We start from the raw sequence: 53744 nt of genomic DNA, 5'->3' as shown, positions 1-53744 counted from the left end.
CTCTGCCTTTATCCCTCTGTACCCAGAATGCGGTTGATCTCCTCTACCGGGTACCTCCGGTGGCCGCTGGGAAGCCGCACGGGCTTAATTAACCCTTGCTTCTCCCACGCCTTGAGGCGGTTCGGGTGCACGCCTAACCGCTTTGCTGCTTCCCCGATGGATAAGAGTTCCATACTTCTATGGTAACAGAACTGTACGTTTCAGTCAATTATAGTGCGTTTATTCGTAGCTACTCCAACCTCCTCCTGGTCACCCCCGGGGGCAGCTTTGGGCCGGTGCGGGGCGGGGAAGGCGCGGGGCGGCTTACGGCGGCGGACGCGGAGGCCATTGCCCGCCTGCCCATGGTCAGGTACGTGGCGCCGGAGGTTTCCGCCGGGGTGACGGCAGCCTACGGGCGGCAGGCCTACAGTACCACGGTCAGCGGCACTACCCCGGAGCTGCAGCAGATTAAGAACTGGCCCACGCTTTACGGCGCCTTTTTTACCCGGGAAGATGTGAACAGGATGGCGGCGGTGGCCGTGCTGGGCAAGACGGTGGCCGATAACCTCTTTCTCCCGGGCACAAACCCCGTGGGGGAGAAGATCAGAATAAACGGCCTCTCCTTCACCGTAACCGGTGTGCTGGCCCCCTTGGGGGCCAGCCTGGGGGGCAGCGACCAGGACAACGTCATCTACGTGCCCCTCACCACGGCACAGCAGAAGCTCATCGGCACGCGCTACGTGCGCCTCATCAACGTGCAGGCGGAGAGCGCCGCGGCTCTGCCGGCGCTACAGGAGGCCGTGAGGAATACTTTGCGCCAGCGCCACCACCTGGCGCCGGGTGCCGAGGACGACTTCAACATCCGCAACATGGAGGCCGTGCTCTCCGCCGTAGAGGATACCACCAGGGTGATGACCTTCCTCCTGGGAGGCATTGCCGCCGTTTCCCTGGTGGTGGGCGGGATCGGCATCATGAACATCATGCTCGTCTCGGTTACCGAGCGTACCAAGGAAATCGGCATCAGGATGGCCGTGGGGGCCACGCCTTCGGCCATCCTCGCCCAGTTCCTCGCCGAATCACTCTTGCTGAGCGTGGCCGGGGGGGCTGCCGGTGCCCTCCTGGGCTGGCTGGCCGTGCGCCTGGCCGTGCGGCTGGCCGGCTGGCAGATGGTCTTCACCCCCTGGGTGACGCCGGTGGCCGTGGGCTTTGCTGCCCTGGTGGGCCTCTTTTTCGGTTACTACCCGGCAAAAAAGGCGGCCAGCGCCGACCCCATTGAGGCCCTGCGCTTTGAGTAATTCCGTGCCGGGGCGGGACGGCGGGGCCGCTTTTTATTTTTAGCAGGACTGCAACCTTGTACAGGAGAATAGTTGTATAGACGGCAAGCCGGGCCCGAAAAGTTTACATAATCAGATACGGCGGGCAGGCTTCCGGTTAGCTTTTCTGCCGGGGAGAGGGGAGCGGTGTCCATAGACAAGAGTTCTTTTGTGCCGCCGTATTACCAGCTGGCGCAGATCCTGGAGCGCCAGATCAGGAGCGGAGTATACCGCCCGGGTGACCCTTTGCCCTCCGAGGCGGAGCTGAGCGAGAGGTACGGCCTGAGCCGCATGACCGTGCGCCGCAGCTTAAGCCAGCTGGCCAGGGCGGGGCTCATCCGCACCGAGCGCGGGAAGGGCACCTTTGTTTCCCGCCCGCAGCTGGACCGCGCCGTCTTCGTCATGGAGGAGTTCCATAAGGAGATGGCCGCACGGGGCCTTGCTCCGGGCGCCCGCCTCCTGGAGGCCAGGCTGGTGCCGGCGCCGGAGAAGGCCGCCGCCAGGCTGCAGCTTCCGGTGGGGACCCGGGTGCTCTACATCCGCCGCCTGCTTCTGGCCAGCGGTGAGCCCGTGGCCTACGACCGCAAGTACCTCCGCTACGACCGGGGGAAACCCATCTTGGAAAACGAGTTGCAGTACCAGGCCTTTCCGGAAATCGTGGAAAAGCACGCCGCAGCCCTGCCCATGAGCAGCAGGATGGTCCTGCGGGTGACGGTGCTGGGCGAGGAAGAAGCGCGGATACTGAACGTGGCGGCGGGGACTCCGGCCTTCCTGGTGGAGCAGTCGCTCTTGAGCGGCGACGGGCGCCCCGTGGGATGGGGCTGGTGCCTTTACCGCGGCGATCGCTACGAGCTGGTTTCGGCTCCGGAGGCCATTTGAGGCCCCGGGAAGGGAAGGGGCGTGATGAAGGTGGGAGAGCTTTCCCGTGCCATGGCGGAACTGGAGGAAAAGACGGTTCTCGAGCTGGTGAAGCAGGCGCTCGCGGCGCAAAAGCCCCCGCTGGAGATCGTGGAGGAGTGCCGTCAGGGGTTAAACGTGGTGGGCGAGCGCTATGCGCGGGGGGAGTATTTCTTAAGCGACCTGGTCATGTCGGCGGAGATCTTCCAGGAAGTGATCCGCCTCCTAGAACCCTACCTGCCCCTTTCGCCGGGCATTCCGGGACAGCCGGAGAAGGCGGAAATCCTCCTGGGCACGGTGGAGGGCGACATCCACGACATCGGCAAGAATATCACCATCTCCCTCCTGCGCTGCGAGGGTTTTCGCGTCTACGACGCGGGGGTGGACATCCCGCCGGACGTCTTTTTGGCCCTTTTAAAGGAAACCGGCGCCCGGGTGCTGGGGCTCTCCACCCTGCTGACCTCCTCTTTTGAGGCCATGCGCCGCACCGTGCAGCTGGTGCGCATGGTGGGCCCCAGGCCCCCGGTGAAGGTCATCATCGGCGGCCTGGTGAACGAGCGCGTCTGCCGGTATGTGGGCGCGGACGCCTGGGTGCGGGACGCCCGGGAGGGGGTGGCCGTCTGCCGCCGCTGGCTGGGGATGAGGTTGGTGCGGGGGGAAAAGAGGCGTGCCCTGGTTTAAGGGGCGGGCCTGCCCTGCCCCGCGGGGCGCTCCCTCACCTGCGGCGGTACTTGGCCCGTTTGGCAAAAATTTTTCTACTTTTCGAGGAGGAGATGAGGAGCTTAAGTAGAATTAGATGTATAGACAGGTATACATGAAGGGGGAGTGAATTGTGAGCGATCTGGCACAACTGGTAGCCGACCTGCAGGAGGATAAGGTGCTGAGCGAGGTGAAGGCCCGGCTGGAAGCCGGGGAGGACCCCCTGGCCATCATCGAGGAGGCGCGCCGGGGGATGCAGGTGGTGGGCGAGCGCTTCGAGCAAAAGGAGTATTTTGTTTCCGACCTGGTGATGTCGGCGGCCATCTTCGCCCAGATTACCGAGCTCATCGGCCCGCACTTGAAGAAGGAGGCAGCCGGCGGTAAAGGCAAGGTGGTCATCGGCACGGTGAAGGGCGACATCCACGACATCGGCAAGAACATTGTCATTGCCATGCTGCAGTGCCACGGGTACGAGGTCATCGACCTGGGGGTGGATGTGAGTCCGGAGCGGTTTGTGGAGGCGGTGAAGGAGAGCGGGGCGCGCATTGTGGGCATGTCCGCCCTTTTGAGCGCGGTCTTTCCCAGCATCAAGGAGACGGTGGAGGCCTTTGCGGCGGCGGGCCTGCGGGACAAGGTGAAGATCATGATTGGCGGGGCGCCCGTGGACGAGAAGGTGAGGGAATACGCCGGGGCCGACGCGGTGGGCAGGGACGCCATGGCGGCGGTCTACCTGGCCGACAGGTTTACGGCCATGCTTGCTTAGGGCGGTACAGAAGGGGCCGGGAATTCCGGCCTTTAGAGAACAGCGGGAGGAGGCGCGGGGGCTTTAAGGTAGAAGAATTTTGGGGAGGGATGGGAAGTGACGCTTGAGGAAAAGCAGGAGCAGATGTTTGCGCGGTGGCTCGAGCCCCAGGGCGTGGAGTTTGCCGGCGAGGAGGCCAAGAGGGCCTACCAGGAGAGGGTTAACCGCTTCAAGGACGCCATTCAGCTGAAGAAGGCGCCCGACCGCGTGCCGGTGCACCCCATGACAGGGCTCTTCCCCCTTGCTTATGCCGGGGTTACCCTTTATGAGGCCATGTACGATTACGAAAAGGCAGGAACTGCCCTGCGCAAGTATGTCCTGGAGCTGGAGCCCGACGCCCACAACGGCATGTTCCTTTGGCCGCCCGGCAGGTTTTTCGAGTTGCTAGACTACCGGCTTTACAAGTGGCCGGGGCACGGAGTGCCTGCGGACAGCTGCTACCAGTACGTGGAAGCCGAGTACATGAAGGCCGAGGAGTACGACGCCCTTATCAACGACCCTACGGACTTTTGGCTGCGCACCTACCTGCCCCGCATTTTCGGCAACTTAAAGCCTTTTGCAAAACTGGCTACTCTTACAGACGTCTTGGAACTGCCCCTTACCTGCGGCAGCTTCGTGCCCTTCGGTTTACCTGAGGTGCAGGAGGCCTTAAGAGCGGTTATGGAGGCAGGCAGCGAGGCCCTGCGCTGGGTTGGGGTGATGCAGTCTGTGGAAAGTGGCCTTGCTGCCCAGGGTTTCCCGGGAATGTTTGGCGGGGCGACCAAGGCGCCCTTTGACATCATCGGCGACACCCTGCGGGGCACGCACGGCATCCTCATGGATATGTACCGGCGGCCCGATAAGCTCCTGGAGGCCCTGGAGAGGGTAACGCCGCTGGCCATAAGGATGGGCGTCTCTATGGCCAAGATGTCCGGCAACCCGGTGGTCTTCATTCCTCTGCACAAGGGGGCCGACGGCTGGCTTTCGGACAAGCAGTTTAAGACCTTTTACTGGCCGACGCTCAAGAAGGTCATCCTGGGCCTGGTGGAGGAGGGCCTGGTGCCGTTCCTCTTTGCCGAGGGCGGCTACAACACCCGCCTGGAGGTCATTGCTCCGGATCTGCCTCCTGGGTCTACCATATGGCTCTTTGACGATACCGACATGGCCAGGGCCAAGGAAATCCTGGGGAAGGTGGCCTGCATTGCCGGCAACGTGCCCATCACCCTGCTGACCCTGGGCACGCCGCAGGAGGTAAAGGAATACTGCAAGCGGCTCATCGAGACTGCCGGCAGGGACGGTGGCTTCATCCTCAGCTCGGGAGCCGTCATCGACAACATCAGGCCGGAGAACGTGCGCGCCCTCATCGAGGCGGCCAGGGAATACGGCAGGTACGCATAAACAAAATTACCACGCATCCCGGCAAGGAGGACGGAAGGCGTTGCTTACCTTTACAGCCGCGCAAAAGGTCTTTTCCTGGGGCGATACCAGCACCGGTGGGCAGCCCGGCGAGCGCCCGCCGGTGCTCATCGGCAGCATTTTCTTCAGCGGGCACCGCATTGTCAGCGATCCAATAAAAGGCGTCTTTGACAAGGCGCGGGCCAGGGATCTGCTGACCGCGGAGGCCGAGCTGGCGGAGGCCTACGGCTTAAAGCGCATGATTGACGTGGTGGGCGACACGGAGGAGGCGCTGGTGAGGTACATCGAGTTTGTGGCCGCCCATACGGAGGACCCCATCCTGGTGGACTCCTCCTTCACCGAGGTGCGCCTGAAGGCCTGCCGTCACTTCAAGGGCACCGAGGTCTGGCCGCGCCTGGTCTACAATTCCATCGACGAACACCACACGGAAAAAGATTGGGAGGAGCTGGCCGAATTGGGGCTGGAGGCGGCGGTGGTGCTAGCCTTCTCCAGCCGCGCCCTGCAGCCCGCCGCCGTGCTGCGCCTGCTGGCTGGAGAGGACGGTCGGGGCGGGCTCCTGGGACGGGCACAAGCAATAGGCATTAAAAAGCTCCTGGTGGACGTCGGCTGCCTGGACGTGCCGGGGACGGCCCGGAGCGCCCTGCTGATCAAGGAGGTCAAGGACAAGCTCGGCTACCCGGCGGGCTGCGCGCCTTCCAACGCCTTCCATACCTGGCAGAAGTCGCGTTTCCGGGAGGAAGGCGAGATGGTGGCCGCGGGGGCAGCCGTGTACGCCGTACCGCTGCTTTGGGGCGCCGACTTCATCTTTTACGGCCCCATCCGCCACGCGCGTTGGGTCTACCCCGCCTGCGCGGCGGCCAGCGCCGTGGTGGCCTACGGCGCGCGCCAGGGCGGCGTCAGGCCGGTGAAGAACCACCCCCTGTACAAGATCTTCTGAGAGGGCTCTTTCGCACATGGTACGGGCCTGCGTCATTGCCTGCAAGGTGCTGGAGGAAGAGCTTTCCCGCCTGGCCCCGGCGGGCTGCGAGCTCTGCTTCCTGGACCAGGACCTGCACCGCTCGCCGGAGCGCCTGCGCCTGTCCCTGCAGGAGGCCCTCCGCGGCGCCCGGGGCTGCGACCTGGTGCTGCTGGGCTACGGATACTGCGGCGGCGCCCTGGAGGGCCTGCGGGCCGGTACGGCGCCGCTGGTCGTTCCCAGGGTGGACGACTGCATCACGCTCCTCCTGGGCTCTCATGCCGCCCGCCGGCGGTGGGGGCAGGACGCCTACTTCCTCTCCGCCGGCTGGCTGGCCGGTGAGGGCAACATCGTCTGGGAATACGAGCGCTGCCTCTCCCGCTACGGGGAGGAGAGGGGCACCCGCCTCATGCGCCAGCTCTTCCGCCACTACCGCCGGCTGGTGTTCATCAACACCGGGCGGCAGGGGGAGGAGGCGGCCCGGGAAGCGGCCCGGGAGGTGGCCGGAAAGCTGGGGCTGGAGTTTTTGACCTGCGAGGGGCAGGCGGACTACCTGGAAGGGCTGCTGCGGGGGCCGTGGGACGACGGGGAGAGGTTTGTGCGCGTGCCCCCCGGCGGGGAGGTCTGCCTTACGCCGGGCGCCCTCCCCGGCCCCGGGCCGGCCCTGTAGAAGAAAGCCGGGTGAGGGGGTGGACTTTCTCTTTTTTTACGCTAAAATAGTTTTATAGCTGAAGGAATTCTTTTCCGTGCAAAGAAGGAATGCCGCTTGAGCAATCACGGTGTTCTCACGCCGGGGGCGCCCCGCGCCGCCCTCTACCTGGTCAACCTGCTGTTTAACTTTGCCGTGCAGGGGTCCTTCATCTTCATCCCCCTCCTGGGTGCCCAGCTGGGGGCGAAGGACTGGCAGATCGGCCTGGTGGGGGCGGCCTACGGGGCATCCTTTTTTGCCTCCTCCATTTACTCCGGGTGGAAATCCGATTCTCTGGGACGCCTGCCCTTCGTGCGCTTGGGCCTCCTGGTCAGTACGCTGGCCTTTGCCGCGCAGCTTTTCATCACCAGCCTCCCGCTACTGGTGGCCGTGCGCGCCGCCGTGGGTCTCTGCCTGGGGGTGACCGCCGCTGCCCTCATAGCCTACGCCTTTGAGTCCGGGGCCGACATGGGCAAGTTCTCCTCCTACGGCTCCCTGGGCTGGATCGGCGGCGCCGTGGGGGCGGCGGTCTTAAAGGAGTTCCACCTGCTCTTCGGCGCCAGCGCCGCCTCCTGCCTGCTGGCCTTTGCCCTTTCCCTGGGCTTCCGGGAGGGGGCGGGCGGCATACCGCGGCGGAAAGGGGGGCAGGGGCCCCGGCTTTTTGAAGTGCTGCAAAGAAATGTACAGGTCTACCTGGCCGTTTTCCTGCGGCACCTGGGGGCCACGGCGGTGTGGATCGTCCTCCCCCTCTACTTCACCTCCCTGGGCCTGGGCCGCTCCTGGATCGGCGCCCTATGGGGCATTAACTTTGCCGTGCAGTCCCTGGTCATGCGCGGCCTGGAGCGTTTCGACGCCGCCAAGACCTTTGCCTTCGGCCAGCTGCTCTCCATTGCCGTCTTCGTGGCCTACGCCTACGTGACCGCCCTGCCGCTCCTGGTGATCGTGCAGGTCTTCCTGGGGGTGGCCTGGTCCTGCCTCTACGTAGGGGCGCTGATCCTGGTGCTGAGGAGCGGCGAGGAGCGCGGCACCGCCGGGGGCATCTTCCAGTCCACCTTGAACCTCTGCAACGCCGTGGGTCCCTTCCTGGGCGGCCTTATTGCCGAGTGGTGGGGCTACCGGGGCGTGATGCTCTTTTCCGCCGCCCTGGGGATGCTCGGCCTGCTGGTGGCCGTGCCCGGGGCGGGCCGGGCGCGGCAGGGGAAGGCCGCCTGAAGGCGCACGGCCCGCTGGCGGAAGATAAGATCCGGCGGGCGCGCCTCAGGGCCTTGCCGCAATGTAAGAATGTAAGGCCGCCTAACCGGAGGCGGCCAAGTTTTTTGTACCGGCAAAAGCTCCGGCGCGCGCGGCGCTCTCTTCCGTGAACTCAAATACATAGGCGCGCTCCCCGTCGAGCACCAGAAAGGTGGCCGCTGCCTCCCGGGAAGAGTCTTCGCGGCAGACCACGGGCCTGCCCAGGTCGTCGGCAATGCGCACGAGGTCGTCTAGGCTCTTGACGTAGATGGCGCCGTCCGCGGCCAGGCTTACCGCCCCGTCGGTGCGCACGATCCTCTCGCCGTACTTTTTCAGCGCGGCCCGGAGCTTCTGCTGCGCGGGGCTTACGGCGGCCCCCGCCGGGGCGGTAAACAGGAGGAGGAAGAGGAGGGCCGATAGGCCTGCCCCGCATACCGCCGCGCAGGGGGCGAGCAGCCTCTCCCATGCCGGTGCGGCGGACACGGAAACGGTGGTGTAGATGGCCCCGCTCTTGCTCTTGGCCAGTTCCCCGCCCACCTCAAAGAACTTGCGCACCAGGGGGATGACCATGGTGGGGGCAATTTGCTCGCGCACGGTGCCGCCTTCCGTGCTGGCTTCCACGGCCACGTTCCACCTGACGGTCATCTTCACCTCTTCGGGGGCGAACTCCGAGGACTTGATTACCGCCTCCGCAAAGGCATTGTAGTCGGGGAGCCTTACGGGCAGGACCTGCTGTACGGCCACTTCCCGGCCGCTGCCGGCAAAACCCGTCTTGGGCAGGAGCAGGAACTCCCGTCGCCAGATGACCTTCTTCTCCTTGCCGTCCGTGGCTTCCACCACGGCGGTGACCTCGTAGTTGCCCCTCACCTCAGCAGGCCGCTCGCCCCGGAAACGGTAGGTGAAGTGGGTGTTGATGTGGTCGACGAAATTGGTCAGGTAGACCATGCCGGGCTCGAGGCTTTCCGCGGGGTAGAGGCCGTTTGGTTTAAGGTAGACGCGGTAGTGGACCTGGGCCTGCTGGTCGTAGGCATAGGCGGGGACCTGCTTTTCCTCCATTTTAGGCGGCAGGAGCAGCGCGCCGGCCAGGACCAGGGCGGCGGCAGCCGCCGCCAGGCAGCTAAAGCAGGCGAGGCTTCTGCGCAGCTTTTGGTTTAGGGCCAGGAGCGGGCGGGCCATATTTCTCCAAAACCTCCTTTAAACTTCACCAGGCCGGCGGCGGCTTTGACGGTCATGGGCACCCACCCCACCTTGGGGATCACGCCAATAACCCTGCCGCGGACCTGCCGGGGCAGCACCGGGTCGGGGTCCGGCGCGTTGTTGGCGTCGCCCCGGGTGCGGTAGGCCTTTTCGCCGCGGGCGGAAACGACTTCCACCACCCGGTGGGTTACGTAGACGCCTTCCTGGCGGAACTGGATGATGTCGCCCGGCTTAACGGCCTCCCCGCCCACCTTTCTGACCAGCACGATGTCCCCCTTTTTAATGCCGGGCTCCATGCTGCCGCTTAAGATAAGCGAGGGGTAGACGGGGAAGAGGCCCAGGGAAAACCAGATGAGCAGCACAGAGGCGATGCTGGTGAACACCCAGCCGGCAGGGCTCTCCTCGCTCAAGCGGCGGCTTTTAGGCAGTGCCCCGGACTCGGCCAGGTAGAGGCGCTGGATGACGGCCAGGAAGGCCACCGGCAGGAGGGTGCCCAGCACGGCCCTGGTGGCCCAGCCGGGGTTGGGCAGCACCGGGCAGAACCACTGGAAGGCGGCGAGCGGCGCGCGGTAACACAGGGAGGCCGCCGGGCCGCCTAGGCGGGCCAGGTAGCAGGCCAGCGCGTTTTCGGCCAGGGCGGGAAGGAAAGTTTCTCCGGCGTACCTGGCCAGCTCCAGCCCCCCGCGCAGCTCGAGGACCTTGCCCGGGGGGAGGGCGAGCGCGGTAAAGAGAAGGGCTAGGGCGCCGGTGCCCGGGAGCGCCCGCCGCCGGGAGAGGCCGCAGGCCAGGTGGGCCCGGGAAAGCTCCGTGCCGGCCAGCAGGGCGGAGACGAAGGTCAGGTTGACCAGGATGCCGGTGGCGGAAAAGGAGTAGGGGCTGCGCCCGAAGCCCTCCACCAGGCCCGCCGCAAGGTGAAAGAGAATGTAAAAGCCGGCGCAGATGCCGGCCAGGTAGCACAGCAGGCGCCGCAGGCGCAGCCGGCCGGCCGGGCGGTGCCGGGGCAGGTGGAGGGTGTAAGCTGCCGTGGCCGCCCACAGCGCCGCCACTAAGAGGTAGCCCGCCAGGGGGCCGAGGCCCAGGTAGCGGAGGAGGAAGTGCTGGCAGACGTAGATGAGGAGCAGGAGACCGCCCAGGAGGCCGCGCTCGCGCACGGCTAGCCGCTCCCCGTCCCCGCGCTTCCCCCGCCGCCCGGGGCCCCCTGTAGGGCGCTCCCCGGTGCCGCGGGTGGCGGGGGCACCGCCGGTTGCCCCTCGCCGCCGGAAACGCCTTTCCCCGGGAGCGGCGCTACCTGCACCCCGGCCTCACCGCCTGCACCGCCTGCCGCCGTCGGCCCCTCGGCCGGTGCGTCGTGCGGCGGCTTTGGCGGCGCTTCCCGGGCCGTTTCGCCCGGGCCCTCCTGCGGTTCTTCTGCCTGCGCCTGGGGGGCGTGTGCCGCTGCTCTATGCCACTTGCCCGTCTGCACCGTGCCCTTTATTTCCACTCCCTGCTTCCAGCCGGCGTGGCCCCCCGGCATGAGCATGAGGGAGGCGGCCACCCCCGCCAGGAAGAGGAGGATTTTTTTCGCCACCGTTTTCCCTCCCGGAAATTAAGCTGCCGGGAGGGCGGCAGCCCGCCCTCCCGGGAACGCGCTACTTGTTGAACTGCTTCCAGTTGAGCCTTAAGGTAAAGCTGACGTTCTTGCCCTCGGTGGTGTCGTTGGGTGCGTTGCGGTCGAGCCAGAGGGTGATGCAGTTCTGGTCCTCCTCGTTGACCACGCCGTCCTCGTTTAAGTCGGTGCCCTCGGGGGCGTCAAAGGTGATCCAGCCGCCCGGCTTAAAGACCACATCGCTGAGCCTGCTGGTGAGGTTCTGGGCCAGGTTGGCAAAGGGCCCGTAAATCTGCACCAGCCTGAACTGCGGGGGCGCGGGTCCCGGCCCGTCGGTGTCAAAGAGCACGTAGCAGGTGGCCCGGGTGTAGTTCCACACCGCATCATTAGCCGGGTTGAGGATGAGCTCGGCGTTGGCCAACTTTACGGGGATGGTCCCCGTGTTTTCGGCCCTTAAGTCAAAGTAGAGCAAGGAACCGGGGTAGAGGTTGCCGACACTCACCTGCGCCTCGTAGTCGCTCACGTTGAGGCCGGCGGTGACCAGGGGCGAAGAGGCCACGTGCCCGCCGGTGAACTTCATGTCCAGGTTGCCGGTGATGATGGGATCGACTATGTCCAGGTTTTTGCCCCAGCCCGCGTAGGCGGCGCCCACCAGGGCGGCGGCGACGGCAAGGGCGAGGGCCAGCCACTTTAGCCTTTTCATGGAGCGCAGTTACCTCCCCGCTCTCGGCCGGCAGGCAGGGAGCCCTGCCTGCCGGGGAGAGATTTATTTAAAAGGCTTATTGGTTGAACTGCACGGCGTTGACCGTGGCCGTGTAGGTGTAGGTGGCGTTTTCGGCGGCGTTATCGTTGACGGTGTGGGTGATGGTGCCCTCCCACTCGCCGCCTACGGGAATGATCGCGTTGTTGGGCTGGGTGGCGCTAACGGTGATCTGGCTATGGCTGTTGTTTACCGTTACCCCCGTGAGCTTAACCGGGATGCTGCCGGTGTTCTTCACTTTGTAGGTGACGGTGGCGGTATAGCCCGGGTAGGTGTTGGCGGCGGTGATGGTCAGGGTGTTCTGGTCATCGCTGATGGTTGCGGTGGTTACGCCTACGTCGTAGTTCTGGTCGGGGTCGTTGGTGCCCTGCGGGTCGTTGGAGGTGGCACTGGAGAAGGCCACGTCCAGGTTGCCGGTGGCCACGGAGCCGTTGATGTTCAGCGTCTCCGTCCAGGCGGCAAAGGCCGCGCCCATCAGGGCAAAGGCCAGGACCAGGAGCAGGGCGGCAAACTTGGCTTTTTTCATGGGTCGGTTTACCTCCTTAAAGATTTGGTTTTAAGCGGGGCTACCTTGGGCAGCCGTCGGTTGGCAGTTGCTCCTTACACCCTCAATTTACCACCACCTCCTCCTCCTGTCTGAAGGATGAGCGGGGGTGCCTACTGTCCCGCATTCCACTGCGTAAAGACAAGCACCAGGGAGAAATCGTAGGTTGCCTCCTCCTGCACGGCTCCCACGGTGATGTAGAGGTCGCCCTCGCGGCTTTCGCCCGGCCTGTAGGTGGCTTCATCGGGCTGCGCGATCTCTACTTCCAGGCCCGGCGGTACCTGCGCCGCCCGGGCCGCACAGCGCACGGGTATGGTGCCGAGGTTGGTGAGGCGGTAGCGTAGGTGGGCGTAGTAGCCGGGGTAGGCGTCCCGGATGAAGATGAGCAGCCTTTTACCCCCGTCGTCGGGATAGGCGCCGGCGCGGCTGGGGGCCGCGCTCTCCCCGGCCACCGTGCAGCCGGTGAAGGCCACGTCGATGTACCCCGTGGCCACCGCGCCCCTCAGCTCTATCCCCTCCCGCCAGGAGGCCATGCCGGCCCCCAGGAGGGCCAGGGATACGACCAGGACCAGGCAAGCGAGGACGGTGTAGCACCGCGCGGCCGGTTTTCCAGGCTTTCTGCCCACGCGAGCACCAGCTCCACAGCAAAAAATGGCTTACACGGCCTATCTTAGCGGCAAAAAAAAGGCCCCGCATCCACCGCGGGGCTGATTCGGGGTATGAACTATTTTTCATTCTTTGGACGGGGTTTTAACCGTCTTCCACTTTAGGCCCGTCAACTTACTGCACGGTACCGTTTTCCAGGTTTCCCTCCCGGGCGGCGTGGAGGATGACCTCGCGCCTGTTCTGCAGGCCGAGCTTGCGCAGGATGCTGCTGACGTGGCTCTTGACCGTGGGCTCGCTGATGTACAGGGTGCGGGCGATGTCCTTGTTGCTGTAGTTGAGGGTGAGCAGGCGGTAGACCTCCTTTTCCCGCTGCGTGAGGGGGAACTGCCCGCCCGCCGTGTCCCCGCCGGCGGCACCGGTATCCCCGGGCGGCTCGTGGCTTCCTCCGGGGGCCCGTCTTGCCGGGGCGGGTGCCTTACAGCCGTTTTTATCCCGGAGGAGGTCCTTGAGGAGCGGGCTGCCCGGGAAAAAGAGGACCCTCTCGCGGTGGACCAGCCGCAGGGCCATGAGCAGGTGGCAGGGGAGCATGTCCCGGGAAAGGCAGCCGTCCGCCCCGGCGGCCACGGCCCGGATGGTTTCCCCGGCGGCGCCGTTTTCCGTCAGAGCGATTACCAGGGTTGAGGGGCAGAGGTCCTTGAGCCGGCGGATGGACTCGTAGTGGGCTTCCGCGGGCTCCAGGTCGAAGAGCACGATGTCGGGCTGGCTCCCCTGAGCCGCCTCAAGGGCTTCCCGCAAGGAGGAGAAGGGGTGCCAAAAGGCGTCAAAGCTCTCGTCGTGGTCGAGAATGGTTTTGAGGCTTCTGGCGCTTGCCTCCCGTGCAGAGATAATCATTACCCTTATCTTCTGCATGCACCGACCCTCCCCGCAAGAGCTGCCTGGAAAAAGAAAACCGGCTTTTAATTGGGCCGGTTACGCCACCCGCTCCCTGCAGGCCAGGCGTCCAGTTGCAGCCTGCAGTTCATTGCCTCCCAACTTTCGACAAAAAGACAGAAGAACCATCTTGAACCAGGTGTGGTATGTAGTGCCAACTATATAATACCATACGCTTGTCCATAAGTAATCACCCGAAAGTATGATTCAAAATTCGCTCTTATCTGCCAGCTTTCTCGCTGGGCCCCGAGCTATTGCTTTTTGAGGCGTTTGGCGTTAAGGTTATATTAGTATTGTGAAATCCAGAACTAGGAGGGACCGGCCTTGCATCTGCCTGCGGTGCACTTTCCCGTCTCCGGCGTGGAGGTTTTCCCCCTTCTCCCGCCGCTGGTGGCTTTCATGGTTTCTTCGGTGACGGCTTCGGCAGGGGTTTCCGGGGCCTTCCTGCTTTTGCCCTTCATGGTGAGCGTTCTGGGCTTTACCTCGCCTGCAGTCAGCCCCACCAACCTCATCTACAACATCGTGGCCATTCCCGGGGGCCTGGCCCGCTACATCCGGGAGGGGCGCATGGCCTGGCCGCTGACCTGGGTGGTCATCCTGGGCACCCTGCCGGGGGTCTTTGTGGGCGCCTGGATCCGCATCAGGTATCTTCCCGACCCCCGGGCCTTTAAGTTCTTTGTGGGGCTGGTGCTGCTTTACCTGGGGGCGAGGCTCCTGTACGAAACCACGGGGCGCTACCTGGCGTCGCGGGAGCAGTCGAAGGCCCTGGAGAGGAAGTTCCGCGAACGGATGGAGAAAATAAAAAAAGAGTCCAGCTCGCGCCTGGCGGCGGGCCTGCCGCCGGAGGCGGTGGTGAAAACCCGCTCCGTAGGCCTGCACAGGATAGAGTACGAGTTCTGGGGCGAAACCTTTGCTTTTAGCACGCCGCTCATCTTTTTCCTTGCCCTGGCCGTGGGCCTCATCGGCGGCATCTACGGCATCGGCGGCGGGGCCATCATTGCCCCCTTTGTGGTTTCCGTACTGGGCCTGCCGGTGTACACCGTGGCCGGGGCGGCCCTGGCCGGCACCTTCCTCACCTCCATTGCCGGGGTGGTCTACTTCCACCTCCTGGCGCTGACTCCCGCCGCCGCCCAGGCCCGGGTGACCCCCGACTGGCTCCTGGGGAGCCTTTTCGGCGTGGGCGGGCTGGTGGGCACCTATTTTGGGGCCTACCTGCAGAAGTACCTGCCCGAGCGCCTCATCCGGGGCATCCTGGGGGCCTTGGTGACCTTTATTTCCGTGAGCTACATCGTGCAGTTTTTCCGCTAGCGCCGTGTGGAAAAAGATTTTAGCGGGTGGTGAATTTCCTTGGCCAGCGAGCACCTCATTTTGCGCATCGAGGGCCTCCAGAGCGAGCGGGAGAAGGCCGAGATCAAGAGGTTCCTGGAGGCCGTGGAAGGGGTCACCTGGACCTGCGTGGACGGCGAGGCCGGCACGGTGGTCGTGCTCTACGACCCGGAGGTGACCTCCCAGGACAACGTGCTGGGCGCCCTGGTGGAGGCGGGTTACGAGGTGAGGCGCTTTTTCACCGTTTGAAGTGGCAAGCCGTGGAAAAAATGCCACCTGCCTTACAGACTTTGTTTTAGGGCACGCAGGTAGACCCCCGGCAGTGGCAAGAAATCAAGATTTTTTCCGCCGGTTGCAAAAAGAGGCCCTGGCCTGCCTGAAAGAAGGCGGGCCTTAGGGCCTCTTTCTTTCCCCTTACCTTTGCACCTCCGGCCAGGCGTAGCGGCGCTTGAAGTACAGGGCCACGTTGACCAGGCTGATGAGCACCGGCACCTCCACCAGGGGCCCGATGACGGTGGCAAAGGCTTGGGCCGAGTGGATGCCGAAGACGGCCACGGCCACGGCAATGGCCAGCTCGAAGTCGTTGCTGGCGGCGGTGAAGGCAATGGTGGTGGTACGGGGGTAGTCGGCGCCCAGCCACTTGCCAATGAAGAACGTGGCCAGCCACATGATGACGAAGTAGAGGGTTAGGGGAATGATCACCCGCACCACGTCTAAGGGCAGGGTGAGGATCATGTTGCCCTTTAAGGAGAACATGACGAAGATGGTGAAGAGCAGGGCAATGAGGGTCAGGCGGCCGATGCGCGGCACGAAATGCCGCTCGTACCAGTCGCGCCCGCGGGACCTGACCAGCGGCGTGCGCGTGAGCAGGGCGCCGATGAAGGGCACGCCCAGGTAGAGGAAGACGCTTTTGGCAATGTCGGCCATGGAGACGTTGACCACCACGCTGGAGAGGCCCAGCCAGGCGGGGACGACGGTGAGGAAAATATAGGCGTACAGGGAGTAGGTGAGGACCTGGAAGATGGCGTTGAAGGCCACCAGGCCGGCGCAGTATTCCGGGCTGCCCTCGGCCAGGTCGTTCCACACCAGTACCATGGCAATGCAGCGGGCCAGCCCCACCAGAATGACTCCGGTCATGAGGTCCGGCTTATCGGGCAGGAGCAAAACGGCCAGCACGAACATGACGATGGGACCCACAATCCAGTTCTGGATCAGGGAGAGGGCCAGCATTTTTTTATCCGCAAAGACGGTGGGCAGCTCTTCGTAGCGCACCTTGGCCAGGGGCGGGTACATCATGAGGATGAGGCCGATGGCAATGGGGATGTTGGTGGTGCCCACCTGAAAGAGTCCCCAGAAGTCGGCGATGCCCGGGAAAACGTAGCCCGCCAGGAGGCCGGCGGCCATGGTGAGGAAAATCCATAAAGTCAGGTACCTGTCCAGCACGGAAAGCCGGTGCGTTACCGGTAAAGCGCGCGCGTTGCCCATGGCTTACCTCCTCTAAAAGTCCTTTTATTTTCGGGCGGCGTGTGTCCTGCCCGGGGCCCTCCGCCTGCCGACCGCTTGCCGGGTGCCTTGACCGGTGCTTCGCAGGACGCTCCCGGCACACGCCGCCTGGCGACCGTCGCTTGCACGGGGTTGTGGCGGTGGCACTTTTTTCTGCCCCGCCCCTGCAAGCCCGCACAGGGGCGGGGCCGCCGGGATCTCAGTGGTGGTCACCCGTTTCCAGGGCTTCGGGGGAGGGCGCCGCCTTTAGTTCCTCCTCAATCCACTTTTTGACTTCCTCCTTTTTGGGCACCCTCCCGGCCACCTTCACCTTGCCGTTAATGACCACCCCGGGGGTCATCATCACGCCGTGGCTGACGATCTGGCCGGGGTCCTCCACCTTTTCTAAGGTGGCCGCCACGTTCAGCTCGGCCAGGGCCTCCTTGACCGTCTCCGCGGTGGCCTGGCACTTCTTGCAGCCGGGCCCGAGGACTTTGATGATCACTTTTCTCCCTCCTTTCGCTTTTTCTTTGCCGCCTGCCTGCGGGCGGCTTTCTTTAAATTTTTGCAGGAGCGCGGCGGCATACTCCTTTTCCGCCGCCTTTGGCACGTAGTTCCTGGCCTTAAAGCGGGAAAGCAACTCTTCCGCCAGCCTCTCCTCCGGCAGGGGGCCCAGGGCGGCCACCTGGTCGAGGACCTCCGCAAGCCCGATTGCCCCTACTTCCATGTTGCCCACCCTGAGCCGCTCGACGTGGGGAGAGCGGGGGTCGCAGCAGTTGCCCAGAATGCCTCACCTGCCTTTTAAAGGGAGTTTGTGCGGGCCTAGCCGGCGAGATAGCCGAAGAGGAGCCCCACCAGCGTGGAGAGCGCCACCACCAGCCCCACGTAAACCAGGGTCTTGACCACCCCCATGACGCGGGCAATGACGATCATGTTGGGCAGGCTTAAAGAGGGCCCGGCCAGCAGGAGCGCCAGGGCCGGCCCCTTGCCCATGCCCATGTCCAAAAGGGCCTTGACGATGGGCACCTCGGTGAGGGTGGAGAAGTACATGAGGGCCCCCACCACCGACGCCAGGAGGTTGGCCCGCAGGGAGTTGCCCCCCACGGCCCACTTCACCCAGTCCGGCGGGAGGACGGCCTTGAGCATCCCGGCCACAAAGACGCCGGCCAGGAGCACCGGAAAGATGGTCTTGAAGAAGCGCCAGGTCTCCGCCAGCCAGGCCTGGATCTCGTGACGGTCGTACCAGTGCAAAAGCACGATGAAGAGGAAGTTTAAAAAGCCCATGAGGATGGCCAGCTTGTTCCAGAAGGGCATGGACCAGGTACCGAAGATGAGGATGCCCACCAGGGCCCCAAAAAAGGCCAGGAGCTGGCCGAGGGGCTTGGCGCTATCCCCGCTAAACATGGCCTCGTCGGCCTCTTTGGCCCGTTCTTCCTTGAAAAAAATGAGGGCCATGAGGAGGCCGATGACCACGGAAAAGGAGATGGCCCCCAGGGCGCGGGCCAGGCCCAGGTCCCAGCCCATCTTGCGGGCGGTGAGCACGACGGCCAGGATGTTGATGGCCGGGCCGGAGTAAAGGAAGGCCACTGCCGGCCCGAGGCCCGCCCCCTTTTTGTGGATGCCGGCAAAAAGGGGCAGGATGGTACAGGAGCAGACGGCCAAAATGGCCCCGGAAACCGAGGCCACGCCGTAGGCCAGGGGTTTGGGGGCCCGGGGACCGAAGTATTTCAGCACCGCCCCCGTGGAAACCAGGGCGGCAATGCCCCCGGCAATGAAGAAGGCGGGGACGAGGCAGGTTAAGACGTGCGCAGAGAGGTAATCGAGCAGCTCTAAAAAGCCGCTCTTGATGACGTTTAAAAAGATCATCGCCCCAAAAACCTCCAGAAGCTAAGCTATTTTTATTGTGCTATATTGTCATTTACTAATGTAAAAGCCGGCATATACCACTACGTTCCGGAGTCACCGCCGGGATAATTATAGCACGCGCTATGTGGAGGTTAAAGCCTCTTTTACCCGGCGGCAGACGAGGGCAATATCCTCGGGTTTCAGGTCAAAGGTGTGGGTCTTCTTGATGCCCATTTCCGTGACCATGAAGTAGTGGTGGATAGGCACGCCGGCCCCTTCCAGGGTGGCCCTGGCGCAGGCCGCCGGGCAGCCGTCAATGGCCACCACCGCGTCCGCCCCTTTGGCTGTGTTGATGAACCCCTCCAGCCGTCCGCCGATGCCGGCCAGGCAGTACATTTTCCCCACCCCTTCCCTGGTCAGCTCGATGGCCGCCTGGTTGGTCAGCTGGCCCACGTTGGAGGCGCCGGAGCAGGGAAAGAGAAGGATGACCTTTTCGCCGCCACCCTCGCAGGTGCAGGTGCAGGTGTTGATTCCGGCCATAGCAATATCCTACCTCCCTGGAGAAAAGTTTTTCATGACAGCAGGCCCGCCTCTTTGAGGAGGCGGGCAAGCTCCTCCCTGTTTGGGGCGCGTTCGGGTTCGCCAAGCGGCGCGCAGTCCTCGAGGAGGAACTCCTGCTGCAAAAGCCCCGTGGCAAAGGCCATGCAACTCTTTACCCCGCAGGTGCCGCAGTTGGTGCGGGGCAGGAGCTTGTAGACCTCCAGCACCTTGAGTTCCCTTCCGCGGCGGTAGCTGGGCGTAATTTCCTGCCGCCTGGTCCAGGTTTCCGCCAGCAGCTTTTGCACGAACTCCACCATTTTGCGGGCCTCCTCTTCGTCCGCCAGGCCGCCGATGGTGAAGTGGCGCGGGTGAAGGGTGAACGTTTTGCCGCCCTGCGTGAATCTGAGGAAGGGTCCCTCGGGGTGGAAAAAGCAGCTTCCCAGCTCGGCGTTTAAGTAGGACATCACCTCGCCAAGATCTACGGTCCACTTCCACGATGGCGTTGACCGTTGAACGGGTGTGGCACTGGGGCCGCACGAGCTTGAGGGTGTAACTTTCGAACAACACCTTCACCCCCCTTCATTTTTTCCCTGCCGGCTGAAAGGCCTGTATCACTAGTTAATAATATTCTAATATAGTATTGAGGTTGTGTCCATACCCGGCGAAAAAATAATTTGGCTCATTCCCGTACAAACAAGGGAGGATTTTGATGCTTCCGCTGCGCCTCTGTGGTTCTTGCGGCCTGGCCGGTAGGAGGGCGGAGGGGATTTATTGTGCGGCCAGGAAAAGGTTGCTGAGCAAGGAAACGGAAGCGAGGGAGTGCTTTTACTTCATGCCGCCGGTGGTGGAAGACGGAAGGCCCCTTTCTCCGGAAGAGCACCTCTTGCTAAAAGAGGACGAGCTCTGGCGGAAAAAGTGAAGGCTCTTTTAAGGGCCGCAGTTTGCGGCTGCGTGGGTAATGGCAAGAGTATTGACAAAAAGCCCCGTAGTGGAGAAAATATCTATAGGTGCATTATACACATATAAGGAGGTAATCCATATGTGCAGGTACGCCTGGATGCACGCCCACGCCTACCATCACGGCTACGGCCACTGCTGCTGCCACGGCGGCGGGATGCGACGGGCGCCGTCCCGCAAGGAAGAGCTTTCCCGCCTGGAGGGCTACCTCAAGGAGCTGCAGGAGGAAATGAGGGCCGTAGAGGAAAGAATAAAAGAGCTGAAAAACCGGGATGGACAGGGCGCGTAAGAAAGGGGGACTCGCTCCCCCGCTTTTTACATAGTAGGGAGGTTTTTAAGGATGGTATTTAACGCTGTTCTTTATGCCCTGGCTTTAGCCCTACTTGTATTCTCGTACCTGAAAGATAAGAGGAAAACGAAAAAGGCTCTCACCGTGGCCTGGAAGTCCTTCAGCAACCTCCTCCCTACCATGCTGGGGATCATCGGCCTCCTCGGCCTTATGCTGGCGGCGGTGCCGCGGGAAGCTATTAGCGGCCTTTTCGGCCGCGACAACCCTGGAGGCATTTTCCTCATCTCCCTGGTGGGGGCGGTGACCCTCATGCCCGCCTTTATTGCCTTCCCCCTGGCCGGCTCGCTCCTGGCAGCCGGCGCCGGGGTGACGGCGGTGGCCTGCTTTATGACCACCCTTTTAATGGTGGGGGTCCTTACGGCCCCCGCAGAGGCCGCTTATTTTGGTCGCCGGTTTACCTTCTGGCGCAACGCCCTGGGCTTTGCCTTTGCCCTGGCCATCGGCTACCTCATGGGGGTGATCCTGCCGTGAGGGCGTACCGGGCCCTCCTAAAAAAGTACGCCCTCTTTGGGGTGGTGGTAGCGGCGGACCTCCTCTTACGCCGGCACAGTCCGCAGGTAAGCGCGCTGGCCGTAAAGAACTCCCTCTCTTACCTGGCGGAGATGCTCTTGTTTTTGCCGCCCATTATGGTGCTGGTGGGCCTGCTGGACGCATGGGTGCCCCGGGAGGTGGTGGAGAAAAACGTGGGGCCGCGCTCCGGGGCGCGCGGCGTGGCCATCTCCATCCTGGCGGCTACGGCGGCTGCCGGCCCCCTTTACGCCGGCTTTCCGGTGGCCGACGCCCTCTTAAAGAAAGGCTGCCGCCTGGCCAACGCGGTGATCTTCCTGGGAGCCTGGGCGACAATTAAAATTCCCATGCTGCTGATGGAAGTGAAATTCGTGGGGTGGGCCTTTGCCCTCTGGCGCCTGGCGCTGACCCTGCCAGCCATCATCATTACCGGCTACCTAGTGGAAAGGATCTTGCAAGCGGGCAGCTGGGAAGGGATTTGCTTTTGCCGCAGAGAATAATGGGGAAGGGTGATGCTGCTGTGTGCCAGAGCCACGGTCACGGCCACCGCCACGGGAGCTGCCGGTGCGCCGCCACGTCCATAGAGCGCTTCATGCAGCCGTGCCTCCTGCTGCTCCTGCGCCGGCGGCCCGCCCACGGCTACGAGCTCATGCGCTCCCTGGAGGAGTTCGGCTTTGGCGGCGAGGACCTCGACCCGGGCACCGTCTACCGCAACCTGCGCCGCCTGGAGGAAGAGGGCCTGGTTTCCTCCCGCTGGGACACCAGCGGCGGGGGCCCGGCGCGGCGCCTCTACCACCTCACTCCCGAGGGGGAGGAGATGCTGGCGGCCTGGGCGGAGGTCATCTTGCACCAGAAGAGCCGGCTGGAGCTTTTCCTGGAAAAGTACCGGGAAGGAAGATTGGAGTAAAGAGGAGGCAAAGGGGGGCGGGAGAGGAAAAATCTACCGCCTTGCGGCCACCGCGGGCGCAGCCCCCGAAATGCCTCCGGGCCGGTTGGGCGTGTTGCCCTTGCCCGGCCCGGGTCGGATGAGGAGTAAGCCGCCGGTGCCCCGGACTTAGCCCTCCAGCTTCTTTAAAATTTCCCGGCAGAAGGCGGGCAGGTCGGCGGGTAGGCGGGAGGTGATCAGGTTGTCGTCCACCACCACTTCCTGGTCCAGGTATGCGGCGCCGGCGTTGAGGAGGTCGTCCTTGATCATCGGGCATGCGGTGGCCTTGCGCCCTTTAAGCACGCCGGCGGAAACCAGCACCCACCCGGCGTGGCAGATGGCGGCCACCACCTTGCCGGCGGCCAGCGCCTCGCGCACGATGCGCAGCATGTCCTGGTTAATGCGCATCTTATCGGGCGCAAAGCCGCCGGGGATGATCACCGCCGCCAGCTCGGCAGTTTTCACCTGGTCGGCGGTGACGTCGGGCTTTACGGGCATGCCCAGCTTGCTGTGGAAAACTTCCTGCCTGCCCGTGCCCACGACCACCACCTCATAGCCTGCCTCCTGCATACGGTAGTACGGGTACCAGAACTCGTGCTCGTTGTAGAGCTCCTCCACAAAAATGGCCACCTTGCCTTTGGACAACGGACTCCCCTCCTCTGGCATTTTTCACCAAGAATATACCGCACGGCGCCGTTTAAAGGCAAGGGCCGGGGATAAAAATTTGCTGCGGGGCGGTGAGGGAGCGGTGAAAAAGGTCGGCCTTTTTTACCACCCCAGCTTCAGCCGGCGCAGCTACCTCACGGTGGGGAGGCGCCTGGCGGACTTTCCGGCGGCGCTGGAAACCTTTTTGGGCAGGGAGGACGTCGTTTTTTACGAGTGCCCGCCGGTTGAAGAGGAACTCGTGCTCCAGGTGCACACGCCGGAGCTGGTGCGGGCCGTGCGCCAGAACCCCTACTGCGCGACGGCCTGGCACTCAGCGGGGGGCGTGGTGCAGGCGGTGGAGGAAGTGGCCAGGGGGGAAATCCTGCGCGCATTTGCCTTTATCGGCGCGGGAGGGCACCACGCGGGGAAGGACTACTTCTGGGGCTACTGCTGCTTTAACGACGTGGTGCTGGCGGTGGTCAACTGCCGGCAGAGGACCGGCGTGAGGCGCTTTGCCGTGGTGGACACCGACGCCCATCACGGCGACGGCACGCGGGAGCTCTGCGCCGGCGATCCCGACATCCTGCACGTCTGCTTTTGCGACGGGGACTACGTCTCGGCGGACGGTACCAAGGTGGATGTGGACGCCACCCGGCGCCCGCCGAAGGGGGTGAGCCGGGACGACCACTACCTGGCGCTGGTGGAGAGGGAGGCCCTGCCGCGCGTGCGGGATTTCAAGCCGCAAATACTCATCTGGTACTTCGGCTACGACGCATGTAAGGGCGACTACGGCAGCCTGGGCCTTACCCCAGACCTCTTCCCCCGTCTGGCGGGAGTCATGCGCCGGGCGGCAGACGAACACGCCGGCGGCAGGCTGGCGGTGGTGCTGGGGGGCGGGTCGCGCACGGACCTGGCCACCTACATCATTCCCCGGGTCATCGCCGAGCTTTTAAAGTAGCCCGGGGGCGGCACCTTCACCAGATAACCTCCACCGCGTAGCGGGCTATAAAGGGATCCGAGGTGATTATAGGCATGTTTTCCAGCTGGCTCTGGGCGACCAGCAGGCGGTCAAAGGGATCACGGTGGTAATCTGGCAAAGTGTATACGTGCAAGGCATGTTCCATGCGCAAGGGCAAGCACTCTATGGCGTTTAAGACCAGCTGTTCGGCAATAAAGTGACCGGGGTGGGCGGGCAACTGAATCTTGCCCAGCCGCGCCTTAATGGCTATTTCCCAACCGCTGGCAGCACTTAAGAAAATTTGATTGCCGGCATCGGCTATGGCCTCCCGCGCCCTTGGGGAAAGCCTGGGATCGTCGGTAATCCACCAGAGAAAGACGTGCGTGTCTAAGAGTGCCCTCATCTCTCAAACTCCTGCAGGATGGTTTCCGGCAGGGGTGCTTCAAAGTCCGGAGCCATGACTATCTTCCCCTTGGCGCTCCCGGGGTGCCGCAGGGCAGGGGGCTGCTGAAAGGGAACCAGCCGCGCTACGGGTTTGCCGGCCTTGGCAATGATAACTTCCTCCCCGCTTAAAACGCGCGCCAGCAGCTGGGAAAAGCGGGTTTTGGCTTCATGAATGTTGACCTGAACGGGCATAAAGCTCGCCTCCCCGGTAAATTTAAGTCAATTTTGGTAGGGTAAAATAAAGGGGCCCGCCGCGCAAAAGCGGCGGGCCTTGCCGGTGTTAGCCGAGGATCTCCTTGAGGTCCTCGTCCGGGGTAGTGATGGGCTTGATGTTGTAGTTCTCCTGGAGCACTTTTAGCACGTTGGGCGTGAGGAAGGCCGGCAGGCTGGGGCCGATGCGGATGTTCTTTACGCCCAGGTGCAGGAGGGTGAGCAAGATGGCCACGGCCTTTTGCTCGAACCAGGACAGCACCAGGGAGAGCGGCAGGTCGTTCACGCCGCAGTTGAAGGCCTTGGCCAGGGCCAGGGCCACCTGGATGGCCGAGTAGGCGTTGTTGCACTGCCCCATGTCGATGAGGCGCGGGATGCCCTCGATCTCGCCCAGGTCCAGGTAGTTGAACTTGTACTTGCCGCAGCCCAGGGTGAGGACCACGCAGTCCGCGGGCACCTTTTGCACGAACTCGGTGTAGTAGTTGCGGGCCTTCTTCACCCCGTCGCAGCCGCCTACCAGGAAGAAGTGGCGGATCTTGCCGGCCTTGACCAGGTCGATGATCTTGTCGGCAACGGCCAGGACGGCATTGTGGTGGAAGCCGGTGAGGAGCGTGCCGCCCTCCTTTTCCGGCAGCGGCGGGAGCTGCCTGGCCTTTTCAATGACTGGCGTGAAGTCCCGTTCTTTGATGTGCGTCACCCCGGGCAGCCCGGCAATGCCGCAGGTGAACATGCGCTCGCGGTAGGACTCCTTGGGGATGAGCACGCAGTTGGTGGTGCCCAGGATGGCCCCGGGGAACTCCTCAAACTCGGTCTTCTGGTTCTGCCAGGCGCTGCCGTAATGGCCGGCCAGGTGGGGGAACTTCTTCAGCTCCGGGTAGGCGTGGGCCGGGAGCATCTCACCGTGGGTGTAGACGTTGATGCCCGTGCCCTCCGTTTGCTTTAATAGCTCGTAGAGGTCCAGCAGGTCGTGACCGGTTACGAGGATAGCCGGGCCGGCCTTGGTGCCGGTGGAGACGCGGGTGGGCTCCGGAGAGCCGAAGCGCGCCACGTGGGCCTTGTCCAGGAGTTCCATGACCCTCAAGTTTGCCTCGCCGCACCTGAGCACCAGGTCGATGAAGCGGTTGAGGTCAAAGTCCACGTTGGTCAGGGTGGCAAAGAGGGCTTCACTCATGAAGGCGTCCACCTGCTCGTCGCGGTAGCCCAGCTCGCGGGCATGGTAGGCGTAGGCGGCCACGCCCTTTAAGCCGATGATGAGGGTGTCCTGCAGGCTGGCCAGGTCCTCGTTTTTGCCGCACACCCCGACTTTGGTGCAGCCCGTCCCGCCGGCTGTTTGCTCGCACTGGTAACAAAACATGGCTATACCAGCCTCCTTAAAGAAAATTTTTTGGCCGTGTTGCTTTCATTTTAAGGTGGGCTGGCGGCAGGGGCAGTGATTTGGCTCACAGGCAGGGGGAAAACTTGCTCACCGGCCCGGCGGCAGGTGGGGCTGTGGCCCCGGCAGGCGTGCGTGTAAATATTAGTAATTTTCACCAAATTTTGCCCCTGCCCTTCCCGGCAGGGGCAAAATTTTACAAAATTTTTCCTGGAGGTTATGAGCGTGAGCGTGGATTTAAAGGATCTGGTGGCTGACGTCGTCAAACGCGAAGTGCAAAAGCACCGCGGGAAGACCAAATACCGCGAGCCCCTGGTGGGCTTCGCCCCTGCAAACCACCCGGGATTTGGGGAGTTGAAAAGGGCGGTGGGCCCGGAGCACCTTTTGCCCCATGACCTCTTGCCCGGCGCCCGCAGCGTGGTGGCCTTCTTCCTCCCCTTTGCGGCAGAAGTGGTCGAGGCGCACCGGCGCGACCCCTTCGTGAGCCGCCTGTGGGCGGAGGCGTACATTGAAACCAACGAGCTGATCACCCGCGCCTGCCGCGCCCTGGCCGGGGAGCTGGCCGCCCTGGGCATAGAGGCGGCCTGGCAGGAGCCCACCCACAACTTCGACCCCGTTTCGCTGCGCTCTTTCTGGTCCCACAAGCACGTGGCCTACCTCTGCGGCCTCGGTACCTTTGGCCTGCACCACATGCTCATCACGCCCTCCGGCTGCGCGGGCCGCCTGGGCAGCCTGGTGGTGAGCGCGGACCTATCCCCCACGGACCCGCCGGAGCGGGAGTTCTGCCTCTACCGGCGGGAAGGGCGCTGCGGCGCCTGCGTTTCTCTTTGCCCCACCGGCGCGCTCTCGGCGGAAGGGCTGGACAAGCAGAAGTGCTACCGGCACCTCCTGGAGGTTGACGCCTTTTACGCCGACCTGGGCACCTGCGACGTCTGCGGGAAGTGCGCCACCGGCCCCTGCGCCCTAGGGGTTCCCGAGGGCTAACGGCTTTTTATGAGCGGCGCGTCGCACATAAAAAAATTAAATGACATTAATAAAGCTCTTCATTGTATAATAGCGCCGGGGAGAGAGGGGCTGGTGCCCCCCGCGGGCTGCAAACCCGTCGGCCGGCCGGCGTTCCCGGCTGGGGTCCGGTTCGATTCCGACCTCTCCCCTCCAAAAAAGAGAGCCGCACCCTTGCGGGTGCGGCTTTAAAATTGCCCCTCTATGTGAAAGTTTGTACTAGAAAGGTTGCCCGTGGTTGTGGTATTCTTTTTTAGTAGAATTTTGTTGGAAAGGAGTGGTAAACTTGGCGGTAAAGGTGGCCATTAACGGCTTTGGCCGCATCGGGCGCCAGGTGCTGCGCATTGTCCTGGGCCGCCCGGAGGTGGAAGTGGTGGCCGTCAACGACCTCACCGATGCCGCCACCCTGGCCCACCTCTTCAAGTACGACTCGGTGCACGGCACTTTCCCCGGTGAGGTCAGGGCGGAAGGCGACGGCCTGGTGGTGGGCGGCAGGGGGGTGCGCGTGCTGGCGGAGAAGGACCCCGCGAAGCTTCCCTGGAAAGAGCTGGGTGTCGAGGTGGTAGTGGAGTCCACCGGCCACTTCACCGAAAGGGAAAAAGCGGAGGCGCACCTGGAAGCCGGGGCCAGAAAAGTGCTCATCACCGCGCCGGCCAAGGGGCCGGACGTCACCATTGTCATGGGCGTGAACGCGGACAGGTACGACCCGGCAAGCCACCACATCATCTCCTGCGCCTCGTGTACCACCAACTGCCTGGCCCCCGTGGCCAAGGTGCTGCACCGGGAGTTTGGCATTGTGCGCGGCCTGGTGACCACCGTGCACGCCTACACCAACGACCAGCGCATCCTGGACCTGCCCCACAAGGACCTGCGGCGGGCGCGAGCGGCGGCGCTGTCCATTATCCCCACCACTACCGGGGCCGCGCGGGCCGTAGGGGAGGTCCTGCCCGAGCTCAAAGGCAAGCTCAACGGCATGGCCATGCGGGTGCCCGTGCCCAACGTCTCCGTGGTGGACCTGGTGGCCGAGCTGGCCCGCCCGGCTACGGCGGGGGAGATTAACGCGGCGCTGCAAAAAGCCGCCCGCGGGGACCTGGCAGGCATCCTGGACTTCTGCGAGGAGCCCCTGGTTTCGCGGGACTTCAACGGCAACCCGCACTCCGCCATTGTGGACGGCCCCTCCACCATGGTCATTGACGGCCTGCTGGCCAAGGTGGTGGCCTGGTACGACAACGAGTGGGGCTACTCCCACCGCGTGGTGGACACGCTCCTGCACGTTGCCCGGCAGGGCCTTTAGCGCAGCTTGAGCAGGCCCAGCATAATTAAGATGAGCCCCGGCAGGGCGGCAAGCCGGTGGCCCTGTGCGGCGGAGCCGCAGTACCGGCCCGCCCGCAGGCCGAGGGTGAAGAGTGCGAACTGCCCCAGGCCCACGGTGAGGGCGCTCGGAACCGGATGAAGGTTGAGGCAGGGTACGGCCAGGCCGCCGGCCAGGGCATCCAGGGCCAGGGCCAGGCCGAGCAGGAGCGCCTCCCCGGCGGAAAGGGTGCCGGACCTGTCCAGGTCCGCGCGGTGGGGCTCGCGGAGGACCTGGACGACCAGCCCCAGGGGACGCACGCGGATCTGTAGGAGGGTACCGTTCTCCGGCAGGTCCCTGCGGTGCGGGCTCCGGAGGCCTGCCAGGAGGCGCAGGCCCATGGCCAGCAGGACCAGCCCGCCCAGGCGCGCGGCCCAGGGCGGTGGCAGGAGGCGGGCCAGCGCCTGACCGGCCAGACAGGAAAGGGCCAGGGCGGTGACGGAGAGCAGGGAGATGATCAGCCGCGAGCCGAGGGGCACGGCAATCTGCCTCAGGCCGTAGGACGCCCCGGCGCCAAAGGCATCGGTGCTCAGGGCCAGGGCGAGGAAAACAACCACCAGCGCTTCCACCAGGCATTTCCCCTCCCGGCATCAGACCGCTAGCTGATCTCCATAGGTATGGAGGGGAGGCGGCGTTGGTGCCTGGTGGTTTTTAGTTTTTCCTCACGCCAGCAGGGCGGCCACCACGCCCACTAAAAAGATGCCGTCAAAAACCCCGGCGCCGCCGATGGAGAGCACGTGGGCGCCCAGCTCCCGCACGCGGTGTAAATTTAAGAGGTCGGCGCCAATGAGCGTTCCCCACACGCCGGCGATGTAGGCCACAGGGGCGGCGTGCTGGCCGGCCAGGAGCAGCGCCGCCGCCGCGGCCACCAGGGGCGGGATGAAGGCGGGTAGGGAAATGCCCACGCCCGGCACGGGGCGGGCCAGGCTCCTGGCTACCACCGTGACGGCGGCAGTGGCCAGGAGGGCGGGCAGCAGGGGAGCGCGCCCCAGGAGGTAGAAGGAAAAGAGCGCGGGGATGACCGCCCCGCCCACGTTGACGGCAATGACCTGCTCCCGCACCCGCGGGGGGTAGTAAAAGAAAAAGGGGAAGGGAAAGGGAAAAGGCCGCTCCTCCAGCATGATGCGCCGCCGCGAAACGGGAATGTTGATGAGCCCGCCCACCAGGGAAAGGCTGAAGAGCAAGACGGCTCCCTGCGGGGAAAGCCCCAGCTTGGTGAAGGAAAAGGCCGTCACCTGAAAGAAGAGGACGAAGAGCAAGAAGGGGAGCAGGAGGATAAGGTAGATTAACCACAGGATGGGCATGAAAGGCACCTGCCTTAGTTTTAAATTATATAAAAGCAATCTTGACCCGGAGCTTATCCCTGTCGACCACTGCCGTAAACCTCCCGCAGGGAGCGGTCGTATTCCCGGCAAAAAGCCAAGTAATCCGGCATAAAGTCGGCGTAGCAAGGCTGGTCCATCCGGGGCACGGCTCACTCCCCCTCCAGCTCGGCAAAGAGCTCTTCCACTCTTTTCCTGATCTCGTCCCGCACCTGCCGGAACTTGTTTAAAATCTCCTCCTCCGTGCCGGTGGCCCTGGCCGGGTCTTCCAGGGGCCAGTGGAGGCGCCTGACCCCCGGCGGGGTGACGGGGCAGGTGTCCCGGGCGTCGCCGCAGAGGGTAACCACCACGTCGGCGGTGTTTAGTGTTTCCGGATCGATGGCCTTGGAGGTGTGGCCGGAGATGTCCACGCCCGCTTCGGCCATCACCTGCATGGCCCGGGGGTTTACCCCCGCGGGGCTGGTGCCCGCGCTGTGCACCTCCCACCTCTCCCCGGCCAGCGCGCGGGCAAAGCCCTCGGCCATCTGGCTGCGGCAGGAGTTGCCGGTGCAGAGAAAGAGGATCTTCTTTTTCCGCATATGACCTTCCTCCCCGCTCTTTGTGGTACCATTCTACCATAAAAAATGCTGCCCCCGCCTTGCCGGGAAGATTTAAATTATTGCGAGTTGCATAATTTTTCTTGACAAGGGTGGTTTTTTTTGTTAACCTTTGGTTGAACCACTCGGCCACTCAACCGCTGCAGGAGGTGGGGGTCATTTTAAAGCCTTTGAGGAAGCACAGCCTCTATGAAGGTGTGGCCGGGCAGATCTTGCGCCTCATCAGGGAAGGGCATTTCCGCCCGGGAGACCAGCTGCCCGGCGAGCGGGAGCTGGCCGAGATGCTCGGCGTGAACCGGGGCACGGTCCGCGAGGCCCTCCGCGTGCTGGAGTTCATGCGGGTGCTGAAAAAACGCGCCGGGGAAGGGGTTTTTGTCGCCGACCCCGTGCCCAACCTGGGGGCGGAGGCCCTGGTTTTTCACTTCCTGGTGGAGGACGGCCTGGACGAGGCTTCCCTGCGCAGCGCCTTTGAGGCGGTCACCTGCATTGAGGCCAGCATGGCCCGCCTGGCCGCGCTGCGGGCCGGGGAGGAAGATCTGGCCGCGCTGGAAAGCTTGATTTCGCGCATGGAGGAAGGCGCCGGGGAGGGCAGGGGCTTTACCGCCCTCGACGAAAAGTTCCACCTGGCCGTGGGCAGGGCCAGCAGGAGCGAGGTGCTTTACTCCATCGACATCACCATGTGGGTGATCATGCGGCGCTATGCCGAGCTGCTGCACCGCGAGCCCGCCTGCCGGCAGTGGTGCCTGGAAGGACACCGGCGCATTGCGGCGGCCATTTCCGCGCGCGACGGCGACCTGGCCGCCCGCGAGATGGAAAACCACCTCAAGGGGGCCTACAGGATGCTTTTTGCATAAGGAGGGTTGGTTGTGAACTCCTTGCCCTGGTTGGCCAGCTACGACCCCGGGGTTCCCCCCCACCTGGAGTACCCGGAAAAACCCCTGGCCGCACTGGTGGAAGAGGCGGCGGCAAAGGACCCGGGGCGCGCGGCCCTAATCTTCTTCGGGCGGCGCGTTACTCACGGTCAGCTGCTGTCCTGGTCGGATACCTTTGCCCGCTCCTTAAAAGAGCTGGGCGTTGCGCGCGGCGACCGCGTGGCCCTGATCCTGCCCAACTGCCCGCAGTTTGCGGTGGCCTACTACGGCATTTTGCGCCTGGGGGCCGCAGCCGTGCCCGTGAACCCCTTGAGCACCGAACGGGAGCTGGAGTTCATCTTTGGCGACGCGCAAGTTAAGGCGGCGGTGGTGCTGGACCTCTTTTACTCCCGCGCCGCGGCAGCCTGCGAGAGGCTGGCCCGGCAGGGCGCCGGCGCACCCCGGCTCATCGGCACCTCGCTGGCCGATTTCTTGCCCCTTCACCTGGCCCTCCTCTACCGCCTGCGGCAAAAGGTACCTGCTAAGCCCGGCCTCTCTTTCAAGCAATTAATTGACGGCCCCGGGTTTGGCCCTCCCGCTCCCGTGGACGTGCGCCGCGAGCCGGCGGTCATCCTCTACACCGCCGGGACCACCGGCAGGCCCAAGGGCGTCATGCTCTCCAATTTTGCCCTGGTGGCCAACGCCATGCACTGCATTGCCTGGGTGCACGTGCAGCCTGAGGACCGCTTTTTGACCGTGTTGCCCATTTTTCACGGCTTCGGTATGAGCGTGGGCTTAAACGCCATCATGATTGCCGGCGGGACCACGGTTCTCCTCCCCCGCTACCGCCCGGAGGACGTGCTGCGCGCCATTGCCCGCTACCGCGTCACCCTTTTTGCCGGCGTCCCCACCATGTACATCGGCCTCATCAACCACCCCCGCCTGGCGCGCTACGACCTCTCCTCCCTGCGGGGCTGCTTTGTGGGGGCGGCGCCCTTGCCGCCGGAGGTAAAGCGCCGCTTTGAGAAGCTCACCGGCAGCCGCCTGATGGAGGGCTACGGTCTTACCGAAGCAGTTACCGCCAAGTGCTGCAACCCTTACCGCGGTACCAATAAGGAAGGGAGCATCGGCATTCCCTTCCCCGACACGATCATGAAAATTGTGGACGTGGAGACGGGGGAGAGGGAGCTGCCGCCCGGCGAGGCCGGCGAACTGGTGATCAAAAGCCCCGACATCATGCTGGGCTACCTCAACCTGCCCGAGGAAACCTCCCGGGTGATCCGCGGGGGCTGGCTGTACACGGGGGACATTGCGCGCATGGACGAGGACGGTTATTTTTACCTCGTGGAGCGCAAGAAGGACCTCATCATCACCGGCGGCTTCAACGTCTACCCGCGGGAGGTGGAGGACGTGCTCTACGAGCACCCGGCGGTCAAGGAGGCCTGCGTGGTGGGGGTGCCGGACGAATACCGGGGCGAGGTGGTCAAGGCTTTTGTAGTGCTCCGGGAGGGGCAGGCGGCCACTGCCGAGGAGATCATCGCCCACTGCCGACGGCACCTGGTGCCCTACAAGGTGCCCAGGGAAGTGGAGTTCCGCTCCGAACTCCCCAAGAGCGCCATCGGCAAGGTGCTGCGGAGGGAGCTGAGGGAGGAGGCGAAAAAGCAGTGAGCTACGGCACGGGGTCCGGGGAACTGCACGAAATCCTGGAGGTCGCGTCGTCGGCGCCGGCGGCGTGGGCGGCGCGCTACCCCGGCAGGCGCTTCTTGGGCTTTTTCTGCAGCTGTTGGCCGGAGGAGCTGGTTTCGGCCCTCGGCGGCGAGCCCCTGCGGGTGCTCCCGCCCGCCAGGCCGGGATCGCCGGCCAGGCTGCCCGCCTACTGCTGCACCGTGGCCCGGGGCTGCCTGGAGCTGGGAGAGAAAGGCACCCTCGGCTTTCTTGCCGGCGCCGGCTTTGCCCACGCCTGCGACACCATGCAGTGCCTGGGAGACATCTGGCGCTACGCCGCGGGGATGCCGGTCTTTTACCTGGTGCCGCCCGTGGCGCCCCTGGCCTGCGGGGCCGAGGAGTATTATACGGAGGAGCTTTCCGCCCTCTACGCGCGGCTGGCCGGCGCGTGGGGTGAGGAGCCCCGGGAGGACGCGCTGCGGGAGGCCGTCAAACTGCATAACCGCGTGCGCGCCCTGGTAGGCCGGCTGGAAGAGCTGAGGGCAGGGCTGCCTTCCCCGCTGGTGGCCGCCGTGCTGCGGGCGGGCCAGGTCATGCCGCGCCGGGAGTTCCTCCGGCTCCTGGAGGAGGCGCTGCCGGGGCTGGCGGCGCGGGCTTCACGCCCTGCCGGGCGCCGGCTCCTGGCCGTGAGCGGGGCGGTACTGGAAACGGACGACTTTTACCGCCTCGTGGAAGAGCTGGGGGGGCGCGTGGTGGCCGACGACACCTGCACGGGCTACCGCCACTACGCCGCCCCTGTAGAGGAGAGCCTGCCGCCGCTGGTGGCCCTGGCCAGGAGGCTCGCCTCCCGGCCCCCGTGCCCCTGCCGGCACCTGGGCCTAGAGGCCCGCGCCCGCTACCTCCTGCAGCTGGTGAGGAGTAAGGGTGCGCACGGGTTGGTCCTGATCCTGCGCAAATACTGCGAGCCCCACGCCTGGGACGCGGTGCACGTCGCCGGTGCCTTGCGGGGCGCGGGGGTGCCCGTACTGGTGCTGGAGACGGAGGGACCGGTAGTTGGCGAGCAGGAGCGCACCCGCCTGCAGGCCTTTTTAGAGCAACTTTCGGGGGGATCTGGGCCTTGAGCGACAAGCAGCATACTTTGCACAGCGCCCGCCGGCTGGGGCGCCTCATGTCGCGCTACTACCTCTCTTCCCGCTACCACTCCCTGTGGGGGCCTCTCCTGCGCCGGCCTCTGGCCTGGGTGACCAGCGGCGCCCCGGTGGAAATCCTGCGGGTATTCGGCATTCACCCCTTTTACCCGGAGAACTACGGGGCTCTCTGCGGGGCGCGGCGGGCTTCCCTTGCCCTCTGCCAGGCGGCGGAGGCACGGGGCTACTCCCAGGACCTCTGCTCCTACGCCCGCTGCCACCTGGGGTCTCTCTTCTCCCCGGAGCACGCGCCCTTAAAAAAATTGCCGCCGCCGGACCTTCTGGTGGCCTGCAACAACATCTGCGGCACCGTGCTCAAGTGGTACGAGGAGCTGGCGCGGCGCCTGCGCGTTCCCCTTTTGTTTATCGACACGCCCTTTATTGCCGGGGAGCTGGAGGACCGGGCGGTGGCCTACGTCCAGGAGCAGCTTCGGGCCATGGTGGAGGAGTTGTCCCGCCTGACGGGGAGGCGCTGGGACGCCGCGCGGGCGAGGCGCATCATGGGCCTCAGCAACGAAGCCGTGTTGCTCTGGCGGGAGATCAGGTACATGGGCCGCCACCGCCCCTCGCCCCTCAACGCGCCAGACCTCTTCATCCACATGGCCCCCATTGTGGTCCTCCGCGGCACCCCCCAGGCCGTGCACTACTACCGCCTCCTGCTCTCAGAGGTGCGGGAGAGGGTTAAAAAAGGCATAGCCGCCGTGCCGGGTGAAAGGGTGCGGCTGCTGTGGGACAACATTGCCATCTGGTACAGGCTCAACCGCTTTTTCCGCTTCTTTGCTGAAAGGGGAGCCTGCTTTGTTACCGACACCTACACCGGGGGCTGGGATACCGAGATGGCCGTGAGGGAGGACCCGCTGGAGAGCCTGGCCGAAGCCTACGCGGGGATTTTTTTAAACAGGAGCCTTCAGTTCCGGGTGCGGCAGATGGTAGAGTTAATAAGGGACTTTGCCGTGGACGGCTTTGTCATGCACTCCAACCGCTCGTGCAAGCCTTACTCCCTGGTACAGGAGGAAATCCGCCGCCAGGTGGTGGAGCAGACCGGGATACCGGGCCTGGTCGTCGAGGCGGACCAGACCGACCCGCGGGCTTTTGCCGAGGAAACCGTTCTTAACCGCGCGCAGGCTTTCCTGGAGGCTCTGGCACTTTAGGAGGGGGCTTGAACACTTTGAAAAAAAAGTTCTTTTGTGGCGTGGACATCGGTTCCCTGACCACCAAGGTGGTCCTGCTGGACGCAAAAGGAGAGATGGTCTCCCGGGCGTGGGCCCGCTCGGGCTACGCCGGAAAGGAAGTGGCTCACCGCCTGCTTTCCGGGATGCTGGAAAAGGTGGGGGCGCGGCAGGAGGAGGTGACCGTGGTGGCCACCGGGTACGGGCGCGTGACCTACCCCGCCGACCGCGAGTTTTCGGAAATCTCCTGCCAGGCCCGCGCCATTGCCCGCCTTTTTCCTGCCGCCCGCACGGTCATCGACATCGGCGGCCAGGACAGCAAGGTGATCAGGATTTCCCCCCAGGGCAGGGTGCTGGACTTTGCCATGAACGACAAGTGCGCCGCCGGCACGGGACGCTTCCTGGAGGTGATGGCCCAGGCCCTGGAGGTGCCGGTGGAGGAGCTGGGGCATCTTGCGGAAAAGAGCAGCCGCCCCCTGTGCATATCCTCCACCTGCACGGTTTTTGCCGAGTCGGAGGTCGTCTCCTGCATTGCCCGGGGGGAGCCCAAGGAGGACATCGTGGCCGGGATCTGCGCGGCGGTGGCGGCGCGGGTGCTTGCGCTGGCCGAGAGGGTGGGGCTGGAGCCCGAGGTGGTCTTCACCGGCGGCGTGGCCCGCAACAAAGGGGTGGTGAAGGCCATGAGGGAGAGGTACGCCCGCGCCCTGGCCATTCCTCCCGAGCCGGAGATTACCGCCGCCCTGGGGGCCGCCCTCCTGGCCATGGATTTGGGTACTGAGAGAAAGTGATTTCGCCGGTTCCTTTTCGGGTAGGCGTAACGCCACCGCGGCTTTTCCCCTCAATGGGCTTTTGGGGAGCGCCGCCCTAATTGAGTACAGCGCAGTGTGCGGTAGGAAAGCCGCGGGCCGGCCCCAACCGGAAATGCTCAGCGAAACAGGGGTTGGAATCTTGCAGCGCGTGTGGGTGAAAGTGCTCTTCTGGGAGGTAGAAGAAGAACTCCGGGGCGGGACCTGGCTGACCGTGCCTGCGGGAGCCACGCTGGCCGATCTCTTTCATGTGATGGTGGGTCGGTATCCCCGGTTTGCCGCCGCGGTAGAGGGAAATCCACGGCTGGTGCTGGCAATGGTTGACGGCGTGGTGCGGCCTGACCTCCGGTATAAACTGGCGCCTGACGTCCGGGTGGTTTTCTACCCCGCCCTCGCCGGAGGCTAGCAAAGAAAAGCCTCAAATGCCAGGAGGAGGTGGTTCCCGTGATTCCCGGTCGCGAAAGATGGTGGACCGACGAGCCCAGGGTGCGGATGCTGTTTTCCGTCGCCGGTAGCTCGGCCATAAGAGGTCTTTCCAGTTACTTCTTCGCTCCCAAGTTACTCCTGGGTAACGACGGGCTAAAAATGCTGGCCGTCGCGGTGCCTTCCTTATCCCGGAAAAAACAGGTCTTTCTGGTCACTGATAAAACCGTGCGGCACCTGGCGGAAAAGGTGAAGAGAGCACTTGTTGGTGGCGGTTGCCGGGTGGAAATCTGGGATGAAGTGATTCCCGAGCCCCCCATTTTCAATGTTCTGGCCGGGGCGCAAGCTGCAGCCAGGGTAGAGGCCGACCTGGTGGTTGCGGTAGGGGGTGGCTCGGTCATCGATGCCGCCAAAGCAATCTGCCTGAGTTACGCGCGCCCCGATCTTGACCTTCGGCAGGTGAAACCGGTCGATCCCGATACTCTCCTTACCACCCCCCTAGGCATAAAAACAAAGGTCCTCCTTGTAGCCGTGCCCACCACTGCTGGCACTGGCTCCGAAACCACGGCCACGGCGATGCTCACCGATGGAAAGCAAAAGATGATCTTGAACCATCCCGAATTGGTGCCCGACCTGGCCCTTTTGGACCCCGCTTTCACCGTGGGCTTGCCGCCTAAACTCACCGCCTACACCGGTTTGGACGCCCTGGCCCACGCCACAGGCAGCGTGTTGTCCCACTGGTCAAACGACTATACCTTGCCCTTAGGCTACCAGGCCATCAAGCTCGTGCTGAAATACCTCCCCCGTGCAGTGGCCAACGGTCGGGACTACGAGGCCCGCATGAAAATGGCCGTGGCCGCCAATATGGCGGGAATGTCCTTCGGCAACGCCGCCCCCGGTTTTGAACATGCCATGGGTCACGCCTTCGGCAAGCTTTTTAACGTCCACCACGGCTGCGCGGTGGGTCTTTTTACCCCATACATGATCCAATTCGTAGCGAAGTACTCTGAAAGATACCTGGACCTGGCCCGGGAACTCGGAGTTGGCGGGGCGAGCCCGGTTGAGGTACTGACCAATCTCGTTAATCTGTACGTATCCTTCATCCGCTCTGTCGGAGGTCCTACCACCATCGCCGAGCTGGGCATTACCCGCGCCCAACTGGAGGAAAAGTTCGAAGAGCTACTGGACCTGACCATGAATGACGGTTGCACTTTGATGAGCATCCGACCCCTTACGCGGGAAGATTACAGAAAGCTCTATCTCTGCGCCTTTACGGGCGAGAAAGTGGATTTCTAGAGGGGTGAAGGATATGTATGGGTACGCAGGCAAGATAGGTTATGTAAACTTATCCACCGGCTCAGTGGAAACCAGGCAGACGGACGAGCAATTGGTCAGGCAGTTTATAGGTGGCAGTGCCCTGGCCTGCCGCCTGGTTTACGATCTCATCACGCCCCAGACGGACCCTCTGGGGCCGGAGAACCCGCTGGTTTTCATGACCGGCCCGCTGGTGGGTACCAGTGCACCTTCCAGCTCTCGATATGCCGTGTGCGCCCGCTCGCCTCTAACCGGGATCTGGGGGGAGGCAACTTCGGGTGGTTCCTTCGGCCCCAAGATGAAAATGGCCGGCTATGACGGCCTGGTGATCACCGGAAAAGCGGAACGCCCCACGTATATACTGGTGGAGGAAGGGGAAATAAAGCTTGCCGACGCTACCCGTCTTTGGGGCAAAGATACCTACGAAACCCAAGCTCTAATCAAGGAGGTAGTGGGTGACTGCAGCGTAGCCTGCATCGGTCCGGCCGGGGAAAACCAGGTCCTCTTTGCGGCGGTAATGAACGACCACGGTCGAGCCGCCGGCCGGTGCGGCTTGGGGGCGGTAATGGGGAGCAAAAACTTAAAAGCGGTTGCCGTAAAGGGAAGAAAAAAGTTTCCTCTTGCAGACCCCAAAACCTTTAACGCCACAACCAAATTCATCTTGGAGGAACTCAAGAAGGCTACGGCTCTCTTTACCCAGTACGGCACGCTGGGATACGTGGACCTGGGGATGTATTTCGGCGATGTACCGGCGAAATACTTTACCGCCAACGTTTTCCCGGTGGAAAAAGTCACCGGCCAAAGATTACGGGAGGAATTTCAGGTTACCTTCCAACCCTGCTGGGGATGCGCCATCGCCTGCGGGCGGAAGACGAGGCTTACCGGGAAGTACAACCTAACCGTTGACGGCCCGGAATACGAAACCGCCGTTGCCTTAGGGCCGCTGTGTGGGTGCTTTGACTTGGCCACTATTGCCTATGCTGGTCACCTCTGCAACTCATACGGGCTGGATACCATTTCCGCCGGCGTAACAATTGCTTTTGCCATGTACCTGCTGGACAACAAAGCGGTAGATCCTGAAAAGCTCGGTTTCACGATCTCCTGGGGCGATGGTGAGGGAATCCTGCGCCTGCTGGAGCAGATGGCGAAAAAAGAGGGACCCGGCGCGCTTCTGGGGCTGGGAGTCAAACGAATGGCGGCGGAGTTGGGGGTGGATTCGGAGCTGGCCGCGCACGTGAAGGGCCTGGAGGTACCCATGCACGATCCCCGAGCCTTTGCCGGCATGGCCTTGGTCTACGCCACGGGGCCACGCGGTGCCTGCCACCAGCGGGCCGACTTCTATTCACTCGATCTGGGGGTGGTAAGACAGGAGTGTCTGGGCTTAAAACCCGGGGAAGACCGATTTTCCATCAAAGGGCGTGTTAAGGATGTGGTTATCCTGCAAAACGTCCGGGAAGTGGATAACGCCCTTTTGAGATGTACCTTCGCCTCCCTTCCTCTGGATGTGACGGCTGGCCTCCTGAGCCTGGCCACCGGTACATCCTGGACCATGGAGGAATTGCTTACCGTGGGGGAAAGGAGCGCAACCCTCAAAAGGATGCTCAACTGCAAGCTCGGCGTTACGAGGTCTGACGACCGGCTCCCACGAATTTTAAAACAACCTTACCGGGAAGGCTCGAATGCCGGCGTCGTGCCGGAAGAAACAGAACACCTGGATGAATATTACACCCTGCGGGGATGGGACCGGGAAACGGGCCGGCCCGGGCAGGAAAAGCTAAAGTATCTGGGGCTCGATATTATTTAAAGCTTCTTCTGGCCAGCAGGACAACAATTAGCCCTTAAGTATCTTAAGGAGGGAAAAAGAGGATGGCCGCTTTAAAAGAGGTTATGGAAAAGCTAAGGGAGAAAATTGCCAGCCCCCCCAGCATGCAGGGGGTAACGGCCACCTACCAGTTCGTGCTGGAGGGGGAAGGCGGGGGCAATTACCTCTGCAGGTTTGTGGAGGGACAGGGTAGCATCGAGGAGGGAACGGCGGAAAACCCCAACGTTACCATCACCATGCAGGCGGGCGATTTCATCGACCTCGTTTCGGGCAGGCTTAGCGCCACCATGGCCTTTATGACGGGGAAGCTCAAAATAAGCGGTGATTTTGGCCTGGCCCTGAAGCTGCAGGGCCTGCTGGGGTAGCCTCTGGGGACGGGATGCGGCCCCCGGCGGGAGCCTACACTTTCCCGCCGGGGGCGTTTTCTTGGCCATCGTGTCCGGCTCCCCGGCTTTCCCTTCCCGCTTAAGGCGGGTTTTTTTTCCCCAGGATGACCGGGATCTCGCCTGAGAGCGCCACTTCCTTTAGCGTTATCCGGCAGCGGTAGGCTCGCACCTCTACCCCGGCGAAAGCCGCTGCTTTTAAGGCGCGGGCAAAGGCGGGGTCTTCTACCGCGTGGGGGGCAAAGGCCCGGGCGTCTTCCCGCTGCACCACAAAGAGTACGGCGGCCCGGTACCCCCGGGAGGCGGCGCGGGCCAGGCCGGCAAGGTGCCTTGCGCCCCGGGCGGTGGGGGCATCGGGGAAAAGGGCCAGCCCCTCTCTCACCAGGGTCACCGACTTTACCTCCACCAGGCAGCGGCCCGGGGGGCCTTCCAGGCAGAAGTCAAAGCGTTCTGCCGCAAAGCGGCACTCGGGCCGCACCGCGGTGTAGGCGGAGAAAGGCTCCAGTACCCGCGCTTCCAGGGCTGTCTTGATGAGCCGGTTGGGGAGGCCGGCGTCCACCGAGACGAGGAGCCCTCCCTGCTCTGCCAGCACCAGGCGCCAGGCGGTTTTGCCACCCCTGGCCTCCCGGCGGCTCAGGTAGACCCGCGTGCCGGGCACCAGCAGGCCGGCCATGCGCCCGGAGCTGGGCACGTGGGCCAGGTCCCTTTGGCCGTCCACTTCCACCACCGCGGTGAAGCGGTTCGGGCGGGAAAGAAAGAGGGCTTCTTTTAGGCCGGGCGGCAGGGGGTACTTTGCCAGGGCGCTCACCCCACAATATACTAACACAGCTTAACAGTTAAGCAAACGAAGAATTTACCGCCCGGGTATTGTTTTCTTCCGGTGGGCGGAGTTAATATGGATTTATCCCCGAAAATTTTGCTGGAGGTGAACTCTCTTGTCCGTGGCCGTAAAAGCGGAAAAGCCGGAGGCCCGGCGCCCGCAGATGGGGCTCCTTTTTCTTTTATCCTGGGGGCACATGGTCACCGACATGGCCCAGGGGGCCATCCCGGCCCTCCTCCCGGTGCTGAAGCAGGCCTTTGCCCTTTCCTACACCCAGACCAGCCTCCTGGTGCTCGTCTCCAACGTAGCCTCTTCGGTCATCCAGCCCCTTTTCGGCTACTTTGCCGACCGCCGCCCGGCGCGGTGGCTCCTGCCGGCGGGCTGCCTGGTGGCCGGGCTGGGGTTGGCGACCTGCGGGCGCCTGCCGTGGTTCGGCGTGCTCCTGGCCGCCGTGGCCCTCTCCAGCCTGGGGGTGGCCGCCTACCACCCGGAGGGCTCCCGCACGGCCAACCTGGCCAGCGGGGTGCGCAAGGGGAGCGGGATGGCCGTTTTTTCCGTGGGCGGCAACCTGGGCTTTGGCCTGGGCTCCCTCTTCATGGCCTGGCTGCTGACCCTCGGGGGCCCGCAGAACACGGTTTACTTTGCCCTGCCGGGGATGTTCACCGCCGCGGTAATGCTGCTCGGCTGGCAGCGCCTGGCCTCCCTCAAGGAGGAGGCCCGCCCGCGGGAAGCTGCCGCCGGCGAGGGGCAGCGTCGGGGGGCGCTGGCCGCTTTTGTCATGCTCCTGGTTTACATAATATTCCGCTCCTGGCTGCACGCGGGGATGTACACCTACATCCCCCTCTACTACACGGACTACCTTCGCGGCGACGTCCACCTGGCCGGCTACTTTGTTTCCGTGTTCCTCCTGGCCGGGGCCTTCGGCACCCTTCTCGGGGGGCCCCTCACCGACCTCCTGGGAGCTCCGGCGGTCATGGCGGGCTCCATGGGCCTGCTCGTTCCCCTCATCTACCTCTTTCCGCGCATCGGCGGGGGCCCGGTCCTTCTGGCCCTCTCGGCCTTCATCGGTGCCGCCCTCATCAGCACCTTCTCCACCACCATCGTGCTGGGGCAGCAGCTGCTCCCCCGGCAGAAAGGCCTGGCCAGCGGCTTCACCATTGGCTTTGGCGTGGGGGCAGGGGGCGTGGGCGTGCTCCTGCTGGGCGTTCTGGCCGACCACTTCGGCGTGCCGGCGGTGTTCACGGCCATGGTGGGCCTGGCGTGCGGCGGCCTGCTGCTAGCCCTGGTTCTCGTCAGGCGGTTCCGTGACCTGGTGCGCGCGTGAGAAAAAGAAAGGGCAAATTCCGGTTGTATTTTTATTCAGGTAATTGTATAATTATAACCATGCCGGGTAAGGCGCTGCAAAATTTTAATTAAAGACACGGGGTGTTGTGGGAAGAAATGGCCGTTAAAGCAAGTGTTCTGGGGGCCACCGGTTACACCGGCGCGGAGCTGGTGAGGTTGCTTTCGGCTCATCCCGCGGTGGAGCTGGTGGGGTTGACCACACAGAGCTATGCCGGGCAGCCCTTCTGGGAGGTCTACCCCCACCTCCTTGGCTACGTGGACCTCGTCTGCCGCGAGCAGGATGTGGGGGCCCTGGTGAGGGAGAGCGACGTCATCTTTGCCGCCCTCCCCCACGGACACGCCATGCACGTGGCCGGGGAGATCCTGGGCGCAGGGAAGGCCCTTGTGGACCTGGGGGCGGACTTCCGGCTGGCCGATGCCCGGACCTTTGCGGCGTGGTACAAGACGGAACACGCGGCGCCCGACCTCCTGCCGCAGGCCGCGTACGGCCTGCCGGAGATCCACCGCGAGAAAATCAGGGGGAGCAGGCTGGTGGCCAACCCGGGCTGCTACCCCACCGGGGCCATCCTGGCCCTGGCGCCGCTCTTAAAGGAGCGCCTGGTGGACACCGGCAGCATCGTCATTGACGCCAAGTCGGGGGTATCCGGAGCTGGGCGCGCCCCCTCTTTAAACACCCACTTCTGCGAGGTCAACGAGAGCATCAAGGCCTACGGAGTGGCCGGCCACCGCCATACGCCGGAAATAGAGCAGGAGCTGAGCAGGCTAGCCGGGGAGCCGGTGGTGGTTTCCTTTACGCCCCACCTCGTGCCCATGACCAGGGGTATTCTCTGCACCGTTTACGCGCGGCTGGTGCGCGCGGCGGAAACGGAAGAGCTGCTGGAAATCTACCGGCGGTTTTACGCGGGGGAGAGGTTTGTGCGCGTGCTGCCACCGGGCATGCTGCCGGCCACCAAGATGGTTGCCGGCTCCAACCACTGTGACATCGGCCTGGTGGTGGACCGCCGCGCCCGGAGGGTGGTAGTTATTTCCGCCATCGACAACCTCCTCAAGGGTGCTGCCGGCCAGGCGGTGCAGAATATGAATATAATGTTCGGGCTGCCGGAAGAGGAGGGCCTCACCGGCCCGGGAGTTTATCCCTAACGGGAGGTGTGACGGGGTGAGCGAGCCTTGGGAAAAGGTTGCCGGCGGCGTCACCGCGCCCAGGGGCTTTCTGGCTGCAGGGGTGGCCGCCGGCATAAAGTATAAGGGCAAGAGGGACGTCGCCCTCATTTATTCGGAAGCCCCGGCCCTGGCGGCCGGTGTTTTCACCACCAACCGCGTGAAGGCCGCTCCGGTGCTGGTGACCGCCGCGCGCGTGGCCGGGGGAAGGGCGCGGGCCGTGGTGGCCAACAGCGGCAACGCTAACGCCTGCACCGGGGAGCAGGGCATCCGCGACGCCCTGCTTATGGCCAGGCGGGCCGCCGAGCTGCTGCACATTCCCGAAGAGGAGGTGCTGGTGGCCTCCACGGGGGTCATCGGCCGTCCGCTGCCCATGGACCTCGTGCTGGAGGGCATCGGCGCCTGCGTGCGGGAGCTCAGCCCCCAGGGAGGAGCAGCGGCGGCGGAGGCCATCATGACCACCGATACCCAGCCCAAGGAAGCGGCGGTTTCTTTTGTTTTGGAGGGGAAAAAGGTAACCATTGGCGGCATGGCCAAGGGTTCCGGGATGATCCACCCCCGGATGGCCACCATGCTCTGCTTTTTGACCACCGACGCGGCCATCTCCCTACCCCTGCTGCGGGAGGCCCTGCGCTTTGCCGTGGAGCGCAGCTTCAACATGATCAGCGTGGACGGGGATACCAGCACCAACGACATGGCCCTGATCCTGGCAAACGGCCTGGCGGGCAACCCTCCCGTGGAGGTGCCCGGCCCCGCTTTCTCGCTCTTCTGCCGCGCCCTCACCGCCGTGTGCGTCTCCCTGGCCAGGGCCATTGCCGCCGACGGCGAGGGGGCCACCAGGCTCCTGGAAGTGAGGGTCGTTCGCGCCCCCACGGAGGAGGACGCGCGGCTGGCGGCCCGCGCGGTGGTCAGCTCCAACCTGGTGAAGGCCGCCGTTTACGGGCGGGACGCCAACTGGGGGCGCATAATTTGCGCGCTGGGCTATTCCGGGGCCAGCTTCGACCCGCAGCGGGTGGACATTTACCTGGGCGACCTGCCGGTGGCCCGCGACGGGGCGGCCCTGGCCTTTGACGAGGAGCGGACCTCCGCTTTGCTTGCGGGGCCCGAGGTGCGCATTCTCGTCGACCTGAAGTCCGGGGACGGCGAGGCCACGGCCTGGGGCTGCGACCTCACGGAGGACTACGTGCGCATCAACGCCCACTACCGCACCTAGGAGGAGGTAGGATCCCTTGTCCCTGGCCAGCGCAATGGAGAAGGCGGCCGTTCTGGTGGAGGCCCTGCCCTACATCAAGAAGTTCTACGGCAAGATCGTGGTCATCAAGTACGGCGGCCACGCCATGGTGGACTGCGAACTAAAAAGGGCCGTGCTTACCGACGTGGTGCTCATGAAGTACGTGGGCATGCACCCGGTGCTGGTCCACGGCGGCGGCCCGGAAATCACCGCCATGCTGCAAAAGCTGGGCATCGAGTCCCGCTTTGTGAGCGGCCTGCGGGTGACCGACGAGGAAACCATGGAAGTGGTGGAGATGGTCCTGGCGGGCAAGCTCAACAAGGAGATTGTGGCCACGCTCAACCGCATCGGGGGCAAGGCGGTGGGCCTTTCGGGCAAGGATGCCTGCCTCTTTACGGCGGTAAAAAAGCCCGCCAAGGTCTACCGCCCGGACGGCACGGTGGAGATGGTGGATATCGGCTGCGTGGGTCAGATCAAAAAAGTTAACCCGGCCATCGTGCTCACGCTAATTAAAGAAGGTTACATCCCCGTGGTGGCCCCGGTGGCCGTGGGGCCGGAAGGCGAGAGCTACAACGTCAACGCCGACACCGCCGCCGGGGAGCTGGCGGCGGCGCTGGGAGCCGACAAGCTGATCATCCTCACCGACGTGGAGGGCATCCTGGAGGACAAAAACGACAGGAGCTCCCTCCTCTCGGTGATCAGAGCCGACGAGGTGCCGGCGCTCATCGAGCGGGGGATCATCGACGGCGGTATGGTGCCCAAGGTGGAGTGCTGCCTGGCCGCCCTTTACGGCGGCGTTAACACCACGCACATCCTGGACGGGCGCATACCCCACTCCATCCTGCTGGAAGTGTTTACCGATAAGGGCATCGGGACCATGGTCGTGCGCTAAAAAGAACGGCGGGAGGAAACCGGCGGATGAACACGGCGGAGATAATCCAGCTTACCGAGAAGTACGTGCTGCCCACCTACGGGCGGCTTCCCCTGGCCCCGGTGAGGGGGGAGGGGGCGCGGGTTTGGGATGCCGAGGGCCGGGAGTACCTGGACTTTGTGGGCGGTATCGCCGTCTGCTCCCTGGGGCACTGCCACCCGGCAGTGGTGAAGGCCATTTGTGAGCAGGCAAGCAGGCTCATGCATGTTTCCAACCTCTACTACATCGAGCCACAGGCCAGGCTGGCCAGGCTGCTGGTGGAAAACTCCTGCGGCGACAAGGTCTTTTTCTGCAACAGCGGGGCGGAGGCCGTGGAGGCGGCCATCAAGCTGGCCCGCAAGTACGGCAAGTTACGCGGCGGCCCGCAAAAACATCACATCGTCACCGCCGAAAGGTCCTTTCACGGACGCACCATGGGGGCCGTAACCGCCACCGGCCAGGCAAAGTACCGGGAGCCTTTCGATCCCCTGGTGCCCGGCTTTTCTTACGTGCCCTTTAACGATGTAGAGGCCCTTTCGCGCGCCGTCGGTCCCCACACCTGCGCCGTGATCCTGGAGCCGGTGCAGGGGGAAGGGGGGGTGCGCGCGGCCACCCGGGAGTTCCTGGCGGCGGCGCGGGAGCTGTGCGACCGCTACGACGCCCTGCTCATTTTTGACGAGGTGCAGTGCGGGCTGGGCCGCACGGGGAAGCTTTTTGCCTACGAGCACTACGGGGTGGAGCCGGACGCCTTTACCCTGGCCAAGGCCCTGGGCGGCGGCTTCCCCATCGGCGCCCTGGTGGTAAAGGAGCGGGCGGCTATTTTTGCCCCCGGCGACCATGCCTCTACCTTCGGGGGAAACCCCCTGGCCTGCGCGGCGGCCCTGGCGGCAGTGGAGTCCATAATCGGCGAGGGCCTGGTGGAAAACGCCGCCCGCGTGGGTGAATACTTCAAGGAGCGCCTGGTGGACCTCTCCCGGCGCTTTAATCTCGTGCGGGAGGTGCGCGGCCTGGGGCTGATGCTGGGCATGGAGCTGGCCGTGGAGGGAAAGGCCGTGGTGGCCGGGTGCCAGGAGCGGGGGCTGCTCATCAACTGCGTGGACAACCACGTGCTGCGCTTCCTGCCCCCGCTGGTCGTTACGGAAAGGGACGTGGACCGCGCCGTGAATATTTTAGCCGCGGTGCTGGCAGAGGTGGGATAATTTGCGAAAGGCGAGGGATATCCTGTGGGTGTGAGCTTAAAAGGCAGGGACCTTTTGTCCATGCGCGACCTTTCGGCGGCGGAAATTCTGGCCGTGTTGGACCTGGCCGGGGAGCTAAAAGCAAAGGCAAAGAGGGGTGAACCTCACCCCTACCTGGCCGGCAAGACCCTGGGCATGATCTTCCAGAAACCCTCCACGCGCACGCGCGTTTCCTTCGAGGTGGCCATGTACCAGCTGGGGGGCTACGCCCTTTACTTAAACGCCGCCGACCTGCAGCTGGGGCGGGGGGAAACCATTGCCGACACCGCGCGGGTGCTCTCCCGCTACTTAGACGGCCTCATGATCCGCACCTACGCCCAGAGCGACGTGGAGGAGCTGGCCAGGTACGCCGACATCCCCGTCATCAACGGCCTCACCGACCTGGAGCACCCGTGCCAGATACTGGCGGACCTCCTAACCGTGCGGGAGCACAAGGGCCGCCTGGCCGGGCTCAAGCTGGCCTATGTGGGCGACGGCAACAACGTCTGCCACTCCCTGCTGCTCGGCTGCGCAAAGGTGGGCATGGACATCTCCGTGGCCTCCCCGCCGGGGTACTGGCCCAGGGAGGACATTGTGGAGGCGGCGCGGGCGGCGGCCGACGAAACCGGCAGCCGGGTGGAGGTGGGCGCGGATCCCGTGGAGGCCGTGCGCGGCGCCGACGTGGTGGTTACCGACGTGTGGGCCAGCATGGGGCAGGAAAAGGAGGCTGGGGAGCGCCGCCGCATTTTCGCGCCCTACCAGGTCAACGGTGAGCTCGTGCGCCACGCCAGGGAGGACTTCATCTTCCTGCACTGCCTGCCGGCACACCGGGGCGAGGAAGTGACCGACGAGATCCTCGACGGGCCCCACGCGGTGGTGTGGGACGAGGCGGAAAACCGCCTGCACGTGCAGAAAGCTCTTCTGGTCATGATCATGGGCAGCTAAGAGAAAGGAGCGCTTTACCCGATGGTAAGGAAAGTGGTGCTGGCATATTCCGGCGGCCTGGACACCTCCGTGGCCATCCCCTGGCTGAAAGAAAATTACGGGTGCGAGGTCATTGCCATGGTGGCGGACCTGGGCCAGGAGGAAGACCTGAAGGCCATAAAAGAAAAGGCCCTTAAAAGTGGGGCCAGCAGGGTTTACGTGGAGGACGTTAAGAGGGAATTTGTGGAGGAGTACATCTTCCGCGTGCTGCGCGCGGGGGCCGTTTACGAGGGGAAGTACCTCCTGGGCACCTCCATGGCCCGCCCGCTCATTGCCAAGAAACTGGTGGAGGTGGCCCAAAAGGAAGGGGCGGAGGCCGTGGCCCACGGCGCCACGGGCAAGGGGAACGACCAGGTGCGCTTTGAGCTCTCCGTAAAGGCCCTGGCCCCGGAACTGAAGATCATTGCCCCGTGGCGGGAGTGGAACATCCGCTCCCGGGAGGACGCCATTGACTACGCCCGGGCGCGGGGCATCCCCGTCCCCGTGACCAAGGACAGGCCCTACAGCATGGACCGCAACATTTGGCACTTAAGCCACGAGGGAGGTGACCTGGAGGACCCGGCCAAGGAGCCGCCTGACGACGTGCTCCTGCTGACCACGCCGCCGGAGAAGGCGCCGGACCGGCCCACCTACGTAGAGATTTACTTTGAGCAGGGCGTCCCCCGGAAGGTGGACGGGGAGGAGCTCGACCCGGTGGCCCTCCTGCAGAAGCTGAACCGGCTGGGGGGCGAAAACGGCGTGGGCGTGGTGGACATGGTGGAAAACCGCCTGGTGGGCATGAAGTCCCGCGGCGTCTACGAAACCCCCGGCGGCACCATCCTGTACCTGGCCCACCGGGAGCTGGAGAGCCTCTGCCTGGACCGGGCCACCATGCACTTCAAGGAGCTGGTGGCCGCCAGGTACGCCGAGCTGGTCTACGACGGCGTGTGGTTCTCGCCCCTGCGGGAGGCCCTGGACGCCTTTGTGGAGGTAACCCAGCGCACGGTGACCGGTACGGTGCGCATGAAGCTCTACAAGGGCAACTGCACCCCTGCCGGCGTCAGCTCGCCTTACTCCCTCTACGACCCCGACCTGGCCACCTTTGGCTACGAGGAGGTTTACAACCAGGCCGACGCCACCGGCTTCATCAACCTCTTCGGCCTGCCTTTAAAAGTGCGGGCCATGATGGAGCGCCGCGCGGGGCTGAGAAAACCTTGATTCATGCGGGATTCCGGGACGTAACCATTTTCTGTCTGTCCGAAACGATCCGTCTGAAAGCCTTGATTTTCCTGCTGGTACAAAATGGTTCGTCGGCAGCTCGTCGGCAATTTTTGCGAACATACTAAACTCGCCTAAAGCCAGCCTGCGGGAGAGCGAAGGGAAAGGCCAGGCCCGCCAAAAGGAGAGGCGGGCCTTTCCATTTTTGTGGGGGGCGCCTGCACGGGCGGCCCGGCAGAGGTTTCGGGAAAGGGCAATTTTCAGGAGGAGTACCCGAGCATACCGTGGCAAGGAAGAGGGAATTGGCTGGCCCGGCGGCGAAAAAGAAAACTGGCTGGCCGGTGGCTGCCGGGTAGGGCGGCTGCTTTGGCTGGCACCCCTGCCGCGCGGCAAAAGACAGAACTTTCCCGCGTTTTTAAGATGCGGAAATAGGAAGGGGCGAAGTCAGTGTCTTCTTTCGGCGAGAGGCTGGCCTCTTTGCGCCAGCAGAAAGGCCTCTCCCAGGCGGAACTCGCCCGCTTGCTGGGCATTGGGCAGAGCACCATAGCCATGTACGAAAAAAACAAGCGCCTGCCGGAGTACCACCTCCTGGTGCGCCTGGCGGACTTCTTTGGGGTGTCCACGGACTACCTGCTCGGCCGAACCGACCAGGCCGGCCCCGGCGGGAGAAAGGACGCGCTGGGCGAAAGGGTGCTGGCGCTCGCCGCCGACCCTCTTTTTGCCGGCGTCCTGCGGGAGGCTGCGGAGCTGACCGCGGAAGAAAAGAGGACCCTGGCCGAGTACTGGGAGCTGGCCCTGCACTTTGTGAAAAGCAGAAAAAGGCAACTCAACGGAAACGAGTCCTGCGCGGAAAAGGGGACGCCAGAAGTGGGTAGTCGCTGACGCTTCGGGCGGGAACCGGCTGAGTTGCGCGCCTCTGAGATACGAGGCCGCGCGTTCCGGCGCTCTTGTGAGGTGCAGGGGCGGTGCTGCCGGGCGGTGCGGGACGGGGCCTGCCTACTGCAATCGGGAAGGGGCACGCTGTTTTCAACGGGGGCCACGGGGTAGGAGATCACTGCCCTAGGGCTCCCGGCATTTTTTTCCGCAGTTGCCCTCGCACGCTCTGAACGCCGCGATGAAAGCCGCGATTGCTTTTGCCGGGACGCCCGTCCGCTCGGCCAGGAGCACAATCAAGGGGTCCGAGGCCAGGGGCAGGTAGCACGCTGGAGGAAAGGGGACGGCGACCTGCGGGGCAGTACCCACCAGTTCGTCCAGCGGCACGCCGAAGGCCTCGCTGAGCCTTAACAGGGTGTCGAGGCTGGGTTGCTTCACCCCGCGCTCCCAGTTGGCGACGGTCGAGCGCTCGACCCCGAGCATCTTGGCCACGTCGCTCTGCCGGAGGCCCAACCTGTGCCGTAGCCGCTTTAGACTCTCGCCAAACCGCTTCATTTATTCGCCCCCGTGATGTTTCTACTAGAAACTTTACTTTGGTTTTAACTCTATTGACAAGTTTCCGATAGAATACGTACAATGGTTTCCAGATGGAACGCTGGGTTTCCAAGAGAAGACATACAAAGGGCTTTTTCTCCAGAAGAAGCCCTTTTAGTCCAACTCAATCCGAGCACCGCCCGTGGACCGGCAAGGGCCGGGCCTTGGGGCGAGGGAGATGACACAAATGCGCGTCTCACTGCGAAGCGCGCGGCTGCGCGCCGGCTTAACCCAGGCCGAACTCGCCCGCCGGGTGGGCCTCAGCCGCTCCGCGTACACCAACATCGAAAAAGGGAACAAGCACCCCTCGCTGATCACCGCCCTCCGCATCGCCCACGTCCTGGGCGGGCACGTCGAAGAGCTTTTCGCCGAGGACTTCCCCGGTGGAGGGCGCGTGGAACCCGGAGCGGGCGCGGGGGTCCGGGCACAGGACAGGCACAGGCTCCCTGCCTGCCACGGGTAATTATTGCCAGTTTTTCGGAAAACCATGCCCCGTGCGCGGCGGCCGGACAGGCCGCCCGCACGGGGCGCGGATCGAAGGACGAGGAGGTGATAGGGAGGCGAAGTGAGGAGGGCAAGCAAGAGTTCATAGTAGCTGGTTAGTTGGGTAGAAAATTTTTTGTGTTAAGGAGGGTAATGAAAAACGTGAGCGTGGTGGGTTTAAGCAAGTCTGCTAAGCGCACGCGCAAAGTGGTTTCCATCATTGCTGTGCTCGCCCTGCTCGCGGCGCTTCTGCCGGTAGTGCCGGCGTGGGCGGCGGCTAATTTGTCTGTTACCCCGAGCCCATCAAATGCTGGTGCAGAGGTAGATTATGCGTTCAGCGTAACGTTGAGTGACACTGATGTCATTCCAGTAAGTCAGGTAGCCGGGAAGAACGTAGTGGTTACCTTCCCGAGCGGGTTCGAGATCAAGACCGCCGGGGTTGCTCTGCCGGTTACAGTGACAGTAGACTCCACTCCTTACTACGCACAAGTCATTCCAACCGTAAGTGCCGATAAACTCTCCGCCGCTTTTGTGGTGCCTGCAGCGTTGCTGCCGTCTTCTGGTAACGTGGGGGGATTTGAGGTCAAGGGTCTCCGGGTCAAGAACGCTGCGGTTGCCGGGGCCCAGACAGTCAGGCTGACGTTCGAGGGCGCCAACAAGACCGTCCAGGCGAACGTCACTCTGGTGGCGGGAGTTTACAGCGTAACCATCGACCAGCCCGCGGCCAACGCACAGGTGCCTGCCGGTTCCAACGTGCTGTTCAAGGGGTACGTGAAGGATGCTGCGGGTAATGGCGTTGGAGGGGCAAGCGTTGCCGTTAAGCAAGGCTCGACATCCATCGGAACAGGGACAACGCTCAGTAACGGTTATTACGAAGTTTCTATTACGGCACCTACTACTACCTCTGGGAATGTCACCTACACTGTGGAGGCGAGCAAGTCGGTAGATGGAGTTTCGACCTCGGCTCAAACCTCGGTGACCGTTTCCGTGGTTGCCGGCCAGCCGGCAAAGCTTGATTTCTCCACTCCTCCTTCCTCTCTCACCAAGGGGCAGCGTGCTAAGTTCACGGTCCAGTTAAAGGACAGCTATAACAACGTCGCTACGGCGGGCGCCGGCGGCGTGACAGTGTACCTGAATGCGGAACTCACTGACGCTAGCGGCAAGTCTCTCGGCGGCCGGTTCTATGACGCCGAGAGTGGCGGAAAGGAGATCACCTCGGTCACCATTGCCCAGGGCAGTTCCTCTGCCGATTTCTGGTTTGAGCCCGTGGTAAGCTTTGTTTCCACTGATGGAAAAACTCTCACGGTCTCGGCCAGCGCCCAAGGATTGACAGCTACTACCAAATCGTATTCTTCAGTTTCCACTCCGACCGCCCCGAGCGGCGTAACCGTTAATATCACGCCTCTCGCTACTGATGCCTCTGGCGCTCCGGTTGCCGGGTGGCCCCTGAAGGTTGTTGCCACACTGGACCAAGCAGCCGATCAGGACTATACGGTTCAGGTTAACCTTAAGTCTGACGCAAACCCGGTTGACTGGGCTACGTGGGACACGGCGGCGAACCTGAGTTTCGGAGCGGCTGGGTCGAAGAGGAGCGGCGACACGATCGTCATTGCGAAAGGGAAGAAGGAACTGGTCTTCTACGTGTACACCACAGTAGCGGCCGAGGGGAAGACGCTGGCGGTTGAGGTTAAAGAAACTTCTGCCGCACCGGTGTTTAGCGGAAGTAACACGACATCTAATTTCTCTAAGGACTTAGCACGCAGCCTTAGCGCCGGCTGGAACGTCTTGTCCACCCCGCTTAAGCTGGCGGGTGCCGGCACTATGGCCTCGCTGGTGGGCGACGCGGACAGAATCGAAATCGTCTATACCTTTGAAAACGGGAGTTTTAGGCAGGTCGACAAGAATAATGAAAAACTTGAGCCTTTGAAGGGCTACTTCGTCAAGATGAAGCAAGGCGCTACTGTTTCCTACTACCTGACCAGGGCGACCATGGTAGAAGATACTGTTCCGACCAAACGTCAGCTGGCTGCTGGGTGGAACCTACTCGGTGTTGGCACACTGAGCAATTTAAACGTTGAAGATATCTTGGCCAACGTGAAAGACAAGTACACCGCGGTTGTCAATCCGGGCGCCGGCAATTTAGCAACATGGTCTGCTGTGACGCCTGCTTCTGCGAGGGTAGAAGTAAAACCTGGTGATGCCTACTGGGTCTACATGGCCGCGCCGGGCGAGGTCACGACCCTGGCAGTGCCGCAGCTGATCAGTCCGTAACGGGTGGAGGTGCAAAATGAAAGTGACGCGCCGACATTGCAGCTTCAAAGCAACCATCCTGGCTGCTGCGGCGCTCCTGATAACGGCCCTCGTCTCCTGGGCGGCTCCCGGAGCCGCCCAGGAGGTACCCTTATTGCCCGATGCGTTTTACGGTCAGGTCTACGCCGGGCAGTACGGGGGAGGGCTCATTCAGCAGGGCGCGGAAGTGGCCATTTACGTAGGCGATGAAACCACACCCCGGGTGCAGCCGCGCGCAGTGGCGAACGGCTGGTACGCCACGGAAAACAACTGTTATCTGTTGCAACCGATTTATGCAGCAGATGTGGGTAAGGTATTGACCTTTAAGGTTAACGGGGTTCCCGCGAAGACGTACTACAATGGCGTGGAAACAACTCTCAAAGTTCACGTAAACCCTGCAAACGGCGTGCAGGAAGCTTATGTGGCGCGTGTGGACCTCGTGGTACCCGCCCCCGAAGTTGAGTCCACCGACCCGGTGAACGGCGCCACCGGCGTGCCCGCGGACAAGACCATCACCGTGACCTTCAAGGGTGCAGTGCAGCAGGGCGACAACTTTGCGGGCATAACCTTGAAGGACGCCTCGGGTAAGGCGGTGGAAATCGACAAGTCCATCAGCAGTGACCGCGTCCTCACCATCAAACCCAAGGCCCCGCTGGCCGGATCGACGGCCTACACCGTGACTGTACCTGCGGGCGCGGTGAAGGACGCGGTAGCAGGCATTCCGCTGGCCAAAGACTTCACCTTCTCATTCACCACCGAGCAAGACAAGACCCCACCGGCGGTGCAGAAATGCGAACCTGCTGACGGTGCCACCAATGTACCCGTGAACGTAACCATCACCGTCACCTTCACCGAGGATGTACAGGAAGGGCCGCAGTACGCAGGCATCTCCCTGGTGGACGAGCAGAACAACTCCGTAAAAGACCTGCAGAAGAGCATCTCTGCTGGCAAAGTTTTAACCTTAAAGCCCGTATCTGACCTGGCCTACTACAAACGCTACACCGTCATCATTCCTGCAGGGGCGGTGAAGGATCTAGCGGGGAACGAGCTGGCGCAGCCCTGCGTGTTCAGTTTCACCACAGCCGCCCAGCAGGGGGCGAAAGTTGAGATCACCGTGCCGCAAAGCGGCGTGGTGGACAACTTCACCGTGCCGCCGGGAGCCTCCAGCGCGGTTTTAAACCAGAGCGGCGCACAGCTTGAGATCCCGCAGGGCGCCTTTAGCGGTGCGGCCAAGATCACCTTCAAGCCCGTGGACAGCACAGGGCTCCCCGGGGCCGGATCAATCGGCCAGGTCTTTGAGGTAAAGATCGAGAACGTGACGCTGTCGCAGCCGGTTACTTTGCGCCTGCCCGCGCCGGCTGGTGCTGGTGATAGGGTGCGGGTGTTCAAGCTGGACACGGTGAACAAGCGCTGGATTAACCTAGGCGGCAAGCTGAATAACGGGTACGTTGAAGTGAGCTTGACCTCCTTCAGCATCTTCACAGCCGCCAACGCCCCGGCGCCTCCCACGGCCAGCCCGGCACCCGGCACCTACACGGGAAGCGTGCAGGTGACACTGTTGCCAGCGGAATCCGGCGCTACCATACTTTACGGGCTGAACGCCGCCCCGCAGA

At 63.6% G+C, this 53744-nt stretch carries 60 protein-coding genes, 1 tRNA gene and 1 riboswitch; of the genes, 39 read left to right on the top strand and 22 right to left on the bottom strand.

The window, feature by feature from the left end; genetic code table 11:
* Positions 1–8 precede the first annotated feature (8 nt).
* Positions 9–173: a MerR family DNA-binding transcriptional regulator gene (locus tag G454_RS20855; RefSeq protein ID WP_245574339.1), complete on the bottom strand. Its 165-nt coding sequence runs from the start codon at positions 171–173 to the stop codon at positions 9–11.
* Between the two features lie 6 nt (positions 174–179).
* Here G454_RS20855 and G454_RS18025 point away from each other — a divergent pair, with 6 nt between their 5' ends.
* The 8 genes from G454_RS18025 (at position 180) to G454_RS0106345 (ending at position 7940) form a co-directional block, all read left to right on the top strand.
* Positions 180–1274, top strand: coding sequence for an ABC transporter permease (locus tag G454_RS18025; RefSeq protein WP_084413316.1), 1095 nt, complete (start codon positions 180–182; stop codon positions 1272–1274).
* Between the two features lie 165 nt (positions 1275–1439).
* Positions 1440–2171 carry a GntR family transcriptional regulator gene (locus G454_RS0106375; RefSeq protein ID WP_027717948.1) on the top strand — a complete coding sequence of 244 codons (732 nt, stop codon included), beginning with the start codon at positions 1440–1442 and terminating at the stop codon, positions 2169–2171.
* A 24-nt stretch (positions 2172–2195) separates the two neighbouring features.
* Positions 2196–2870, top strand: coding sequence for a cobalamin B12-binding domain-containing protein (locus G454_RS18020; RefSeq protein WP_051275973.1), 675 nt, complete (start codon positions 2196–2198; stop codon positions 2868–2870).
* Positions 2871–3021: 151 nt separating this feature from the next.
* Positions 3022–3651 (top strand): cobalamin B12-binding domain-containing protein, encoded by a 630-nt coding sequence (locus tag G454_RS0106365; protein ID WP_027717947.1) that lies wholly within the window; start codon positions 3022–3024, stop codon positions 3649–3651.
* 96 nt (positions 3652–3747) lie between these two features.
* Positions 3748–5067, top strand: coding sequence for a uroporphyrinogen decarboxylase family protein (locus G454_RS0106360; protein ID WP_211229989.1), 1320 nt, complete (start codon positions 3748–3750; stop codon positions 5065–5067).
* Between the two features lie 40 nt (positions 5068–5107).
* Positions 5108–6022, top strand: a complete 915-nt coding sequence (locus G454_RS0106355) for a pterin-binding domain-containing protein (protein ID WP_027717945.1) — start codon at positions 5108–5110, stop codon at positions 6020–6022.
* A gap of 16 nt (positions 6023–6038) precedes the next feature.
* Positions 6039–6710 (top strand): DUF1638 domain-containing protein, encoded by a 672-nt coding sequence (locus G454_RS18015; protein WP_051275971.1) that lies wholly within the window; start codon positions 6039–6041, stop codon positions 6708–6710.
* A 96-nt stretch (positions 6711–6806) separates the two neighbouring features.
* A complete protein-coding gene (locus G454_RS0106345) occupies positions 6807–7940 on the top strand; it encodes an MFS transporter (RefSeq protein ID WP_051275970.1) in 1134 nt (377 codons plus the stop codon).
* Between the two features lie 81 nt (positions 7941–8021).
* Here the strand turns inward: G454_RS0106345 and G454_RS0106340 are convergent, their stop codons facing one another.
* From G454_RS0106340 to G454_RS20325, 7 genes are all read right to left on the bottom strand, one after another.
* Complete coding sequence (locus G454_RS0106340; protein ID WP_027717943.1) at positions 8022–9134, bottom strand: DUF5305 domain-containing protein; 1113 nt, start codon at positions 9132–9134, stop codon at positions 8022–8024.
* Positions 9110–10306 carry a signal peptidase I gene (locus G454_RS18010; RefSeq protein WP_051275969.1) on the bottom strand — a complete coding sequence of 399 codons (1197 nt, stop codon included), beginning with the start codon at positions 10304–10306 and terminating at the stop codon, positions 9110–9112. Before G454_RS18010 ends, G454_RS0106340 begins: the two co-directional genes overlap by 25 nt.
* Positions 10307–10308: 2 nt before the next feature.
* Positions 10309–10722, bottom strand: a complete 414-nt coding sequence (locus G454_RS0106330) for a hypothetical protein (RefSeq protein ID WP_027717942.1) — start codon at positions 10720–10722, stop codon at positions 10309–10311.
* Positions 10723–10783: 61 nt separating this feature from the next.
* Positions 10784–11443 carry a hypothetical protein gene (locus G454_RS0106325; protein ID WP_027717941.1) on the bottom strand — a complete coding sequence of 220 codons (660 nt, stop codon included), beginning with the start codon at positions 11441–11443 and terminating at the stop codon, positions 10784–10786.
* 76 nt (positions 11444–11519) lie between these two features.
* Positions 11520–12026 (bottom strand): hypothetical protein, encoded by a 507-nt coding sequence (locus G454_RS0106320; protein WP_027717940.1) that lies wholly within the window; start codon positions 12024–12026, stop codon positions 11520–11522.
* 131 nt (positions 12027–12157) lie between these two features.
* Complete coding sequence (locus G454_RS0106315) at positions 12158–12670, bottom strand: hypothetical protein (protein WP_027717939.1); 513 nt, start codon at positions 12668–12670, stop codon at positions 12158–12160.
* 154 nt (positions 12671–12824) lie between these two features.
* Complete coding sequence (locus tag G454_RS20325) at positions 12825–13559, bottom strand: response regulator transcription factor (protein WP_027717938.1); 735 nt, start codon at positions 13557–13559, stop codon at positions 12825–12827.
* 45 nt (positions 13560–13604) lie between these two features.
* A riboswitch (cyclic di-GMP riboswitch) is annotated at positions 13605–13688 on the bottom strand.
* A 216-nt stretch (positions 13689–13904) separates the two neighbouring features.
* Here G454_RS20325 and G454_RS0106305 point away from each other — a divergent pair.
* Together G454_RS0106305 and G454_RS0106300 are read left to right on the top strand one after the other, a co-directional pair.
* Positions 13905–14888, top strand: coding sequence for a sulfite exporter TauE/SafE family protein (locus tag G454_RS0106305; RefSeq protein ID WP_245574338.1), 984 nt, complete (start codon positions 13905–13907; stop codon positions 14886–14888).
* A gap of 39 nt (positions 14889–14927) precedes the next feature.
* Complete coding sequence (locus G454_RS0106300) at positions 14928–15155, top strand: heavy-metal-associated domain-containing protein (protein ID WP_027717936.1); 228 nt, start codon at positions 14928–14930, stop codon at positions 15153–15155.
* A 165-nt stretch (positions 15156–15320) separates the two neighbouring features.
* On the opposite strand, the gene arsB is transcribed toward G454_RS0106300, so the two are convergent.
* The 5 genes from arsB to G454_RS0106275 form a co-directional block, all read right to left on the bottom strand.
* Positions 15321–16391 carry an ACR3 family arsenite efflux transporter gene (arsB, locus tag G454_RS0106295; RefSeq protein WP_027717935.1) on the bottom strand — a complete coding sequence of 357 codons (1071 nt, stop codon included), beginning with the start codon at positions 16389–16391 and terminating at the stop codon, positions 15321–15323.
* Between the two features lie 217 nt (positions 16392–16608).
* Entirely contained in the window at positions 16609–17115 is a 507-nt protein-coding gene (locus tag G454_RS22350; RefSeq protein ID WP_245574337.1) for a thioredoxin family protein, read from the bottom strand.
* Between the two features lie 95 nt (positions 17116–17210).
* Entirely contained in the window at positions 17211–18254 is a 1044-nt protein-coding gene (locus G454_RS0106285) for a permease (RefSeq protein ID WP_027717934.1), read from the bottom strand.
* A 120-nt stretch (positions 18255–18374) separates the two neighbouring features.
* Positions 18375–18773: a putative zinc-binding protein gene (locus tag G454_RS0106280; RefSeq protein ID WP_027717933.1), complete on the bottom strand. Its 399-nt coding sequence runs from the start codon at positions 18771–18773 to the stop codon at positions 18375–18377.
* Between the two features lie 32 nt (positions 18774–18805).
* Positions 18806–19237, bottom strand: coding sequence for a (Fe-S)-binding protein (locus G454_RS0106275; RefSeq protein WP_027717932.1), 432 nt, complete (start codon positions 19235–19237; stop codon positions 18806–18808).
* Between the two features lie 245 nt (positions 19238–19482).
* On the opposite strand from G454_RS0106275, the gene G454_RS0106270 reads away from it, so the two are divergent.
* The 5 genes from G454_RS0106270 to G454_RS0106250 all read left to right on the top strand — a co-directional run bounded on the left by G454_RS0106270 (position 19483) and on the right by G454_RS0106250 (position 21493).
* Positions 19483–19692, top strand: a complete 210-nt coding sequence (locus tag G454_RS0106270) for a hypothetical protein (RefSeq protein WP_027717931.1) — start codon at positions 19483–19485, stop codon at positions 19690–19692.
* A gap of 120 nt (positions 19693–19812) precedes the next feature.
* Positions 19813–20019, top strand: coding sequence for a DUF5320 domain-containing protein (locus tag G454_RS17995; RefSeq protein WP_035107150.1), 207 nt, complete (start codon positions 19813–19815; stop codon positions 20017–20019).
* 144 nt (positions 20020–20163) lie between these two features.
* Positions 20164–20550, top strand: coding sequence for a permease (locus G454_RS0106260; RefSeq protein WP_211229988.1), 387 nt, complete (start codon positions 20164–20166; stop codon positions 20548–20550).
* Complete coding sequence (locus G454_RS0106255; protein WP_027717929.1) at positions 20547–21086, top strand: permease; 540 nt, start codon at positions 20547–20549, stop codon at positions 21084–21086. Before G454_RS0106260 ends, G454_RS0106255 begins: the two co-directional genes overlap by 4 nt.
* Positions 21086–21493, top strand: coding sequence for a helix-turn-helix transcriptional regulator (locus tag G454_RS0106250; RefSeq protein ID WP_245574336.1), 408 nt, complete (start codon positions 21086–21088; stop codon positions 21491–21493). Before G454_RS0106255 ends, G454_RS0106250 begins: the two co-directional genes overlap by 1 nt.
* A gap of 147 nt (positions 21494–21640) precedes the next feature.
* On the opposite strand, the gene G454_RS0106245 is transcribed toward G454_RS0106250, so the two are convergent.
* The gene (locus G454_RS0106245) at positions 21641–22156 is read right to left on the bottom strand and encodes a type 1 glutamine amidotransferase domain-containing protein (protein ID WP_027717927.1); all 516 of its coding nucleotides are present in this window, start codon (positions 22154–22156) and stop codon (positions 21641–21643) included.
* A gap of 103 nt (positions 22157–22259) precedes the next feature.
* Here G454_RS0106245 and G454_RS0106240 point away from each other — a divergent pair, with 103 nt between their 5' ends.
* Entirely contained in the window at positions 22260–23114 is an 855-nt protein-coding gene (locus G454_RS0106240) for an arginase family protein (RefSeq protein ID WP_027717926.1), read from the top strand.
* A 16-nt stretch (positions 23115–23130) separates the two neighbouring features.
* Here the strand turns inward: G454_RS0106240 and G454_RS0106235 are convergent, their stop codons facing one another.
* The 3 genes from G454_RS0106235 to hcp form a co-directional block, all read right to left on the bottom strand.
* A complete protein-coding gene (locus G454_RS0106235; protein WP_027717925.1) occupies positions 23131–23517 on the bottom strand; it encodes a type II toxin-antitoxin system VapC family toxin in 387 nt (128 codons plus the stop codon).
* Complete coding sequence (locus G454_RS0106230) at positions 23514–23750, bottom strand: type II toxin-antitoxin system Phd/YefM family antitoxin (protein WP_027717924.1); 237 nt, start codon at positions 23748–23750, stop codon at positions 23514–23516. The genes G454_RS0106235 and G454_RS0106230 overlap by 4 nt, the downstream gene beginning before the upstream one ends.
* Positions 23751–23838: 88 nt before the next feature.
* On the bottom strand, positions 23839–25122 hold the full coding sequence (gene hcp, locus G454_RS0106225) for a hydroxylamine reductase (protein ID WP_027717923.1): 1284 nt from the start codon (positions 25120–25122) through the stop codon (positions 23839–23841).
* Between the two features lie 237 nt (positions 25123–25359).
* On the opposite strand from hcp, the gene G454_RS0106220 reads away from it, so the two are divergent.
* The 3 genes from G454_RS0106220 to gap all read left to right on the top strand — a co-directional run bounded on the left by G454_RS0106220 (position 25360) and on the right by gap (position 27436).
* Positions 25360–26124 (top strand): epoxyqueuosine reductase, encoded by a 765-nt coding sequence (locus G454_RS0106220; protein ID WP_027717922.1) that lies wholly within the window; start codon positions 25360–25362, stop codon positions 26122–26124.
* A gap of 77 nt (positions 26125–26201) precedes the next feature.
* Positions 26202–26298 (top strand) — tRNA-OTHER (locus G454_RS21380).
* A gap of 130 nt (positions 26299–26428) precedes the next feature.
* On the top strand, positions 26429–27436 hold the full coding sequence (gene gap, locus G454_RS0106215; RefSeq protein ID WP_027717921.1) for a type I glyceraldehyde-3-phosphate dehydrogenase: 1008 nt from the start codon (positions 26429–26431) through the stop codon (positions 27434–27436).
* On the opposite strand, the gene ytaF is transcribed toward gap, so the two are convergent.
* The 3 genes from ytaF to arsC all read right to left on the bottom strand — a co-directional run bounded on the left by ytaF (position 27433) and on the right by arsC (position 29393).
* Entirely contained in the window at positions 27433–28062 is a 630-nt protein-coding gene (gene ytaF / locus G454_RS0106210; protein ID WP_027717920.1) for a sporulation membrane protein YtaF, read from the bottom strand. The two genes, gap and ytaF, sit on opposite strands and share 4 nt — an antisense overlap.
* A gap of 93 nt (positions 28063–28155) precedes the next feature.
* The gene (locus G454_RS0106205) at positions 28156–28797 is read right to left on the bottom strand and encodes a DUF1614 domain-containing protein (protein WP_027717919.1); all 642 of its coding nucleotides are present in this window, start codon (positions 28795–28797) and stop codon (positions 28156–28158) included.
* A 170-nt stretch (positions 28798–28967) separates the two neighbouring features.
* Positions 28968–29393 (bottom strand): arsenate reductase (thioredoxin), encoded by a 426-nt coding sequence (gene arsC, locus G454_RS0106200; protein ID WP_027717918.1) that lies wholly within the window; start codon positions 29391–29393, stop codon positions 28968–28970.
* 188 nt (positions 29394–29581) lie between these two features.
* On the opposite strand from arsC, the gene G454_RS20320 reads away from it, so the two are divergent.
* From G454_RS20320 to G454_RS0106155, 9 genes are all read left to right on the top strand, one after another.
* On the top strand, positions 29582–30265 hold the full coding sequence (locus tag G454_RS20320) for a FadR/GntR family transcriptional regulator (RefSeq protein WP_169719319.1): 684 nt from the start codon (positions 29582–29584) through the stop codon (positions 30263–30265).
* 12 nt (positions 30266–30277) lie between these two features.
* Positions 30278–31930 (top strand): long-chain-fatty-acid--CoA ligase, encoded by a 1653-nt coding sequence (locus tag G454_RS0106190; RefSeq protein WP_245574335.1) that lies wholly within the window; start codon positions 30278–30280, stop codon positions 31928–31930.
* Positions 31927–33048, top strand: coding sequence for a 2-hydroxyacyl-CoA dehydratase subunit D (locus tag G454_RS17985; RefSeq protein ID WP_035107146.1), 1122 nt, complete (start codon positions 31927–31929; stop codon positions 33046–33048). Before G454_RS0106190 ends, G454_RS17985 begins: the two co-directional genes overlap by 4 nt.
* Complete coding sequence (locus G454_RS0106180) at positions 33045–34265, top strand: 2-hydroxyacyl-CoA dehydratase subunit D (RefSeq protein ID WP_035107144.1); 1221 nt, start codon at positions 33045–33047, stop codon at positions 34263–34265. The genes G454_RS17985 and G454_RS0106180 overlap by 4 nt, the downstream gene beginning before the upstream one ends.
* A gap of 17 nt (positions 34266–34282) precedes the next feature.
* Positions 34283–35071, top strand: a complete 789-nt coding sequence (locus G454_RS0106175; RefSeq protein ID WP_156896684.1) for an acyl-CoA dehydratase activase — start codon at positions 34283–34285, stop codon at positions 35069–35071.
* 160 nt (positions 35072–35231) lie between these two features.
* Positions 35232–35495, top strand: a complete 264-nt coding sequence (locus tag G454_RS0106170) for a MoaD/ThiS family protein (RefSeq protein WP_027717914.1) — start codon at positions 35232–35234, stop codon at positions 35493–35495.
* Positions 35496–35533: 38 nt separating this feature from the next.
* The gene (locus tag G454_RS17980; RefSeq protein WP_051275966.1) at positions 35534–36808 is read left to right on the top strand and encodes an iron-containing alcohol dehydrogenase; all 1275 of its coding nucleotides are present in this window, start codon (positions 35534–35536) and stop codon (positions 36806–36808) included.
* A 13-nt stretch (positions 36809–36821) separates the two neighbouring features.
* Positions 36822–38630, top strand: coding sequence for an aldehyde ferredoxin oxidoreductase family protein (locus G454_RS0106160; protein ID WP_027717913.1), 1809 nt, complete (start codon positions 36822–36824; stop codon positions 38628–38630).
* Between the two features lie 62 nt (positions 38631–38692).
* Positions 38693–39013 (top strand): SCP2 sterol-binding domain-containing protein, encoded by a 321-nt coding sequence (locus tag G454_RS0106155; RefSeq protein WP_027717912.1) that lies wholly within the window; start codon positions 38693–38695, stop codon positions 39011–39013.
* A 100-nt stretch (positions 39014–39113) separates the two neighbouring features.
* On the opposite strand, the gene sfsA is transcribed toward G454_RS0106155, so the two are convergent.
* Positions 39114–39857 (bottom strand): DNA/RNA nuclease SfsA, encoded by a 744-nt coding sequence (sfsA, locus tag G454_RS0106150; RefSeq protein ID WP_211229986.1) that lies wholly within the window; start codon positions 39855–39857, stop codon positions 39114–39116.
* Positions 39858–39972: 115 nt separating this feature from the next.
* Between sfsA and G454_RS0106145 the strand changes: the two genes are divergently transcribed.
* The 8 genes from G454_RS0106145 to G454_RS20315 all read left to right on the top strand — a co-directional run bounded on the left by G454_RS0106145 (position 39973) and on the right by G454_RS20315 (position 48774).
* Complete coding sequence (locus tag G454_RS0106145) at positions 39973–41175, top strand: MFS transporter (protein ID WP_245574340.1); 1203 nt, start codon at positions 39973–39975, stop codon at positions 41173–41175.
* A 116-nt stretch (positions 41176–41291) separates the two neighbouring features.
* Complete coding sequence (gene argC, locus G454_RS0106140) at positions 41292–42335, top strand: N-acetyl-gamma-glutamyl-phosphate reductase (RefSeq protein WP_027717909.1); 1044 nt, start codon at positions 41292–41294, stop codon at positions 42333–42335.
* Between the two features lie 16 nt (positions 42336–42351).
* On the top strand, positions 42352–43566 hold the full coding sequence (gene argJ, locus G454_RS0106135; protein ID WP_027717908.1) for a bifunctional glutamate N-acetyltransferase/amino-acid acetyltransferase ArgJ: 1215 nt from the start codon (positions 42352–42354) through the stop codon (positions 43564–43566).
* A gap of 34 nt (positions 43567–43600) precedes the next feature.
* A complete protein-coding gene (argB, locus tag G454_RS0106130) occupies positions 43601–44476 on the top strand; it encodes an acetylglutamate kinase (RefSeq protein WP_211229990.1) in 876 nt (291 codons plus the stop codon).
* Positions 44477–44502: 26 nt separating this feature from the next.
* Positions 44503–45693 carry an acetylornithine transaminase gene (locus G454_RS0106125; protein ID WP_027717906.1) on the top strand — a complete coding sequence of 397 codons (1191 nt, stop codon included), beginning with the start codon at positions 44503–44505 and terminating at the stop codon, positions 45691–45693.
* A 60-nt stretch (positions 45694–45753) separates the two neighbouring features.
* A complete protein-coding gene (gene argF, locus G454_RS0106120; RefSeq protein ID WP_051275977.1) occupies positions 45754–46656 on the top strand; it encodes an ornithine carbamoyltransferase in 903 nt (300 codons plus the stop codon).
* A 21-nt stretch (positions 46657–46677) separates the two neighbouring features.
* Positions 46678–47892 carry an argininosuccinate synthase gene (locus G454_RS0106115; RefSeq protein WP_027717904.1) on the top strand — a complete coding sequence of 405 codons (1215 nt, stop codon included), beginning with the start codon at positions 46678–46680 and terminating at the stop codon, positions 47890–47892.
* Positions 47893–48339: 447 nt separating this feature from the next.
* Complete coding sequence (locus G454_RS20315) at positions 48340–48774, top strand: helix-turn-helix domain-containing protein (protein WP_051275965.1); 435 nt, start codon at positions 48340–48342, stop codon at positions 48772–48774.
* A gap of 177 nt (positions 48775–48951) precedes the next feature.
* On the opposite strand, the gene G454_RS0106105 is transcribed toward G454_RS20315, so the two are convergent.
* Positions 48952–49320: a helix-turn-helix domain-containing protein gene (locus tag G454_RS0106105; protein ID WP_027717903.1), complete on the bottom strand. Its 369-nt coding sequence runs from the start codon at positions 49318–49320 to the stop codon at positions 48952–48954.
* A 226-nt stretch (positions 49321–49546) separates the two neighbouring features.
* Between G454_RS0106105 and G454_RS20310 the strand changes: the two genes are divergently transcribed.
* The 3 genes from G454_RS20310 to G454_RS17965 form a co-directional block, all read left to right on the top strand.
* The gene (locus G454_RS20310) at positions 49547–49822 is read left to right on the top strand and encodes a helix-turn-helix transcriptional regulator (RefSeq protein ID WP_156896683.1); all 276 of its coding nucleotides are present in this window, start codon (positions 49547–49549) and stop codon (positions 49820–49822) included.
* 173 nt (positions 49823–49995) lie between these two features.
* Positions 49996–52113 (top strand): carboxypeptidase-like regulatory domain-containing protein, encoded by a 2118-nt coding sequence (locus G454_RS0106095; RefSeq protein ID WP_027717902.1) that lies wholly within the window; start codon positions 49996–49998, stop codon positions 52111–52113.
* Positions 52114–52129: 16 nt separating this feature from the next.
* The coding region (locus G454_RS17965; protein WP_035107140.1) for an Ig-like domain-containing domain at positions 52130–53744 on the top strand (1615 nt) is incomplete at its 3' end.

The sequence above is a fragment of the Desulfovirgula thermocuniculi DSM 16036 genome, from assembly GCF_000429345.1.
GTDB lineage: Bacteria > Bacillota > Desulfotomaculia > Desulfotomaculales > Desulfovirgulaceae > Desulfovirgula > Desulfovirgula thermocuniculi.
The sequence above is the reverse complement of the archived record's forward strand: the minus strand, read 5'-3'. Positions and strand labels throughout refer to the sequence as shown.

Excerpts from the sequence above, each read along its gene's own strand:
- G454_RS17995 (WP_035107150.1), top strand. The coding sequence starts at position 19,813 with ATGTGCAGGTACGCCTGGATGCACGCCCACGCCTACCATCACGGCTAC.
- arsB (WP_027717935.1), bottom strand. The coding sequence starts at position 16,391 with ATGGGCAACGCGCGCGCTTTACCGGTAACGCACCGGCTTTCCGTGCTG.
- G454_RS18015 (WP_051275971.1), top strand. The coding sequence starts at position 6,039 with ATGGTACGGGCCTGCGTCATTGCCTGCAAGGTGCTGGAGGAAGAGCTT.
- G454_RS20855 (WP_245574339.1), bottom strand. The coding sequence starts at position 173 with ATGGAACTCTTATCCATCGGGGAAGCAGCAAAGCGGTTAGGCGTGCAC.
- argC (WP_027717909.1), top strand. The coding sequence starts at position 41,292 with ATGGCCGTTAAAGCAAGTGTTCTGGGGGCCACCGGTTACACCGGCGCG.
- G454_RS0106250 (WP_245574336.1), top strand. The coding sequence starts at position 21,086 with ATGGGGAAGGGTGATGCTGCTGTGTGCCAGAGCCACGGTCACGGCCAC.
- G454_RS0106160 (WP_027717913.1), top strand. The coding sequence starts at position 36,822 with ATGTATGGGTACGCAGGCAAGATAGGTTATGTAAACTTATCCACCGGC.
- G454_RS0106280 (WP_027717933.1), bottom strand. The coding sequence starts at position 18,773 with ATGGCCGGAATCAACACCTGCACCTGCACCTGCGAGGGTGGCGGCGAA.
- G454_RS0106325 (WP_027717941.1), bottom strand. The coding sequence starts at position 11,443 with ATGAAAAGGCTAAAGTGGCTGGCCCTCGCCCTTGCCGTCGCCGCCGCC.
- G454_RS0106230 (WP_027717924.1), bottom strand. The coding sequence starts at position 23,750 with ATGCCCGTTCAGGTCAACATTCATGAAGCCAAAACCCGCTTTTCCCAG.
- G454_RS0106115 (WP_027717904.1), top strand. The coding sequence starts at position 46,678 with ATGGTAAGGAAAGTGGTGCTGGCATATTCCGGCGGCCTGGACACCTCC.
- G454_RS0106275 (WP_027717932.1), bottom strand. The coding sequence starts at position 19,237 with ATGTCCTACTTAAACGCCGAGCTGGGAAGCTGCTTTTTCCACCCCGAG.
- G454_RS20325 (WP_027717938.1), bottom strand. The coding sequence starts at position 13,559 with ATGCAGAAGATAAGGGTAATGATTATCTCTGCACGGGAGGCAAGCGCC.
- G454_RS0106205 (WP_027717919.1), bottom strand. The coding sequence starts at position 28,797 with ATGCCCATCCTGTGGTTAATCTACCTTATCCTCCTGCTCCCCTTCTTG.
- hcp (WP_027717923.1), bottom strand. The coding sequence starts at position 25,122 with ATGTTTTGTTACCAGTGCGAGCAAACAGCCGGCGGGACGGGCTGCACC.
- G454_RS18025 (WP_084413316.1), top strand. The coding sequence starts at position 180 with ATGGTAACAGAACTGTACGTTTCAGTCAATTATAGTGCGTTTATTCGT.
- G454_RS0106220 (WP_027717922.1), top strand. The coding sequence starts at position 25,360 with ATGAGCGTGAGCGTGGATTTAAAGGATCTGGTGGCTGACGTCGTCAAA.
- G454_RS0106155 (WP_027717912.1), top strand. The coding sequence starts at position 38,693 with ATGGCCGCTTTAAAAGAGGTTATGGAAAAGCTAAGGGAGAAAATTGCC.
- G454_RS0106270 (WP_027717931.1), top strand. The coding sequence starts at position 19,483 with ATGCTTCCGCTGCGCCTCTGTGGTTCTTGCGGCCTGGCCGGTAGGAGG.
- arsC (WP_027717918.1), bottom strand. The coding sequence starts at position 29,393 with ATGCGGAAAAAGAAGATCCTCTTTCTCTGCACCGGCAACTCCTGCCGC.
- argF (WP_051275977.1), top strand. The coding sequence starts at position 45,754 with ATGCGCGACCTTTCGGCGGCGGAAATTCTGGCCGTGTTGGACCTGGCC.
- G454_RS0106125 (WP_027717906.1), top strand. The coding sequence starts at position 44,503 with ATGAACACGGCGGAGATAATCCAGCTTACCGAGAAGTACGTGCTGCCC.
- G454_RS0106095 (WP_027717902.1), top strand. The coding sequence starts at position 49,996 with ATGAAAAACGTGAGCGTGGTGGGTTTAAGCAAGTCTGCTAAGCGCACG.
- G454_RS18020 (WP_051275973.1), top strand. The coding sequence starts at position 2,196 with ATGAAGGTGGGAGAGCTTTCCCGTGCCATGGCGGAACTGGAGGAAAAG.
- G454_RS0106235 (WP_027717925.1), bottom strand. The coding sequence starts at position 23,517 with ATGAGGGCACTCTTAGACACGCACGTCTTTCTCTGGTGGATTACCGAC.
- argB (WP_211229990.1), top strand. The coding sequence starts at position 43,601 with ATGGAGAAGGCGGCCGTTCTGGTGGAGGCCCTGCCCTACATCAAGAAG.
- G454_RS0106320 (WP_027717940.1), bottom strand. The coding sequence starts at position 12,026 with ATGAAAAAAGCCAAGTTTGCCGCCCTGCTCCTGGTCCTGGCCTTTGCC.
- G454_RS0106340 (WP_027717943.1), bottom strand. The coding sequence starts at position 9,134 with ATGGCCCGCCCGCTCCTGGCCCTAAACCAAAAGCTGCGCAGAAGCCTC.
- G454_RS20310 (WP_156896683.1), top strand. The coding sequence starts at position 49,547 with ATGCGCGTCTCACTGCGAAGCGCGCGGCTGCGCGCCGGCTTAACCCAG.
- G454_RS0106285 (WP_027717934.1), bottom strand. The coding sequence starts at position 18,254 with ATGATCTTTTTAAACGTCATCAAGAGCGGCTTTTTAGAGCTGCTCGAT.
- G454_RS0106105 (WP_027717903.1), bottom strand. The coding sequence starts at position 49,320 with ATGAAGCGGTTTGGCGAGAGTCTAAAGCGGCTACGGCACAGGTTGGGC.
- G454_RS22350 (WP_245574337.1), bottom strand. The coding sequence starts at position 17,115 with ATGGAAGTAGGGGCAATCGGGCTTGCGGAGGTCCTCGACCAGGTGGCC.